Source organism: Neoroseomonas soli (assembly GCF_018129065.1).
In the GTDB taxonomy this organism is placed as follows: Bacteria; Pseudomonadota; Alphaproteobacteria; order Acetobacterales; family Acetobacteraceae; genus Neoroseomonas; species Neoroseomonas soli.
In genome coordinates this window covers 1-42,354 of sequence record NZ_JAAEDM010000041.1, presented here as the reverse complement: position 1 = coordinate 42,354, position 42,354 = coordinate 1, and the positions used below count along the sequence as shown (strand labels likewise).

Genomic DNA, 42,354 nt, shown 5'->3' with positions numbered 1-42,354 from the left:
GCGGGCCGGACAATCGCGACCTCTTCATCACCGAGAGCGAGTCAGGCAGCGTCCTGCGCACGCGCTGGGAACATCCCGGCCAGCCGCTGTTCTGCCACGCCTAAGTGACAACGCTAGACCTTGAGGGCCTGGCAGTGGATGGACTGGATGCCCGCGATGAGGATCTGCGTATGGATGCGACAGGCCATGCGCGAACTTGGCGTGTCGGAGCGGAAGGCCTGCGCGGTGCTGGGGCAGCACAGATCGACGCAGCGGAGGGCGCCTCAAGGATCCGGCGACGAAGCCGCGCTGACCGCCGACATCGCCGAGTTGGCGAAGCGGTATGGGCGATACGGCTGCCAGCGGATCACGGCACTGCTGCGGGACGCCGGCCGGAAGATCGCCGCCGTCACGGTGCGCATGAACTCCTGCGAGATCGGCAACGCCGGCATGGACAGCAATGGGCCGTTCAGCACGGTGTCCGGCACACTGATGTCCATCCCCTTCTGCATCGCGGCCACGCTGCTGCGCGGCACGCCGAGGCCTTTGACCACATGGAAGGCTTCGTCATGGGCCTGCCGGGCGGCTCGGTGAAGGATGTCGTCGGCTGCTTCGCATTGCCGCCGCGCCCCCTGGAGGGCGCGACGGAGGCATCCTAGGCTGCACCGTCGCGGCCGACGCTCCGGTCGCGCGGAGCGACCGGACAATGCCCATGACCAGGCCCGACTGGACCGCCGCCCTCGCCGAGGCCGAACGCATCGTAGGCGAATGGACGGGGGCGCAGCCGGGCGGCGCCATTCTCCTCTTCGATCGCGACGGCCTGCGCGGCGCGGCCTGCGGCGGCCTCGCCAGCCTGGTCCACGGCACGCCCTTCACCTCGACGACGCCGAGCCGCTTCGCCTCCATCACCAAGCACCTGCTTTGCGCCTTCGCGCTGCATCGCGGCTTCGACCTGGCGGCGCCGCTCGGGACCGCGCTGCCGGAACTGCCGGCATCGATCGCCGCCGTGCCGGGCTTCCGTGCCCTGTCCATGACCGGCGGCATACCGGACCTGCTGCCCAGCTACACGATCTGCGGCGTACCGCATTCCGCCACGGTGGATGCCGCGGCGCTCGACGCCTTCACCCTGACGCTGCCGGGGCTCGACTTCACGCCGGGCAGCGAGATGTCCTACAGCAACACCGGCTATCGCCTGGTGGAACACGCGCTGGCGCGGCAGGGCGGGCAATTCGGCGCCTGGGTGGAAGGCGCGCTGAACGACGCGCTCGGCACCGGATTCCGGTTTCCCGGAGCTTGGGACCGGCCGGTTGCGGGCCTCGCGGACGGGCATTGGCGCGACGCGCCGGAGGCGCACTGGCGCATCGGCGGCTATGGCATGGCGCTCTCGGCATCGGGCGCGCTGGCGGGCAGCGCGCAGGACCTCGCGACCTGGCTGCGCGCGCTGCTGCGCGGCGACGGCCCGGCGGGGGACGTGCTGGAACGCCTCGCCACGCCGGCGATCCTGCAGGACGGGCGGCGATCGCATTACGGACTGGGCCTGCATGTCGTCGAGACAAACGGGCGGCGGCTTGTCGGCCATGGCGGGCACCTGCCGGGGTTCAAGAACCACTTCCTGCTCGATGCGGAGAGCGGCACCGGCGTCGTGCTGCTGTCCAACCGGGAGGAGACGGAGCCCTACCTTCCCGCGCTGCGCATCATGGCGCGGCTACTGGATCTGCCCGTGCCGCGCGCCGCGGCGCCGGTGCTGCCGGAGGGACTTTTCGCCGAGGCCGACGGCCCCGCCTGGCTGGAGGTCCGCGCCGGCACCGCGACCTTCATGGGGGTGCGCGATATGCTGATGGCCGGCGATTCCGAGGACGAAGCCGTCGCGCTCTCCCCCTACCTGCCGATGCGCCTGCGGCCTGACGGCGGCGGCATCGCCGGCGAGGTCGGCCATGCGCCGCGCCGCTTCATCCCGGTGCCGGCCGATGCGCGGCTGCCGGCGGAGATGTCCGGCACCTGGCGCGCTCAGGCGCAACACGCGGAGATCACCATCGCGGTGGCCTGCGACGGCAGCGGCACCGCTTGCCACGGCGCCGGGCCGCTGCACCGTTGGGCGCCGCTGGCGCCGCTCGGCGGCGGCCGCGCGCTGATGCCGGTCGGCGCCATGCCCTGGCCCGGCCGCGCTTGCCTCTGGCTGCGTGCGCCGGGCACCTTGCGCGTTGCGGCCAACCGCAGCCGGGTCATCGATTTCCTGCGCGACTGACCGCCCCCTTGCCAGCCTGCCGCACCGCCGCCACGCTCCCGATGCCGGTCGGGAACGGCGAACCGCGAGACGCAACCAGCGCGGGCACACGGGACGACAACCGAGAAGGAGACTTCCGATGCACAGACGCGCCTTCCTGCAGTCATCCGCGATCACGACCGCCGGCCTGCTTGCCGCACCGCGCCTCGCTTCCGCCCAGGGCCAGCGCGTGCTGCGCTTCGTGCCACAGGCCGACATCGCCATCCTCGACCCGATCGCGACCACCGGCTTCGTCACGCGCAACCACGGCTTCCTCGTCTTCGACACGCTCTATGGCTGGGACGAGCAGTACCGCGCCCATCCGCAGATGGTCGAAGGCCACACGGTCGAGGATGACGGCCGCACCTGGACCATGACGCTGCGCGAAGGCCTGCGCTTCCACGACGGCGAGCCGGTGCGCGCGCGCGACGTCGTCGCCAGCATCCGCCGCTGGGGCGTGCGCGACCAGTTCGGCATCGCCGCCATGGCGGTGGTGGATGAGATCGCCGCGCCGTCAGACCGCGTGGTGCGCTGGCGCCTGAAGCGACCCTTCCCGCTGCTGCCCGACGCGCTCGGCAAGATCGGCGCCAATGTCGCCTTCATCATGCCGGAACGCCTGGCGAATTCCGACCCGGCCCTGCCGATCAGCGAGATGGTGGGCAGCGGCCCCTTCCGCTTCGTCGCGAATGAGCGCGTGCCGGGCTCGCGCGCCGTCTATGCGAAGTTCGACGGCTACATGCCGCGCCCCAACGGCACCACCAGCCTGCTCGCCGGCCCCAAGGTCGTGCATTTCGACCGTGTCGAGTGGCTGACTATCCCCGATGCCAGCACCGCCTCCGCCGCGCTGCAGCGCAACGAGGTGGACTGGTGGGAACAGCCGACCTCCGACCTGCTGCCGCTGTTGCGGCGTCAACGCGGGTTGAAGGTGGATGTGCTCGACCCCACCGGCGCCATCGCCATGCTGCGCTTCAACCACCTGCACCCGCCCTTCGACAATCCGGCGATCCGCCGCGCGGTGCTCGGCGCGATCAACCAGGAGGACGTGATGACTGCGGTGGCGGGCACCGACCGTTCGCTGTGGCGCGCCGGCGTCGGCTTCTTCGCGCCGGGTTCGATCATGGCGAGCGACGTGGGGATGGAGGCGCTGAATGGCCCGCGCGACCTCGCCGCCGCGCGCCGTGCGCTCGAGCAGGCGGGCTACAAGGGCGAGAAGGTCCTGATGATGGGCCCGACCGACTTCCCCGCCATCACGGCGATGAGCGAGGTGGTCGCCGACACCTTCCGCAAGATCGGCATCAACCTCGACTACGCGGCGATGGACTGGGCCTCCGCGCTGCGCCGGCAGGCGAACCGGGAAGTGCAGGATCGCGGCGGCTACAACGCCTACTGCACCTACACGGCCGGCGTGAACCAGTTCAACCCTGCGGCGCACAACTTCATCCGAGGCAGCGGGTTGAGCGCGACCTTCGGCTGGTCCACCAGCCCGAAGCTCGAGGAGTTGCGCGACGAGTGGCTGCAATCGAGCAGCGACGAGGTCCGCGCGCGCATCGGCCGCGACATGCAGCGCCAGGCCTTCATCGACGTGCCCTATGTGCCGCTCGGGCAGTTCTACCAGCCGACCGCGTATCGCGACGACCTCAACGGCATGCTCAAGGGGCTGCCGTTGTTCTGGAACATCCGGCGCGGTTGAACGGCATGCTGCCCGTCACCGGCTATGCCGAGCACTGGAGCGTCCGCCAGGGCGGCACGCTCCGCTTCATGATCGGCGTGAAGGGCGGCGGGCCATACCGCGCACGCGTCGCCCGCATCCATTGCGGGGACCCGAATCCGGCGGGGCCAGGCTACCGCGAGGTTCCGATGCCCTGCGCCATCGAGGGCGAGCACCCGGGCATCGAGCAACCGATGCGCCTCGGCTCCTGGGTAGAGGTGCCGGCGGTGGATCTCGGCGCGGGCGATACGCCGCTCGCGCTGGTGGCGACGATCTGGCCGACCCTGCCGGGGCGCGGCGAGCAGGCGGTGCTGTCCTGCCGCGGCGGCGACGCGAAGCTGACGCTCGGCCTTGGTCCACGGGGCGCCTTCGCGCGCCTGGTGGCGCCGGCGGGCACCGTCATGGCTGAAGCGGGCGTGCCGCTGACCGAGCGCGCCTGGCACGACATCGCCTGTCGCTTCGATCCGGCGGAGGGCAGGCTTGAGATCGCGCAGGCGCCGCAGCGACCGCGGCTGGACCTGGAGGAGGCGGCCGCCGCCGCCGCAATGTCGCCCGGCGCTGCGGCACCGCAGGGCATCGGCAGCGCGGCCATTGCAGCGGAGGAGGCGGGCGGCCTTGCGCGCCAGCACTTCAACGGCAAGATCGCGCGCCCACGCATCCTGCGCGGCGTGGCCGCGCTGGCCGACCGGCTCCGCGCCCAGGCGAGCGGCGCCGCGCCCGCGGATGTCGTTGCCGACTGGGACTTCGCCATCGGCATCCCGACTGACGAGGCCGCCGACACCGGCCCCGGCCGCTGGCACGGCCGTTGTCGCAACCTGCCGACGCGGGCGATGACCGGCCCGTCCTGGACGGGCGCCGTGCATCGCTGGACCGAGGCGCCGCACCACTACGACGCCATCCATTTCCACGAGGACGACATCGGCGACGCCGGCTGGTCGCCCTCCCTCACGCTCGCGGTGCCGGAGGGCTGGCCGAGCGGCGTCTATGCCCTGCACCTCGAAACCGAGGGCGGGCGCGACAACATCGTCTTCCACGTCCGGGCGAAGGAACCGGGGAGGCGCGCGCGCGTCGCCTTCCTCGCGCCGACCTTCACCTACACGGTCTACAGCCAGTTCGTGCGCCCGGGGCGCCAGGCGCGGATCGCCGATCGCGCCGCCGCCTGGGGCGCGTTGCCGCAGGCGCCGGATGGGCATCCGGAATACGGCCTGTCGCCCTACAACCATCATGCCGACGGCAGTGGCGTGGTGATGTCCACCATGCGGCGGCCGATGATCGACAAGCGGGTGAACCAGTTCCACCTGATGGACCCGGACCCCGCAGGCTCCGGCACCTACTGGATCGCCGCGGACACCTACGTGACGGACCTGCTCGAACGCCGCGGCATCGACTATGAGGTCATCACCGACCACGATGTGCATGCCGAAGGCGCAGAACTGCTGTCGCGCTACGCCGTCGTGCTGACGGGCCAGCACCCCGAATACCACACCTACGAGACGCTCGATGCCATCGACGGCTACCTGAAGGGTGGCGGACGCTTCGTCTATCTCGGCGGCAACGGTTTCTACTGGCGCATCGCGCCGCATCACGACGGGCTCTGGGCCTTCGAACTGCGCCGCGCCGAGGGCGGCATCCGCCTGTGGGAGACGATGCCCGGCGAAGGCTACCACGCCTTCGACGGCGGCTATGGCGGGCTGTGGCGGCGCCTGGGCCGACCGCCGCAGGCACTGGTCGGCGTCGGCTTCAGCAGCCAGGGCGACTACAACGGCCACCCCTACACCTTCACCGACGCCATCCTTGACCCGCGCGTCGCCTTCCTGCGGGAAGGACTGGATAGCATCGCGCAGCCAGGCGGGATCTTCGGCGATCGCGGGCTGATGGGCGGCGGCGCGGCGGGGCATGAACTCGACCGCGCCGATGTCTCTCTCGGCACGCCGCGCCATGCGCTCGTCGTCGCGCGCGCCGTGGTGCAGGAACCGAGCTACCAGCCGGTCAACGAGGAGCGCCGCGACCACACCTGGCCGGGATCGCGGGAGGACCTGATCCGTTCCGACATCACCTTCTTCGAGACGCCGAACGGCGGCGCGGTCTTCTCGGTTGGCTCGATGAACTTCATCGGTGCGCTGCCGGTGGATGGCTACGCCAATGCCACGGCGCGGCTGGTCGAGAATGTCGTGCGGCGCTTCGCCGACTCGGCACCGTTCAGCGTGACGCGCGGCGCGGGCTGACGCGGGCACGCGCCGCCCCGGTCACCGCGCCGGCGGCGCCGCGCTGCTCATCCTCGCGGGCGGCATGGTCTGCGCCACCGAGGGCCGCGCCTCCGCCGCGTCGAAGCACTCCGACAGCGCCGGCCGCCCCTGCCGCCATGCAAAGACCGTTTGGCAGCGCTCGCAGTGGCCGAACAGCGCAAGCAGCGCGATGGGGATCGACTGCGTCTCGCCGGCGGCGCACGGCACGTTCTCAACCCCTGTCGGGCTGATGCGGTTCATTGCGGAACTGCGCGAACTCTCCGGCGGGAAGCCGGTCGGCTTCAAGCTGTGCATCGGCCACCGCCGCGAATTCATGAGCATGGTAAAGGCCATGCTGAAGACCGGCATCGTACCGGATTTCATCGTCGTGGACGGCGCGGAAGGAGGAACCGAGACTGCTCCCATCGAATTCGTCAACCGCGTCGGCATGCCGATGCTGGAGGGCCTTACGTTCCTTCACAACACGCTGCGTGGAGCGGGTCTCCGCGATCAGGTCAGAATCGCTGTCGCCGGCAAGATCGTATCCGCATTCGACATCGCGCGCGCCATCGCGCTGGGTGCCGACTGGTGCAATGCCGCACCAGGCTTCATGTTCGCCATTGGCTGCATCCAGGCTCAGGCCTGTCACACCAACCGCTGCCCGGTCGGCATTGCGACGCTGGATCCGGTGCGCCAGCGCGCAATCGATATCGGCGGCGAGAGCGACCGCGTCGCTCGCTTTCACCGCAACGCCATGAAGGCGCTCGCCGAGATTGCCGGCGCCGCCGGTCTCAATCATCCAAGCAACTTCATGCCCTATCACTTCATGTTCCGGCAGAAGGACAACGCGTTTTTCGACGGCAACGAGGTCTCCGCTATCTGCCGGACGGATTCCTCGTCTCGGGCGAGGAGATCCCTGAGCTGGCCCACTGGTACAGCCGCTGGGACCGCGCCAATGCGGAGAGCTTTGCTCCGCCGGAGATCCCGCACGGGCCGTTTCCGAAGCGCAAAGCCGCCTGATCTCAGTCACCCGAACCGATCGTGACAAGACAACGTTTCCGCCGGCAGTCCGGGGGCGAGCGGGGCGCAGGCTGAACTACGCGCGAAGGCGGCCCGCCTCGCGCACATAGCCGACGAACTCCTGATCTTGGGCGATCGTGAGAATGTCGGCCTCGTCACGCTGTGCACCACGAATTCTCGGTCTGAGGGGAGCGTCGCAACGCCCCCAGCATCCGTGCCCAACCCGGTCAGCACGGAGGCGATCGCCGAGTTCACCGGGTCTGACAGTCGCCGTGAGCAATTGACGCCCGCGAGAGGCTTGTCAGAATCGACCGAAACGTCCGCTGAACGTATAGCACGCCGTAGCTGTTGCGCGGCGGGTTGGGTTTGACTTGGATGGAGCGCGGGATGTTGGATGGGATTAGTTGGCCAAGCGTCCTGGCGCAGGCCCTGCAAACCGGCGGGGCGCTGGTGATGGTGCTTCTCGCGTGGTCACTGCCGCGCGTGATGTGGCGGGGCGCGTTATGGTGGTTTAACTCAGGCAGCGACCGTGGCGAGGCTGAACGGGCGGCATTGGCGAAGTTGCTGAACGAGGCAGAGGAGCGCGGTTATCGCCGGGGTTGGTGTGCGGCGGAGGAAGCGCTGAACGACAAAGTGGCACGGGTATCCGCCACCACCTCCGCTCCCGCCTGTATGGCCGCCGGGCCCCGGTCGCCAATCACCTCCACCGCCCAGATCGCCGCCGAACACGACTCGCGCTCCTCGTGACCCATCGGAGTGATGCCGGCCGTCGCCTGCTCAGGCCATCCGCTTGGCCGGATCGGTCTCAGCCTCGCGACAGGCCGGGGCGTACAACAACCACGACCGGCACATCTTCGACGGGCCGAATTTCTCGTTGCGCCTGCTCGACCCGAACGTGGTGATCCCCTTCGTCAACGAGACCAGCGGCACAGCGATCATCGCCCCTGCCATGCGCATGGAGGCCTGCTCGCCCGTCGCGGCGCAACACACCGGCGCGGCCATCGACTGCGAATACGAGATAGCGGATCGTACTTTCGATCTTGGTGAGGCCAAGCAGGATCTGGACGGCTCGCAGGTTGCCCGCCGCTTTGTAGATGATCGAGGCCTTCGTTCGCCTCAGCGAGCGGGTGCCGTAGTCCTCCGAGCGAAGTCCGATCCCCGTGACCCACTCATTCGTGGCACCGCCTCAAAGACTGCGGTGCCACTGACCTCGCCGCGGCCTCCGATGCATCCGCGATCGTCTTCGACGAGCCGATATGCGCCATCGCCCTGTCGGGCCCGGCGCACACTCCGGGTCCGTCAGTTCTCGTGCTGGGTAGAGGTCTGTGCCAGCACGCGTCGCGCAGCACGACGCAGGAACCACCCGTAAGGCCCGCGCACCTCCACGATCGCCCTCTCGAGGGCGCGCAATTGACCCTCTGCCCGGTTTCGGGCGAGCGACGCGTCGAAGGCCTGTCCGCGCGCGATCTGCGCCGCCTCCAGCAGGGATTCAATCTTCCGTGCCGTGTAGACCTCGGTGCCTCTCTCTTCGATCTCCCGCAGCCTCGCTTGCGTTTCGGCCAGGTCCCGAGCCAAGCGTGCAATCTCGGCGTCCTTCGCCTCCGTCAGCGCAGCGGACATGCCCGTTGACTTCAGCTTGCGTTGACTACCGACACCGTGCGGAGGACGCGATCGCCGCTTTCGGCCCGCCTTGCATGTGGCTCTGCTCACCAGCGCCTCCCGATTCGAGAACCTACGCCAACGCTGAATCCCTGAGCACGGAGAGGCCAGTACCTTCTTCGTGAGCCGCACACCCGGCAGCCGTTGGAATGGAGGGAAGGCTTTTGCTCCGGCTAACGGAAATCCCGTGTCGTCGGCATCCGCGGCGGTGGAAGCGGTTCTCGGGGTCGACGAGGTGCGTGCGGACGTGGTCCTCGACCACCTCGGCCATCAGCCCGCCCATGGCAGCACGGGTGCCGGCGAGGAGGTGCATCACCCGCTCGCAGCCAGCCTCAGCCTCGAGCGCGCGCTCGATCGCCTCGCCCTGCCCGCGGATCCGACGCACCCGGGCCAGGAGCTTCTGCTTCTCGCGGATGGTGTGGGTCATGGGCGACACTTGGTATAGGGGGGTAGGCTATTGCAATCCGGCTGGAGGGGCTGCCGTGGAGGCCCGGCTCCGGAACCGTTCGGTCGGCGTTATCAGCAAGCCCGACGATGCGGAGCGCCACCAACACGATCCGCGTGCTCAAGGCGCAAGCGTTGCGACTCCGAGACCTGAACTCTGATAATTAAATACGATATCGGAATTAGAAATAATTGCCGAAGAATCCTTGTCGGCATAATGCAGTCTCTGAAGAAGATTTGCGATCAAATTCAGTCTAGCAGACCGCTTCTCATCGGCCTTCACGATAGTCCATGGTGTTGTTGGATTGTGGGTGCGCGCCAGCATCTCGTTTCTGGCGTCACTGTAGGCATCCCAATGCTTCAGGGCCGTTTCGTCGATCGGGCTGATCTTCCATTGCTTCAACGGGTCGCGTCGCCGATCCGCCAGACGCCTCTTCTGCTCGTCACGGCTTATATCGAGATAGTATTTGATCAATTTAATTCCCGCTTTCACGAGCATACGCTCAAATTCGATGACGGTATCCATGAATTCTTCGTGCTGCTCTTCCGTGGCGAAGCCCATCACCTTCTCCACCCCGGCACGATTGTACCAGCTCCTATTGAACAGAACGAACTCCCTCGCAGTTGGAAGATGTCCCGTGAAGCGCTGGAAGTACCAACTCGATTGATCTCGCTCCGAGGGTTTGCCAAGGGCGACTACGCGCGTCTCTCGTGGGCTCAGATGCTGCACTATGCGTTTGATGACACCGTCCTTTCCCGCCGCATCGCGCCCCTCGATCAGGACAAGTATCTTATCGTCGCATGTAATGAAGTGCCTCTGCAGCTTCACAAGTTCGATCTGCATCTTGTGCAGCCGCATCTCGTATTCTTTCTTTGCCATGCGGTCTGCAGACGGCGTTAGTTTACTTTCGGGCACCCGCCGTTTCATGGGCCACCTCCTCTCCTCGCTTCGAAGCGATGTGTTCTTGTGACGATGGCGTCCGCCGAACCGACCCACCGTCCCTCACACTGGGACATCAACTCCTGATCCTCCCCGCTTCCGTCGCCCGCACCGGCCAGATGCCGCCCGTCAGCCTGCCGACCAGGCGCATCGCTTCCAGGCATCCATGCCGTAGGCCCTGGCATCGCCAAGCCCTGGGAACGCTTGCGGCTCCGAGGCACGCCGCGTCGGCTCCACTGCCGAAGCATGCATCGACCATTGTCCCTGTTGGAGGGAAGCGGCTGGCGGCGGGGCATGCGCCCGCCGCCAGCGGCGCGTCTCAGCGGGCAGGGCCACCCATCCCCCGCGCCATGGGCCCGGGGCCACCACCGGGCAGGATCAGCCAGGACAGCGCCTCGACGGTGCGGCGCTGGCCGTCGTCCAGAGCCGGCAGCAGGGTACTGGCCGCTTCGCGACAGGCGCGGGCGCGTTCAAGCTCGGCCGACAGACGCGCCTCCTGGACCGCGAGCCGCTGGTCGAGCCCGGCACCGGCGGCGGGGACCGGTATGCGCTCCCGCGCAGTGCGGAACTTGGTCGCCGCCTCCCGGATGCGGGTGGCGAAGGCATTCCACGCCGCCTCCTGGTCGGGCCTGATGCGCAGCTCCGTGCGCAGGAAGGCCAACCCGCCCTCGAAGCGCTCGGCGAGCAGGTCGTGCAGTTGCTCGGCCATCGGTCCGCCCGGCCCCATGCCGGCGCCCGGCCCATCGGGCATCTCCCGCATGGGGATGCCGCCGCCCATCACGCCAGGCATCCCGTCGCGCATCATGCCGGGCATTCCGTCGCGCATCATGCCACGCCGGCCCATGCCACGGCGGCCGTCGTCATCCTCGACGTCGACCTGGATGCCAGGGCCGACATTGATGATGACGTTCATCGGCGAGCCGTAGCCGCGGTGATGGCGCATCATGTCCATGCCGGGCCGCCCCTCGCCGCCCCCCATCATCATCATCGGCATGCCGCCCTGGCCGCCACCCATCATGCCCATCATGCCCATGCCGCCACCGGGGCGCGGTGCGGCAGGCGCCGCGGCCGATGGGGCGGGCGTCGCCGGTGCTCCAGGGGCAGCCGCGGCGTCCGCAGGATGGTGCGGGTCCGACGCGGGCGCCTGCTGCGCCATTGCCGGCCAGGCAAGCAGCAGTGCCGCCACCGCGGCACCACCTCGGATCATGCGTGCGGACATGGAACTCCTCCTTCGATCCGGCCGCGCTGGCTTACCCCGGCATGGGGCAGGCAGAGCCGGCCAAGCAAATGATCAGAGTCGTCGAGCATCCCGGCCGCCGATCGCAGCCACCGCGTCACGCAGCAGCGGGTCATGGCCTGCAACCGCGCTCGTGACACCGTCCGGTTATCTCGTGCGTCCCGCCTCATGCGGCCGCCTCGGCGTGTCGCCGCGCGATATCCTGCCGCAGGGCGGCGAGCTGATGCTCGCCCTGCCGACCGAGAAGCCGCGCATTCAGCGCGACGACCACAGTGGAAAGCGACATCAATGCCGCCCCCGCCGCCGGGGTTAGCAGCACACCCCAGGGGATGCCCACGCCGGCGGCGAGCGGAATGGCAATGACGTTGTAGCCCGTCGCCCAGACCAGATTCTGCGCCATCTTCGCGTAGGTCGCCCGGGCGAGCGCCAGGATGGCCACCACGTCCCGCGGGTCATTCCTGACCAGGACAATGTCGGCCGCCTCCGCCGCGACATCCGTGCCGGCCCCGATGGCGATGCCCAAGTCCGATTGCGCGAGGGCCGGCGCGTCGTTCACGCCGTCGCCGACCATGGCGACCGTCAGGCCCTTCGCCTGGATGGCCTGCACCGCCTCAGCCTTCTGGTGCGGCAGCACTTCGGCGCGCACCTCATCAAGGCCGAGTTCTCGGCCGACCTGCTCGGCGACGGGCTTGGCATCGCCGGTCAGCATCATGCAGCGCAGGCCGAGCGCCTGGAGCTGGCGAACCGCCTCGCGGCTCTCCGGCCGCACCACGTCCGCCAGCGCCACGGCACCGACGACAGTGCCGTCGACCACCACGAAGACCACGGTGCGCCCGGCCAGGTGCTCGGCCGCAACACGGCCGTCCGTGACATCGATGCCACGCCGGCGCAGCGTGCCGGGGCTGACCACCTCGACCGTGCGCCCATCGATCGTGGCGCGGGCGCCCTCGCCGGGGAGATTGCGGAAGTCAGTGGCCGCCGGCAGGGCGATGCCGCGTTCGTCCGCGCCACGCAGGATGCCCTGGGCGATCGGATGCTCGGAGAACGCCTCGAGCCCTGCAGCGAGGCGCAGCACCTCCACCTCGTCCATCCCGGCGCCGAGCGGCACGACCGAGGCGACGCCGAAGCGGCCTTCGGTCAGCGTGCCCGTCTTATCGAAGACCACGGCCTGCAGGCTGCGCGCGCGCTCGAAGGCAGCGCGATCGCGGATCAGCAGCCCGTTCCGCGCAGTCAGTTCGGTGCTGACGGCAACGACCAGCGGCACGGCAAGCCCCAGCGCATGCGGACAGGAGATGACCATCACGGTGACCATCCGCTCCAACGCAAAGGCGAGCGGTGCGTCGAGCAGCAGCCAAACCGCGAAGGTGCCGCCGCCCACGCCGATCGCCACCCAGGTCAGGATGCCGGCGGCCCGGTTGGCGAGATCCTGGGTACGGGACCGCGTCGCCTGCGCCTGCTCGACAAGGCGGATGACCTGCGCCAGGTAGGTCTCGCCGCCGGTGCGGTCGATCCGCACCGTCAACGCGCCTTCACCATTTACCGCGCCGCCGACGACACGGTCACCGGCGGCCTTCTCGACCGGTCGGGACTCACCCGTGAGCATGCTTTCGTCCACGGACGAGCTGCCTTCCGTGACGGTGCCGTCGGTCGGGATCTTCGCGCCGGGACGCACCAGGACAAGGTCGTCGGCCTTCAGCGCGGCGATGGGCACTTCCTCCTGCGCGCCATTGGCGCCCAGGCGCGTCGCCGTTGACGGCATCAGCCGCACCAGAGCCTGCAACGCGCCGGAGGCGCCCAGCACGGACTTCGCTTCCAACCAGTGGCCGAGCAGCATGACCAGGATGAGCGTCGCGGTCTCCCAGAAGAAGACTTCCCCGGCGAGGCCGGCGAGCACCGCGAGCGAGTAGATATAGGCCGAGACGATCGCGAGGCTGACCAGTGTCATCATCCCCGGCTTGCCGCGGCGCACTTCGTCCGCGAGGCCGGTGATGAAGGGCCAGCCGCCATAGAAGAACACGACGCTGGCGAGACCGGCCTCGACGAACGCGCCGCCCGGGAAGTTGAGCCACTCCGGCAGGCCAAGCAGCATCTGAATGTGCCGCGACAGCAGCACGACCCCAATGGTCAGCGGCAGGCAGATCCAGAAGCGTCGGCGAAATTCGGCCACCATGGCGCCGTGGTCATGGCCCGCATGACCATGGCCTGCATCACCGTGCCCGGCCTGCGCACCCTCCGACGGGGTGGACATCGCCGTTGCGCCCGGGGCGTGGTCAGGATGGTGGTGATGGCCATGATGGTGCTCGACGGTCATGCGTTCATGCCCTTGTCTGTGGGCTCTCGGGTCGCCGTCGGTGCTCATGACGGCCGCGCGGCACCGGAGGCCCCTCCGCCGAGGTGCGGGAACCAGCCCGGAACCCGTGCCTGCCACGCCGCGTATTCCGGGCCGAACCGTTCTGCGGCCTCGCGCTCCTCGCGGCGGGCGAGGCGCACGTACATCGCGACCAGCACCGGATACATCACGAGGGTCACCAGGGTCGGCCACTGGAACAGGAAGCCGGTCATGATGAGGATGAAGCCCGCATATTGCGGGTGCCGCAGCCACGCATAAGGCCCGGTCGTCGCAAGTCGCCCGGCGCGCACCGCGCGGAACAGCACCGGCCAGGCCGCCGCCACCAGCCAGAAGCCGCCGATGATGAAGACCGTGCTCAGCAGGTGGAAGGGCCCGAAGTGCGGGTTGACGCCAAGCCCGAGCATCATCTCCGGCAGGTGGCCCGCGTCGTGGCTGAACCAATTCACGCCCGGCCAGCGCGTCTGCAGCCAGCCGGAGAGCAGATAGATGGTCAGCGGGAAGCCGTACATCTCGGCGAAGAGCGCGACGATGAAGGCCGAGAACGCCCCGAAGCTGCGCCAGTCACGCGCGTTCAGGGGGCGCGCGAAGCTGTAGGCGAAGGCGATGAAGAGCGCGGCGTTCGCTGCGGCGAACACCCAGAAGCCGTAGCCCTGCATGCCGCTCATGTCTGGCCTCCGATCCGCGCGCCGCCACTTCCACCGCCGTGCCCGCCGTGTCCACCGTGCATGAACATGTGCATCAGCGGACAGAGCAGCACGATGCCGAACGGCAGGTATTGGACGACGTGCGCGGTGTGCTCGAACAGCAGGTAGACCGCCGCGACGACAGCAAAGGCGATGAAGACGAGGCCGCTGCGGCTCCGCCAGAAGCTCTGTTCCGGCGAAGGGCCAGCCTGATGATGGGCATGGCCAGACATGTTGTCTGCTCCTTTGAGGGTTACCGGCTCTTTGGGTCCCAGGCGGCGTGGCCGGCGCGCTACGTCACCTCGGACGTGGGCGGAGCGGCAGCCCGGGTCCTGGCTCGCGTGGCCGGGCTCTCTGCCTCTGCCTCGCTTGACGGAGGAGAGTTGTCGGGAGATTCGCTCGCCATGGTCATGCAGCAGGCGTGCAGCCTGGAAATCATCTCCAGCCAGGCTCGCGTGGGCGCCGCGGCGAACTCCGCCAGTGCCAGGCCGATGACGGCCTGGGCAACCGCGGCATCCATCGGATTGCGCGCAGTGGCGAGGCGCGAGGCCGCCTGCGTCGCGTGCTCCATTGCGCTGCGCGTCATCGCGAGTTGGGCTGTGATCGCGCCTTGCCGATCGTCCTGAAGCCGGCGCAACGCGATGGCTCCCACGGCCTGGCGGTTGGCCGGATCGCCCGCCTCAATGGCGGCGAACCAGGGCATGAGTTCAGTCAACCGCCACATCGTATCGGCCAGAGGGCCGTGTTCGGTGCTGCTCATCGTCATCGTCCTCTCTCAGCCGTACCGAGAAGGCGAGCCCGATCCCGGGCTCGCTGAACATGAGCGTCAGTGCGCCGGCAGGCGTGCGAGGATGCTGCGAAGTTGCGTGATCTCGGCTTCCTGCGCGGTGATGACGGCCTGCGCCAGCGCCCGCACTTCCGGGTCCTGGCCATACTCAAGGGCGATGCGTGCCATGTCGATCGCACCCCGGTGGTGCGGGATCATGCCGGCAGCGAAGTCGCGGTCCGCATTGCCGCTGTAGGTGATGGCCATGTCGCGATGCATCTTCGCGTTGGCCTCCATGAAGGCCGTGGTCGAGGCGGCGCGCTGGGCGCCAGGCGCCGCCACGCCATGGCTGCCATGCATCTGCCCAGGCCCGCCCCGGCCCATCGGCATGGTCGCACCGCCTTGCATCAACTGCCGATGGGAGTCTTGCATCTGCTGCGGCGACATCATCATGCCTGCGCCAAGCTGCGCCTGCCGTTCGGAACTGGGCGCCGCCTGCGCGGGCGCCTGGGGCTGCTGGCCGTGCCCATGCGGATCGGCGTCCTGCGCCCGGGCGCCGGCGCCGAGGCCCGCGGTCAGTGCGGCGGCGAGGACGAGAGTGGATTTCAAGCGAGACATCGAAGGCTTTCCCTTGTTCGGATCGTCCTGCGTTGCGTAATGGCAGGCTACGTCGTCCGTGTTGTTGCTTCGTGACAAAGCATTGCTGTGGGGCCGGATCAGCCCTGCACGCGTTCGGACTTCCAGCCGGCAGACCGCAGCTCGCGGTCAAACCGATCGGCGTCCGCGGCACAGCCCTGGATGCTGACCTCACGCGTCTGGAGGTCGAACGTCACCTGGGCGTCCGGATCGACGATCCGGACAACCCTCGTGACGCCCTTCGCGCACCCGCCACAGCCCATATTCGCGATCCGGAAGCGAAGCACGTGATCCTCCTTGAGGTCCGTTGTTCCGATGAGCAGAAGCGTCCGGCTTCCCATGATGGGAAGGTCAAAGGCTGTTTCACGACAAAGCATTGCGGCGCGCCGCACTCCTTCGGGACATGCTTTGTCATGAAGCGATCATCGCAGGGACATGCAGCGGCGGAACGCCGCACATCGGCCACCAGAGGAGAGCCGATCCATGTCCGTCCTGCATCGCCGTGACTTGCCGCTTCTGCTCGCCGGCGCGAGCCTGTTCCTCGCAGCGCCGGCCGCGCGCGCCGCTGAGGGCTGCGCCGGAACGATCTTCACCGCCGACGAAGGCGGCGCCAGCATCAGCGCGGTGGACCTGGCCTCAGGCCGTGTCTCCACCGTCGTCGTGCCAATCACGCCCCACAACGTCCAGGCCGTGGCGGACGGCCGCCGGCTCTTCGCGGTCGGCACCGCCGCCGGGGCGCACGGGTCGGACCACGCAGGAGCCAATGGTCGCCTCGTGGTGCTCGAACCGGTGGGGGGAGCAGCCCCGCGCATCATCGCCGAGATGCCGGCCGGCCGGCATCCCGGTCATGTCGTGGCGGACGCAGCCGGCGAACGCGCCTTCGTCACCGATTCCGAGGCCGACGCGCTGATCATCGTCGACGTCGCGCAGCGCCGCGTCGCTGCAAGCATTCCTGTCGGCGACTACCCGCACGGGCTGCGCCTCAGCCCCGATGGTCGCGAGGCCTGGCTCGCCAATGTGAAGGATGGCACCGTCTCCGTGGTGGATCTGGCCGAGGGCCGCCAGGTCGCGCGGATCGAGGTCGGTCCCTCGCCGGTGCAGGTTGGTTTCCTACCGGACGGTTCGCGGGCCTACGTCTCGCTCCGTGGCGCCAATGCGGTCGCCGAGATCGACGCACGCAGCCGGCGGGTCCTGCGCCGCATCCCCGTCGGGCGCGGACCCGTGCAGGTCTACGCCACGCCGGATGGCCGGCTGCTCTACGTTGCGAACGAGGGAACACGAAGCGCGCCGGGCACGACTGCGTCGGTGATCGATGTCGCGGCCGGAGCGGTCGTCGCCACGATCGAGACCGGCCGCGGTGCGCACGGCGTCGTGGTCTGCGGGACCGGAAGCCGCGCCTTCGTGACCAACCTCTATGACAACACGCTAGCCGAGATCGACGTGGCGACCCAGGCGGTGCTGCTACGCATCCGTGTCGGCCGCACGCCGAATGGCGTGACCTGGTCCCAGGCCTGATCGCTCGCCCCAGGGCGGCCGGCTCAGATCGGCCGCCCGCCCCTGAAGCGCATGAACGGCGCGTGCCGGCCGGCAGTGTCGAAGGCCATAACGTCGTAGACGTCGTCCGGCTGGCCCGGGACCTCCATTCCCGGCGCCCCTACGGGCATCGCGGGCACGGCCAGGCCGAGCAGGCCCGCCGGCCGATCGGCGAGCACCCGGCGCACCGCCAGCGCCGGGACATGGCCCTCCAGCACGACGCCCTGTACGCGGGCCGCATGGCATGACAGCAGGTCCGCCGGGGTGCCGAGCATGCGGCGCACCGGTCCGAGCGCGGGAAGCACAGTCTCCCGGACGGAGAAGCCCTCATCCCGCATGTGAGCAGTCCACCCGCTGCAGCATCCGCAATTCGGGTCGCGCCAGACCTCGACGAGCGGGCCGCCCTGTGCCGCGGCTGGCGAGGCGGCCAACATGCCGAAGCCAACCAGCAGGCTGCGCCGTCGGATCGTCATCATCGTCATTCCCTACTGTCTAGCACGCGGGATGGTCAGCGTCGCGACCAGTCCACCGCCTGGACGGTTGCCCAGGGAGACCGTCCCGCCATGCCGTTCCGCGACCTGTCGCGCGATCGTCAAACCCAGGCCGGAGCCTCCGGATTCCGGGTTCCGGGCGGGATCGAGCCTGCGGAAGGGCTCGAAGGCTGCCTCCATTTCCTGGTCCGGAATGCCCGGACCGTCGTCCTCGATCGAGATCTCCACCATGGTCCCGCTGTCTCGCAAGGTCACGCGCGCGACGCCGCCGTACTTCAACGCATTGTCAATCAGGTTGGCGAGAGCGCGCTTCATCGCGATCGGCCGGCACGCCAGGCGTGCCTGCGACGGACCTTCATACGACGCCCGGTGCCCAGCATCCGCCGCATCGTCGCACAGGGTCTCGAGGATCGCCGCCAGGTCGGCGACGCGCAGCTGCTCCTGCTCGGCCTCGCCCCGCAGATAGGCGAGGGTGGAGGCAATCATGCCCTCCATCTCGTCAAGGTCGAGGTCGATCTGGCGCTGCGTCTCGGAATCCTCGATGAAGCCGGCGCGCAGCCGGAGCCGGGCGATCGGTGTGCGCAGGTCGTGGCTGACGGCGGCCAGTGCCTGGGTGCGGTCCGCGATCAGGCGGTCGATCCGCGCCTGCATGCGGTTGAAGGCCTGCGCGGCCTGGCGGACCTCCCTTGGTCCGTCCTCCGACACCGGCGCGCTCTCCCCTGGCCGGCCGATGCGATCCGCTGCGATCGAGAGCGCACGCAGTGGCCGGCCGATCAGGCGCACGACGAGGAAGCCGAGGATCAGGATTCCCGCGGCCATCGCCGTGGTGGACAGGGTGGTGGGCAAGAAGGCGCCGTGCTCGGCCACCATGGGGCGGAACAGTGCCGCGGCGAAGTTCAGCCAGGATCCGTCCGGCAGCTGCAGCGCGCCCACCAGCAGATGGCGGCCCTGTTCGCCCGCCGGCGTGCCGCTGCCGGCCTCATCCAGGTAGCCAAGCCGCATCCCCGCATCGGCGGGGTTCGGCTCGAGTTCGAGGAGGCGCGCGCGGATGGTCTCGATGCGGGCGCTGGTTTCCTCGGTCAGGCGAACCGTGGGAATCGGCGTCCAATGCATGTCCAGGCCGACGGATGACAGCGCGTGCGCGGTGCGTTCACGGTCGGCTGCTGGGAGCTCGGCCACTGCCCGCTTCGCGGCGATCAGGCGCTCGGCCAGTTGATGATCGCGCGTCGTGCCGAGCACCGCCTCCGTGCCGCTCTGGTGCAGCCACAAGCTGCCCAGGTGGAAGGCAAGCAAGCCGACCAGCAGGACCAGGACGATCCGCCCACCCAGCGTGTCGGGCAGCAGCCTGCGCATCAGCCGCGGGTCACGGCGGGGATGAACATGTAGCCGGCGCCGCGAATGGTCTTGATGAGCGCCGGGCTCTGCTCCGTCGGCTCGAGCTTTCGCCGCAGCCGGCTCACCATCACGTCCACCGAACGGTCGATACTGTCCGAGACGCGGTTGCGCGCGAGGTCCAGCAGCTGGTCCCGCGACAGCACCCGCTGCGGGTGCTCGCAGAAGGCGAGCAGCATGTCGTACTCGCCGCCGGAGAGGTCCACGGAGGTGCCGTCCGGCGCCGCCAGTTCGCGCCGGCGCGTGTCCAGCGCCCAGCCGGCGAAGAGGATACGGTCGCCGACCAGCCCGGCGACCGGCGCCTCCTCGGCCGGCTGCACACGCCGCAGCACCGCCCGGATGCGGGCCAGGAGTTCGGGCCGGCTGAACGGCTTTGGAATGTAGTCATCCGCGCCGAGTTCGAGGCCGACAATGCGATCCGTCTCGTCGCCGCGGGCGGTGACCATGATGATCGGAACCCGGGTCTTCGCCCGCAGCGCGCGGGTCAGGTCGAGGCCGGACTGCCCGGGCAGCATCACGTCGAGCAGGATGAGATCCACCGGGGCATTGCCCAGCGTCTCCCACATCTCACGCCCGTCTCGCGCGCCGGTCACGCGATAGCCGTTCTGGCGCAGGAATTTCGCGATCAGCGTTCGCATCTCGCCGTCATCCTCGACGACGAGGATATGGGCCTCGGGCGGAAGGGTGTCGGGCATCATCGGCTTGGATGCGGCCTCCGGGTCAGTTCTGGTCCATGGGCGTGAAGCGGGCCTGCGCCGGCCGCTGTCCGGGCAGGGTGAGGCTCACCACCACGCGCATGCCCGGTGCCGCAGTGAAGTCGCCCTGTCCCCGCAGCATCTCGGCGCCGGCCGGCGCCAGTGCAACCGTCGTCTGCTTCCCGGCTGCCAGCACGACCGCCTGGGCGGAGGCGCCCTCGGCCGAGCGGGCACGGTAAGCGTTGTCAGACAGGTAGAGGCGCAGCTCGCCGCCCTCGGCGACCAACTCGCCATGGCCGCCTGCGATGTCGGTGCGGTGGCCGCCATGCGGTCCGCGCGTATTGCTGGCCCGCACTGTCACCGGCAGGAGCGGCAGGGCGGCGAGAGAGAGCACGAGCATGCGACGGTTCATGTGGCGGTATCCTTTCGTTGTCATCAATAGGCCTCCGCGACTTTCAATTCCTGTTGGCGTTCGCGCAGCCGGCCGAGGGCCGGTCGGCCGAAGCGGTGGAAGAGCAGCGGCGTCAGGAAGGTGTCGAGCAGGGTCGCCGTGATCAGCCCGCCGAAGATCGTCACCGCGACGGGGTGGAGGATCTCCTTGCCAGGTTCCCCGGCGCCGATCATCAGCGGGATGAGGGCGAAGCCGGCGGAGAGCGCCGTCATGAGGACAGGCGTCAGGCGCTCGAGGCTGCCGCGGATGACGAGACCGAGGCCCCATGGCTCGCCCTCGAGCAGCGCCAGATTCAGGTAGTGACTGACCTTGAGGATACCGTTGCGCGTGGCGATGCCCGCGAGCGTGATGAAGCCGATCATGGACGCAACCGAAAGTGGCTGGCCTGCGATCCACAGCGCCGCGATGGCGCCGACGAGCGCCAGGGGCACGTTGCCCATGATGATCAGCGCCAGAACCGCGGATTTGTAGCGGCTGTAGAGCACCATGAAGATCAGCGCCAAGGACACCAGGGACAACCCGGCGATCAACTGCGCCGCTTCCTCCTGCGCCTGGAAGGTTCCCTCCAGCGCAAAGAAGTAGCCGGGCGGCAGCGCCGCAGCCTCCATCTCGGCACGGATGCGCGCCACGATGGCGGCCATGTCGCTGCCATCGGTGTTGGCAAGGACGACGATGCGACGCCGGCCGTTCTCCCGCAGGATCTGGTTCGGGCCATCGGTGTCGCGCAGCTCCGCCAGCAGCGACAGCGGCACCCGTCCGCCTGGCGTTTCGATCATCACGGCGGCCAGCCCGGCGCCAGTGCGGTCGGCCTCGCCGAGGCGCAGCACCACGTCGAAGCGCCGCGCGCCGTCCACCACCTGGCTGACGACCTGGCCGCCTGACAGGGCTTGCAGCGCCTCGGCCACTGATGCGGCTGAGACGCCATACAGCGCGGCGCGTTCATGGTTTACCGTCACCTGAAGCTGCGGCACGCGCATCTGGCGCTCCACCTGCAGATCCGTCAGGCCGGGGATGGTGGCCAGGCGCTGCCGCATGCCCTCGGCCAGGGTGCGAAGGGTGTCCAGGTCATCGCCGGTGATCTTGAGCGCGATCTCGGCGCGCACGCCGGAGAGCATATGGTCCAGCCTGTGCCCGATAGGCTGGCCGACGTTGGCGCTGCCGGGCAGTACAGCGAGACGCGCGCGGATATCGGCCGAGATCTCCTGCTTGCCGCGTGCCGAGGCATGGAGGGAGACGTCGATCTCTGAGGAATGCACGCCTTCCGCATGTTCATCCAGCTCGGCGCGGCCGGTGCGGCGCCCGACGGTGTGCACCTCTGGCACCTGCATGATCAGCAGTTCCGCCTGCCGGCCGAGCCGGTTGGCTTCGGCCAGGCTGATTCCGGGCTGGAATTGCAGGCTTATCGTCAGCGTTCCTTCGTTGAAGGGCGGCAAGAAGGAGTGCGGCAGGAAGGGCACGGTCGCCAGCGCGCCCGCCACGCCCAGTCCCGCCAGCAGATACACGAAGCGGGCGCGGGGAAAGGCCCAAAACAGCGCGCGCTCGTTCCAGCGTTTGAGCACGCGCACCAGAGCGCTGTCCTCATGCTCCATCTGCTTCATGCGGGGCAGCAGGTAGTAGCAGAGCACCGGCGTAACGGTGATGGAGACGATGAGGCTCGCCAGGATCGAGACGATGTAGGCGATGCCGAGCGGCGCGAACAACCGGCTCTCGATGCCGGTCAGCGCGAACAACGGCACGAAGACGAGAATGACGATCATCGTCGCGTAGACGATGCCGGAGCGGACCTCCTGGCTTGCCTTGGCGACCACGATGATGACGGGCTGCGGGTCCGGCCGCCCGCGGTTCTCGCGCAGCCGGCGAAACACGTTTTCCACATCCACCACCGCGTCATCCACCAGCTCGCCGATCGCGATGGCGAGACCGCCCAGCGTCATGGTGTTGATGGACAGGCCGAGCAGCTGAAACACCACCACCGTGATCAGCACGGACAGCGGGATCGCGGTGAGTGAGATGAAGGTGGTGCGCCCGTTCAGCAGGAACAGGAACAGCACGACGGCCACCACCGCGACCGCCTCCAGCAGCACCTTCTCGACATTGCCGATCGAGGCCGCGATGAAATCGGCCTGGCGGAACTGCACGTTGTTCGCGGTTACACCCGGTGGCATGACGCGCTGCAACTCCGCCAGCGCCGCTTCCACTTGCGTCGTCAGGGTCACGGTGTCGGAGAATGGCTGCTTCTGGATCGAGAGAATCACGGCAGGCTGGCCCATACTGCCAGCTTCGCCACGCTTGAACCGCGCGGCGTAATCGACCGTTGCGACCTGGCGCAGCGGGATTGGCTGGCCAGCCCGCACGGCCACCGGCGTATTCGCGAGATCCTCGAGGCGCGTGGTGCGGCCGATGTTGCGGATCAGGTATTCCCGCCCCGCCTGATCCACGTAGCCGCCGCCGGTGTTCCCGCCGAAATGCCGAAGGGCAGCGACCACCTGCGCCTCGGTCACGTCCAGCGCATGCATCCGCGCGACATCGGGTGTCACGCGATACTGCCGGACCTCGCCGCCGATGGGGATCACCTGGGATATGCCGGGGATGGTGAGCAGTCGAGGCCGCACCACCCAATCGGCCAACTCGCGCAGCTCCATCGGGCTGGCGCGGCCATCGGTGGACATCGCCACCAGCATGATCTCGCCCATGATGGAGGAGATCGGCGCCATCTGCGGCGCGGCATTCGCCGGCAGCTGTGCCCGCACCAGCGAGAGGCGCTCCGCGACCTGCTGGCGGTTCACCCAGATGTCGGTGCCCCAGTCGAACTCCACGAACACAATCGACAGCCCGACACCCGAGACGGAGCGCACGCGGGTGACGCCCGGCATGCCGTTCATCGCCGTCTCGATGGGGTAGGAGACGAGAAGTTCGACCTCCTCCGGCGCGAGGCCCTCGGCCTCGGTCATCAGGGTGATGACAGGCTTGTTGAGGTCGGGGAAGACGTCCACCGACAGGCGTTGCAGCGCCAGCGCGCCGTAGACCACCAGGATCGCTGCCGCGACGAGGACGAACAGGCGGTTCCGCAGGCTGGCTGTAACGAGGATGTTGAACACGGCTAGCGGACCTGGGCGATCAGCCCGGCGCCGCTGGTCACCACCCGTGCCCCGCGGTCCAACCCGGCCGTTACCAGGACACGCTGGCCGTCGAGGGGTTGGACCCGCACGGGCCGCGGCAGGAAGCGCTCTGCGCTCGGCATCTCATAGACCACCTGGCCGCCCTCGGGGTTTCGCACCACGGCTTCGGCCGGCAGCACGATCCCGGCTGTGCGGCGCGGCGTCTCCACCAGGACCGTCACCGGTTGCCCCACGGCAAGTCCGGGGGCGCCGGCATCGATGCGGAAATGCAGGGGCAGCCCCTGTTGGCGCAAGGTCATGCCACGCCCGACAAAGCCGAGCCGCAGCGCCTGGCCGCTGGCCGTGACGGCGGAGGCCGCCGAAACCTCCGCCACCGCGGCGGGGTCAAAGGCGATGGCCTCGACCCAGAGCCGGCCGGGATCGACGATGTCGAACAGCGGCTCTTGCGCCTGGATCACTTGGCCGGCGGCGACGCGGATCACGCTGATCAGCCCGGCGGAGGGCGCCACGATCGGCTCCCGCCCCGTCACCGCCGGCAGGTTCGCCGCGCGCCGCTGGCGTAGGCCTTCGAGCTCCGCACGGGCATCGCTGATCTCCCGCGCCGCGACGGTTCCGGTCAGCGCGGTCAGGCGGCGAACCCGCGCCTCGCCGATGACGATGAGCGCATCGAGCTCGGCGATGCTGGCGCGTACGCCGACGCGATCCTGCGCCGCCATGATCGGCACGACGAAGCCGAGCACCTCGCCGCGTGCCACGCGCTGGCCAAGCGCCGGGAAACCGCCTTCGGCTGGCTCGATGCGCCCCGCCTCGGACGCCTGGACGCGGCCGGAGGCGTTGGGGTCCGCCACAACCTGTCCGGTCAGGCGGATTGTGACCGAGGCCTCGCCCAACTCGGCCGGGCCGGTTCGCAAGCCGAGCAGACGCTGTGAGGGCTTGGGCATGAAGATGCTGCCGTCAGGTTGTCGCCGAGGTGCGTCCAACGGCTGCGCCCGGGAAATCACCGGCACGAGCAGAATCGCCGCTAGCGCCAGCACCGCCGGCGCAGCAGCCACACGTTCCGCAATCGGCGCGCCGGATGGCAAAGCATGGGGGCGCGTGCCGGCTGCTGGCGGTTCGACGACGACAAGCGGCGGCAATGGTCGTGGCGCGGCAGCGCGGCCAATCGCCATGCCGAGCAGCAGCAGGAGCAGGCCCGCCGCCCACATGTAGGGCTCACGTAACGCCGTCGAGAGCAGGTCCTGCGCAGCTGGTGCTGCGGTCAGAGCGGCGGCCGCAGCAGGGATTTCAAGCGTCGCTGGCAGCAGGTCCATGTCCTCGCCGGCAGTGATGGTGAAGACCAGGTTCCGTTGGCCTGACCGATCCAGAGCCGGATTGGTAAGGACATAGACCGCCTCACTCGCGCGGGTGGCCGTTCCGATGTCCTCACCATCGACGGTGACCTGCACCGTGGCGCCGTCGATGGGCTCCGATGTTGCGTGCCGGTCGAGGTAGAGCCAAAGCCGTCGGTCTGGTCCCACGACCGCCACGATCTCGAACAGATCGGAATGCGCCTCGGCGCGCGGTGCCGCCGCCGCCGGCGGCGCGAGCGCGTCACCATCGGAATGGCCCTCGTGGCTAAAGGCAGGGCGGACGCCGGGTGCGGCCAGCAGCATGACAAGCAGCAAAATACGAATCAGCACGCGCGCCCCCCCTGAGTCCCGATCAGGACCATCTCAATCTGACGGCGCAGCACGTCTTGGGCGTTGCTCGATCATGACAAAACATTGCAACGGGCGGCTAGGCCTTGGCGGAAGGTGACGCAGCCAGCGAAAAGTGTCTCACGGCGCCCAGAGGAGGTTGGACCCCGGTTCCCACCACTGCTCCATTCTTCTCTCTCACAACCTGTCTCTCTTGGTCAGGGCGCCGCGCTGAGGCGATAGACATCCCCAGCGCGCTCCGCCCGCGTCGTCAGGCTCGCGAGATCGGCTCCCGTATTGGGTTCCGTGAAGACCGCGGTTGGCAGTACCTCGCCGGAGGCGATGCGCGGCAGCCAGCGCTGCTTCTGCTCCGGCGTGCCAGCAAGCCGGATCAGCTCACTCGCGATCTCCGATCGCGTGCCGAGGAAGCCCACGCCGATGTACCCCCGGGACAGTTCCTCCGTGACGACGCACATCGCCTCCGCGCCCATCGCGGAGCCGCCGAACTCGGCCGGCGTGGTCATGCCGAAGACGCCGAGCTCGGCGAGCTCCGCGATAATCTCCGACGGAATCAGCTCGTCCGCGTCGTGCCAACGGGGCGCGAAGGGCACGATCGTTTCGTCGGTGAAGGCCCCGAACTGGTGCCGGATGAACGCGCCGATGGTAATGAAAGACGGCAGGCCTTTGCTGGTCTTCGGCACGCCGGGCGCGGACAACCAAGTCCAGGTGAACTTCCAGGTGCTAGTGGCCTGACTCGTCTTCGACATGGACCCGCAGCAGGCGCTCGAGGCGCCGCGCTGGACCTCCTCGCAGCCCGGCCAGGAATCGAACTACCCTCATGGCGGCGGCGACGTGCTGACCATCGAGCGCGGCGTGGGCGAGGCCGCCATCGCCGGCCTGCGGAACCGCGGGCACGAGGCGAAGGTCGCAGGCGACCTCGAGGGCGCCTGCAGCGTCGAAGCCATCCGCATCCTGGAGAATGGCGCCCGCATGGCGGGGTCCGACCCGCGGCGGGATGGCTGGGCGGCGGCCTGGTAAGGCAGCCCTTGCCGACGCGAGCACCGCCCGCCTAGGCTTCCAACCGGGATGCTTCGTTTCTTTGTCCGGCGGTTCGCGGTTGCCGTGCTCGTCGCGCTGACGGTGCTGACGCTCGCCTTCATGCTGACGCGGCTGTCAGGGGATCTCGCGATCTCCATCGCCGGTCCCAATGCAACGGCTGCCGACGTCGAGCAGATCCGGCAGGTCTATGGGCTGAACCGGCCGCTCTACGTACAGTACCTCGACTGGCTCGGCCGCGCGCTGCAGGGCGATTTCGGGGAATCCTACTTCTTCCGCGACCGGGTGGCGAAGCTGATCGCCGGCCGCATGCCGGTGACGGTCACGCTCGGCCTGGTCGGGCTATCGATTGCGCTGGTGGTCTCGCTGCCGCTCGGCATCCTCGCCGCGGTGAAGGAAGGGACCTGGGTGGACCGGCTGGTCGGCGTCTTCGCCATGATCGGCCAGGCCATGCCCTCCTTCTGGCTCGGCCTGCTGCTGATGATCGTCTTCGGGCTGCAGCTTGCCTGGCTGCCGATCTCGGGGGTCGAGAGCTGGGATGGGTTCATCCTGCCCGGCGTGGTGCTGGCGTTCTCGGCCATTCCGTCCCTGACGCGGCTGACGCGCAGCGGCATGATCGAGGCGCTGGCGTCCGACTACATCCGCACAGCCCGGGCCAAGGGGCTGACGCGCCTCTCGATCCTGGTGAAGCACGGCTTCCGCAACGCGGCGATCCCGGTGGTCTCCATCGCGGCGGTGCAACTCGGCTTCATGCTCGGTGGCTCAATCGTCATCGAGACGGTCTTCGCCCTGCATGGCGTCGGCTATCTCGCCTGGGAGAGCATCAGCAAGAACGACTTCCCGGTGGTGCAGGCGGTCGTGCTGGTGCTGGCGCTGATCTACATCGGGCTGACGCTGCTGGCGGACTTGCTGAACGCCGTGCTCGACCCGCGGCTGCGCACCGGATGAGCGGCGTAGCGATGCCCGCCGGGCGCGGTGCCCGGCTGCTGCGCAGCCCCGGCTTCGCGGTCGGCGCTGCCATCGTCGGCTTCGCCGCGATTGTTGCCCTACTGGCGCCGTGGATCGTTCCCTACGATCCTTTCGCGATCGACCTCGACCGGCGCCTCGTCCCGCCTTCCTTCATGGAGGGGGGCGATCCGCGGAACTTCCTCGGCACCGACCAACTCGGCCGCGACTACTTCTCCCGCCTGATCTACGGAACGCGGATCTCCATGGTGATCGGCGTGCTGACCGTGATCACCTCGGGGCTGATCGGCATCACGCTCGGCATCCTCGGTGGCTTCTACGGCGGCAAAGTGGATGACGCAGTGGTCTTCGCCATCACCACGCGCCTGTCCATTCCCGCTGTCCTGGTGGCGCTGGCGGTCGCAGCACTGCGCGGCAGTTCTTTCATGCTGGTGGTGCTCGTGCTCGGCCTGCTGCTGTGGGACCGTTTCGCGGTGGTGGCGCGATCCACCACCATGCAGATCCGCAACCTCGATTACGTTGCAGCCGCTTGGTGCGCCGGCGTCTCCCGATGGTGGGTGCTGACGCGGGAGGTGTTACCCAACATCGCGACGCATCTCGCCGTGGTCGCGACGCTGGAAATGGCGCTCGCGATCCTGCTGGAGGCGGCGCTGTCCTTCCTCGGCCTCGGCGTGCCGCCGCCGCTGCCCTCCTGGGGGCTGATGATCAGCGAGGCGAAGGAATACATGTTCTTCAGCCCCTGGGTGATCATCGTCCCCGGCGCGGCGCTGTTCGTGCTGGTGATGGGCGTGAACCTGCTGGGTGACGCGCTGCGCGACATGATGGGCACGGACCTGTCGCGATGATCGAGTTGCTCGAGATCCGAGACCTGCGCGTCACCATCGGCAGCACCGCGGCGGTGCGCGGCGCCTCGCTCGCCGTGACCAAGGGCGAGACGCATTGCCTGGTGGGCGAGAGCGGATGCGGCAAATCCATCACCGCGCTGTCCGTCATGGGCCTGCTGCCGCGGGGCGCGCGACGGGAGACGACGGCCCTGCGCTTCGCCGGAGAGGAGATCGGCCGCTACGGCGAACGCGAGATGGAACGCCTGCGCGGCGACCGCATGGCGATGATCTTCCAGGAGCCGATGACGAGCCTGAACCCCGCCTACACCGTGGGATCCCAGATGACCGAGGTGCTGCGCCGGCACCGCGGCACGTCGCGCGCGCAGGCGGTGGACCGCGCGGCGGAACTGCTCGCGCGCGTCGGCATCACCGCACCGGGGCTGCGCCTGGGGCAGTATCCGCATCAGTTGTCCGGCGGACTGCGCCAGCGCGTCATGATCGCCATGGCGCTGATGTGCGACCCCGAGCTGCTGATCGCCGACGAGCCGACCACGGCGCTCGACGTGACGGTGCAGGCGCAGATCCTGCGGCTGCTGGCGGGGCTGCAGAAGGATCTCGGCCTCGGCATCCTGCTGATCACCCACGATCTCGGCGTCGTCGCGCGCGTCGCCGACCGCGTCTCGGTGATGTATGCGGGGGAGGTGGTCGAGAGCGCGCCGACCGCGGCTCTCTTCGCCGCGCCCAAGCATCCCTATACCCGCGGCCTGCTCTCCTGCGTGCCGGTGCCGGGCAAGGTGAAGCGGGACGAACCGCTCGGCAGCATTCCTGGCGTGGTGCCGCGCATCCAGCCGGGCTTCACCGGCTGCGGTTTCCGCGACCGTTGCGCCTGGGCCAACGCTGCCTGCGCCGGCAGCATCCCGCGGCGCGGCGCCGGCGAGGGGCACGAGGTCCTCTGCACGCTGCCGCCGGACTGGAGCAGGGAGGCGGCGGCTTGAGCGAGGCGGCCGCCATCGAGGTCCGCGGCCTGCGCCGAGAGTTCCGCGTGCGGCAGGGCATGTTCGCGGCACCGAGGCACGTCGTGGCGGTGGACGACGTGTCCTTCTCCGTCCCGGCCGGCAGCGTACTCGGCGTGGTGGGGGAAAGCGGCTGCGGCAAGTCCACCCTGGCGCGGCTGATTCTCGGGCTGCTGGAGCCTACGGCCGGCGAGGTGCTGGTGGACGGCCGGCGCCTGGGCGGCATGGACCGCCGGGCACGGGCGCGGCTGATCCAGCCGGTATTCCAGGATCCCTTCGCCTCGTTGAACCCGAAGCGGCGTATCCGCGACATCGTCGCCATGCCGCTGATCGCGCAGGGCGCGATTGGGCGGGAGGAGATCGGCCGCCGCGTCGCCGAGGCGCTCGATCGTGTCGGCCTGTCGCAGGACCAGGGGGCGCGCTTCCCGGCGCAGCTTTCGGGCGGGCAGCGGCAGCGGGTCGCGATCGCGCGCGCGCTGGTGCTGCGCCCGCGCATCGTGGTCTGCGACGAGCCGACCTCGGCGCTCGATGTCAGCGTGCAGGCGCAGATCCTGAACCTTCTGGCGGAACTGCGGCGGGAGCTCGGCCTGACCTACCTGTTCATCAGCCACAACCTCGCGGTGGTCGAGCACATCGCCAGCGAGGTGGCGGTGATGTATCTCGGCCGCATCGTGGAGCGGGGGGAGTCGGCACGGCTATTCGCTGCGCCGCGGCATCCTTATACGCGCGCGCTGCTCGCCTCGGTGCTGACGCCGGAACCGGGGCTCGGCGTTCCCGATGTGGGGCTCGGCGACACCATGCCGGACCCGGCGAACATCCCGCCGGGTTGCCGCTTTCATCCGCGTTGCCCGGTGGCGGTGCCGCGCTGTGCCGCCGAGACGCCGAGGCCCGCGACGGATGAAGCGGGCCTCGTGGAATGCCACCTGGCCTGACGCGCTACTTCCACTTCGCCAGGTAGAAGCGCGGCAGCTCGTCCGGGAAGGTCGGGAATTCGAGCTGCTTCTGAAAGCCGAAGGCGCTGACATAGGTGTGGAGCGGCAGCCAATAGGCCTGCTCGGTCGCCCGGCGGATGGCAGCGTCATAGGCGCGCTTGCGCACCTCCTCGTCGGCCGTGCTGCCGCCTTCCTCGATGAGGCGGATCATCTCCGGGTCGCGCGCGTAGTCATTGGCGCCGCCCGCGAAGTAGTTGGGCATGATCGCCGAGACGTCGTTGATCGAATAGGAGCCCCAGGACCCCATCTCCATCGCGAGTTCCCCGCGCATGGACCGCTGGATCTGCGCGGCCACCTGCATGAGGTTGAGGTTGGCACGGATGCCGACGGCGCGCAGGTAGTTCTGCACCGCTTCCGACCACTGCCGCGGCTGGACGTAGGAGGTGAGTTCGATGTCGAAGCCGTTGGCGAAGCCGGCCTCTGCCAGCAGGGCGCGCGCCTTGGCCGGGTCGTAGTCGTAGCGCACGGCGGCTTCGGTGTTGCAGCCGAACTGGGAGGGGAAGCACGGCGCATCCGGCACGCGGGACCCGCCGCCGACCAGGCGCTCGGCGATCGCCTTGCGGTCGATCGCGTGCCAGACGGCCTGGCGCACCTTCAGGTTCGTCATCGGGTTGCCGGCGCCGCTGCGCCCCGCGGCATCGAGGTTGAGGAACCCGACCCGCATCGATTCCTGCCGTGTCGCCTGCAGGTAGGGCATGCGGTTCACGTTGGCGATCTGGTCAGGATTCATGTTCCAGATCCAGTCCACACGCTGGCCGAGCAACTCGGTCAGTTCCGTCGCCGCATCGCCGATGTAGCGTGCGGTCAGCTTCTGGATCGCGGGGCGCCCTTTCGGTCCGCTCTGGTAGTAGTCGTCGAAGCGCTCGTATTCGACGCCGGTGGCGACATCGACCTTGGTGAAGCGGTACGGCCCGGTGCCGATCGGGGCGCGCGAGAAGCCCTCGGGTCCGACGCGCTCGCGATACGCCTTCGGCCAGATCGGCATGACGAGTGCGAGGTACTCGAGTGCGGCCGGTGTCGGCCGCTTCATGTGCAGGCGCACGCTGTTCGCGCCGGTCTTTTCCGCGCCCTGGATCCAGGCATAGTTCGACGGCGTGGCGACCCGCGTGTTCGGGTCGGCGACGGTGTTGATCGTATAGACGACGTCGTCCGGCCCGAAGACGCTGCCGTCGTGGAACTTCACCCCCTGGCGCAGCGTGAAGTCGAGCGTCTTGCTGTCCGCCCAGCGCCATTCGGTGGCGAGCGCGGGGACGATGCGGAATGTCTCCGGGTCGCGGTGCACCAGCCCGTCCCATGCCTGGTGGCCGATGATCAGCCCGGTACGCTGGCTGTTGAAGTAGGGATCGACATTCGGCACCGCGTCGCGGAAGGCGATGCGGAGCGTGTTGGCGCTGCGTTGGGCCTGTGCCGGTCGAACGAAGATCCCAGGGGCTGCCAGCCCGCCTGCCGCCGCCGCGACGCCCTGGCCGAGTGCGCGTCGTCCAATGGTCATTTCCCTGCCCCTCCCTTGTTATGAGGAAAGCCTAGGGACCGAGATGCCCCGCCGGCAAGCTTGTGTTGCGCCGACCCGCTTGCCGGCGCTCATGTAATAGGAATCTGAGCCTCGGGGTCGGGATCGCAGGGGCCAGGCCGGCAGGGCCCGTGCCGGTGCCCATGCTGCACCTGCACGGGATCGACAGCGGGATGCGGAAGCGAAGTCCCTGGGGCTAGGTGTTTAGTCCGGTGCAGAGCTATGCCTAACCGACATGAGGTGTCGGCCACGCCCTGCGATGCGCGACATGTGCCATCATGCGTGTGCGAGACTCAAGCGGCCCGCATTTCGCGGGCGATGGTGATGGCGGCGAAGGCCATCAGCGCGCCGACACTTGTGACGTTGAGCGATTCGAGCAGCGATTGCGAGGTGACGGCAAGACCGGCCAGCGGGACGACCGGCATGTGAAGCACGGCCTGCTGCGCCACCAACCCGGCGCCGAGCAGCATAAGCATCAGCCATGGTTCCCGCCAGCATAGCAGCGCCAGCGCGAGGCAGGGATAGGCGAAGGCACCGACGCCCGTTGCGGGCCCGAGCAGCGCAGCGGCCCAGACCGTGTTGAGCAGCCCCGCGATCGGCAGTGCCGCGCGCGCCGCTGTCACGCGGCGCCGCGACAGCCACGGGATCGCCAGGAAGGCCGGGCTCATGGCCATGGTCGCGAGCGCGTACGGGCCGGCCTCCGGCACCAGGAACCAGACATAGGCCGGGTAGAAGGGACCATTCAGTCCCACCAGCAGCGCGATTGTGTTCGCGATGCGCGTCGACGGATCGGCATGCGCGCCATAGGCGCGCAGCGCCGCAAGGGCCCTCACAGCGGTCGCAGCCGGTAATGACTGACGCCCCATTCCCGCCCGCCATTCGCGCCGAACAGCCCAGCGGTGGCGAGGAAGAAGAGCCTCCAGCGACGCCGCCACAACTGCCAGTCGGCGCCGTAGGTGGCGCGCAGCAAGGGTTCGATTGCCTCGGCATGCGCGTCGAAGCGCTCGATCCAGTGCAGTGCGGTGCGCTTGTAATGCGTGCCGGACCAGCGCCAGTCGGCCTCGAGAGCGAAGGACCCGGCGACGTGGCGGATCAGATTGTGGCTCGGCATGATGCCGCCGGTGAAGAAGTGCTGCGCGATCCAGTCCGCCTTGTCGGTATGGTCAAAGCGGTACGGCGTCGCCTGGTGACTGAAGACGTGCAGGAAGAGCCGCCCGTCCGGGCGCAGCCAGCGTTGGATGTTGGCCAGAAGCTGCGGCCAGTTCGACATATGCTCGAACATCTCCACCGAGACGATCCGATCGAAGCATCGGCCGGTGGCGAACCGGTTCATGTCGGCAGTGATGACCTCGACGTTGAGCAAGCCGCGGCGCGCGGCCTGCACCTCGATGTGCTCGCGTTGCGGGTGGGAATTGGAGACGGCGGTGATGCGCGCCGCCGGGAAACGTTCCGCCATCCACAGCGTGAACGACCCCCAGCCGCAACCGAGTTCGAGGATGTCCTGCCCGTCGGCGAGGTCGGCATGACCCGCCGTCTCTTCGAGCGCGAACTCCTCCGCCTGCGCCAGTGTCGTGCCCGGTTCGGGGTAGAGGCCGCAGGAATACTTGAGGCGGGGCCCCAGCACCTTCTCGAAGAAGCCTGGCGGGACCTCGTAGTGCTGCGCATTCGCATCGACCGGGAACAGCGCGATCGGGTGGCTGCGCATGGCCTCGGCAAAGGCGCGCTCGGTGCCCTCGGGCATGCTGCGCAGGCGGCGCGCGGTGCGCCCGACCAGCGCAGCGATGCCCGCGCGCATCACACTGTCGGGCAGCGGCATGCGTTCGGCAGCGCTGACGGCGGCGGCGACGAGGCTCATCGGGTCGATCCCTTCGGCAATGGCAGGAACGCGTCCACTCGCTGCTGGTAGGCGCGATAGGCGTCGCCGCGGCTGCGCAGCATCTGCGCCTCGAGCGGCGGGATGCCGGAGACATGGACCAGCAGCCAGTACATGAAGGCGGGACCGATCAGCGCCAGCGCAGCCCACGGCGTGCCGATGGCGAGGATCGGATATGCCCACCAATGCAGCCACTCGAACACGTAGTTCGGATGGCGCGACACGGCCCAGAGCCCGCTGTCGCAGACGCGGCCGTGGTTGCGCGGATCGGAGCGGAAGGCCTGCAACTGGCGGTCTGCGACGCCTTCGCCGAAGAAGGCAACGACCGCGACGGTGACCGCCACCGCATCAATCCAGCCAAGCGCGCGCGGCGCGGCGGCTGCGATCAGCACCGGCACCAGCAGCAGCGCCGCAGCGGCGGACTGGATCTGCAGGAAGCCGAACATGCGCCGCTCGAAGGCGTCGCCCCATTCCTGCCGAAAATGGGCGTAGCGGGAATCCTCAGGTGCGCCGCAGCTGCGCCCGGCGATGTGGGTGCCGAGACGGATCGCCCAGATCGCGATCAGCGCCGCCACCAGGAAGCGCCGCGGCCCCGCGCCGCCCAGCAGCGCGACACCGATGCCGGCCGTGCCCAACCCGAAGGTCCAGAATGCATCCACCCAGCCCGCATTGCGCAGCCGGCGCTGCACCACCCAGGCGGCGGTCATGACAGCGCAAAGGAAGAGCGTCGCGGGGAGCAGGATCATGCCGTCGCGTCCTCGACGAAGCGCAGCACGTCCTGCCGCACGGGCGCGAGGAAGCGCAACGCAGGGGCGAAGGCGCCGAGGATCTCGCGATGCCCGATGCCGGCATAGGTCACGGCGCGCACGTCGTTGCCGGATGCACGCAACCGCGCCGCCAGCCGCGCCGTGTTGCGCGGCAGCACCGTGGAGTCCTGGTCGCCCGTCGCGAGCAGCATGGGCGGCGCGCCGGGACGGACATGGTTGATCGGCTGGGAAGCAGGCCATGCGCTCTCCTCCCCGAAGATCGCGCGCAGCGTCGGATCCCGGAGCGGCAGAAAATCGTATGGCCCGGCCAGGCCGACCACGCCGCGCAGCGCACGGACCGGACGCAGTCCCTCGTCGGCCAGATACTCGCCGTCGAGCGCGAGCAGCGTCGCCATCTGAGCACCGGCCGAATGGCCCATCAGCACGACGCGGCCGGCATCGCCGCCATGCGCCGCGGCATTGCGGCGCGCCCAGGCGAGCGCCCGCGCGGCGTCCTGCATGAAGGCAGGGAAGCGCACCTCCGGCCAGACCCGGTAGTCCGGCACCATGCAGACCACGCCGGCCGAGGCGAGCGAGGCACCGAGGAAGCGGTACATGCCGCGCTCCCCGCTCTCCCACGAGCCACCGTAGAGGAACAGTACCACCGGTGCGCCTTCCGCACCCTCGGGCGCATAGACGTCAATGCCGTGCCGGGCACCGTCGGCATAGGGGAGGCCGGTGGTCTCGCGCACGCCCTCGCGCGGCGCGAGCGCGTTCAGCAACGCGACGGGCGAACATGCCGCGAGAGCGAGCGCACCGAGTGCGGCAAGCATCGGCCGGCGCTCCACTCTCAGATGCCGAACATGGGCTGCACCAGCCGCGCCAGCCAGGAATGGCCGCGCAGCCGGCCCGTGGTCGCGATCAGGCAGATGCATTCGCGCCCGGTGTCGAGCGCCACCGGCTGGTGGTCGAGATCCTCGTCGCCCTCGGCCACGTCGCCGGCATGGTATTCGCCGGTCTCGTCGCCGAAGGCGCCCTGCAGCACGCAGGTGATTTCTGATCCCGTGTGCCCATGGCCAGGGAGGGCGACGCCGGGCGCGACGCGGATCAGGTCGAGCCGCGCATCGTCCCGGTCGCGCCGGATCAGCGGCATCAGGCGGATGCCGGGGCCGAGGCACCACCAGCGGCCGGTAGCGAAGTCCTGGACCGTGGTGGGGATGCGTGCGGGGGCGGGGCTGCGCTCGGGCTCGCCGAGGTGCGCGAGGGTCCGCTCCAGCGCGTCGCCAGCCATGGCCGCAGGTGGCGCATGCTCGAGCAGCGCACCGCCGAGGGCGGTGGCGAGGCGGATCGTCTCGCGGCATTCGCCGCAGACTGCGAGATGCGTTCGAATGACGATGCTGTGCGGCACAGGCAGCGTGCCGGCGACATAGGCCAGCAGGGTCGCCTCGGACGGGTGGCGGCGGTTCATCGGATGTCGTCCAGCAGGGTCCGCAGGCGCGTCATGGCAAGGCGCAGGCGGGATTTCACGGTCCCGAGAGGGATGCCGAGCGCGCGCTCGATCTCCGCATGGGGACGGTCGTCGTAGAAGGAGAGGCGGACCACCTCCGCCTGCTCGGCCGGCAGGCGAGCCAGGGCCGCGCGCACCCGCTCAGTGTGTTGGGCAGACTGGATCACTGCGTCGGCAGGGGGTGGCGGCGTGCGCTCCTCCGCCGTCAATTCGAGCCGCGGGGCCAGGCGATCGCGGCGCACCGCGTCAATGCGAAGGTTGCGCGCGATCGTGAAGATCCATGCGGCGGCCGCGCCGCTCGCCGGGTCGAACTGCTCGGCCCGGCGCCAGACGGTCAGCATCGTCTCCTGCGCGAGTTCCTCGGCCTGCGCGTTCGGAAGGCCGAGACGCAGGAGGTATCCTTTCACGCGCGGCGCGAAATGGCCGAACAGCGCCGCGAAGGCCTCGCGGTCGCCGCGCGTGGCAATCGCGGCGAGCAACGCGCCGCCATCGACGGGTGGCGGGCCGTCGGTCATGGTCCCCTCGCGTGCTGTGACGCGGCGGGCCCCGCGCGGCCGACGGCCATGATCCAGGAGCAGGTCAAACATCACCCCCATAACGAACCGTGGCGCGGATCGGATCACTTCCGCCGGCGAGTGATCCAGCCGGGCGCCGCCTTCGTTTCCAGCACGAATTCCAGAGGCGCGGGAACCGGGACTTTCAATGACGAGCCATCATCGCAAACGGGTCGCCGTGATCGGCACCGGGATCTCCGGGCTTTCGGCGGCCTGGCTGCTCTCCCGTGCCCACGACGTCACGGTCTATGAGCGGTCGAGCCGCCTCGGCGGCCACAGCCGCACGGTGGAGGCCGGCATCTTCCGCACTCCCGTGGACATGGGTTTCATCGTCTACAACGAGGCCACCTATCCCAATCTGGTCGCGCTGCTCCGACATCTCGGCGTTGAGACGCGGGCCTCCGACATGTCCTTCGCCGTCTCCATCGACGACGGGCGACTGGAATATGCCGGAACCGACCTGCGCGGGCTGCTGGCGCAGCCGGGCAACGTCCTGCGCCCGCGCTTCTGGTCCATGATGCGGGATCTGTTTCGCTTCTATCGCCAGGCGCCGCGCGATGCGGCGGCGCTGGAGCGCGACCTCGTCAGCCTCGATGCCTATCTGGAGGGGGAAGGCTATGGGCCGGGCTTCGTGCAGGACCACCTGCTGCCGATGGCCGCGGCGATCTGGTCCACGCCGGCGGCCGAGGTCGGCGCCTATCCCGCCACCGCCTTCATCCGCTTCTGCGAGAACCACGGGCTGCTGAAGCTCCGCGATCGCCCGATCTGGCGCACGGTGGCGGGCGGCAGCCGCGCCTATGTGAACCGCATCTCCGAGCCTTTCGCCCATGCCGTGCGCCTCGGTTGCGGCGTCGCGGCGATCCGGCGGGAGGACGATTTCGTCCTGCTGCGCGACACCCGGGGCAGCGCGGAGCGTTACGACGAGGTGGTGGTCGCCACCCACGCCCCGCAGGCGCTGGCGATGCTGGAGGACCCATCCGATAGCGAGCGCGCGCTGCTCGGCGCCATGCGCACGGCGCAGAACCGCGTGGTGCTGCACAGCGACCCGCGCTTCATGCCGCGGCGGCGTGCGGCCTGGGCGAGTTGGAACTACATCGGCCGCGCCGACGGCGCGCTCTGCGTCACCTATTGGATGGACAGGCTGCAATCGCTGCCGGAACGGGCCGGGCCGCATTTCGTCACCCTCAACCCGACGCAGGAGCCCACGCATATCCTGCACGAGGAATCCTTCGCCCATCCCCAGTTCGACGCCACGGCGATCCGCGCGCAGCGCGCATTGTGGACGCTGCAGGGCACGCGACGCACCTGGTATTGCGGCGCTTGGTTCGGCGCCGGCTTCCACGAGGACGGGTTGCAGGCCGGCCTCGCCGTCGCCGAGCAGCTCGGCGGTGTGCGGCGCCCCTGGCAGGTGCCGCCCGGCACGTCCCGGATCCATGCAGCGCCAGTGGCGGCGGCGCTCCCGGCATGACGGAATCGGCGCTCTACCTCGGCGCGGTGGTGCATGCGCGCGTGCGGCCGGTGCGGCACCGGCTCCGCTACCGCATGCTGAACATGCTGCTCGACCTCGACGAACTGCCGGAGCTTGGCCGCCGGCTGGCGCTGTTCGGGCACAACAGGCGGGCTCTGTTCTCCTTCCGCGACGCCGACCATGGCGATGGCAGCGGCGCGCCGCTGCGCGGCCAGGTCGAGGCCCTGTTGCGCCGCGCCGGCCTCGATCCCGCCAGCGGGCGCATCCGCGTTCTGTGCATGCCGCGCGTGCTCGGCATGGTGTTCAACCCGCTCACCGTCTACTTCTGTCACCGCGCCGACGGCGCGCTGCAGGCGATGCTCTACGAAGTGAACAACACCTTCGGGCAACGCCATTCCTATCTGATTCCCGTAACCGGCGAGGTGCGCGGCGTGCTGCGGCAGCGCTGCGAGAAGCGCTTCTATGTCTCGCCCTTCATGGACATGGGCCTGACCTACGCTTTCCGCGTCACGCTGCCGGAGGAATCGCTCACCCTCGGCGTCGATGCACATGACGCTGCGGGCCCGCTGCTCTTTGCCGCCTTCACGGGGCGTCGCCGGCCGCTGACCGATGCGTGGCTGATCGCCGCCTTCCTCGCCCATCCGCTGCTCGCCGGCCGCGTGCTCGGCGGCATCCACTGGGAAGCGCTGAAGCTGTGGCGGAAGGGCCTGTGCCTGCGCCCGCGGCCAGCACCGCCGGCCGAGGCGGTAACCATTTCCAGCCAGGGACACGGCACATGAGTCAGGCCTTGCGCCTCCCGCGCACCGCACTGCCCATCGCGAGCCTCGCCGGACTGCGCGCAGCGCCGCTCCGGCGCGTCATGGCTGGCCTCACGCGCGGCGGCCTCGATGTGACGACGCCGGACGGGCTGCATGTGCTTCATCGCGCTCCGCTGCCTGGCCCGGAGGCGAGCATCGTGCTGCACCGCTGGCGCGCGCTGCGGCGGCTCGCCTTCGGCGGCGACATCGCTTTCGCCGAGGCCTATGGCGACGGCGACTGGTCGAGCCCCGACCTGGCCTCGGTGATCGAGCTCGCCGCCGTGAACGGCCCGGCCCTCGACCGCCGGATCGGTGGCACGATGCTGTCGCGCATCGCCAACCGCATCGCGCATCTGCGCCGCGCCAACACGCGGTACGGAAGCTCGCGCAACATCGTGGCGCATTACGACCTGGGCAACGACTTCTTCGGCGCCTGGCTCGATCCGGGCATGTCCTACTCCTCCGGCATCTACCGGACGGCCGGCGTGACGCTCGACGAAGCCCAGGCCGCCAAGCAGGACCGCGCGATCGAATTGCTCGACCTGCGTGGGGGCGAGAGCGTGCTCGAGATCGGCATCGGCTGGGGTGGGCTCGCCCAGCGCATCCTCGCCGCGCATGACGGGCGGCTGACCGGCATCACGCTCTCGCCCTCGCAACTCGCCTGGGCGCAGGACCGGATGGCGCAGGCGGGCCTCGCATCGTGCGCGGAACTCCGCTTGCAGGACTACCGCGACGTCGCCGGGACCTTCGACCGCATCGTCTCCATCGAGATGTTGGAAGCGGTGGGCGAGGCCTATTGGCCGACCTATTTTCGCACCCTGCGCGAACGTCTCGCGCCCGGCGGCGTCGCCGTGCTGCAGGTCATCACCATCGCCGAGGAGCGGTACGCCGCCTATCGCCGGGGCGCGGACTTCATCCAGCGCCACATCTTCCCCGGCGGCATGCTGCCGACGCCGCGCATCGTGCGGGAAATGGCGGCCTCCGCCGGCCTTCGGCTCGACCACGAGGAGACCTTCGGCGCGAGCTACGCGCGCACGCTCGCCGACTGGCACCGCCGCTTCGTCCAGGCGCTGCCCGAGGTGGCACGCTGCGGCCTTGACGAGCGGTTCCAGCGCCTATGGCGCTACTACCTCGCCTATTGCGAGGGCGGCTTTCGCGCCGGCGCCATCGATGTCGGCTTCTACCGGTTGCGGCGAGAGGAGGACGGGCGATGATCGGCCGGCGGCTCCTGCTCGCGGGCATGGCGGCGCTGCCCGCGTCCGGCGCCCTCGCGGCACTGCCTTTCCCGCCCGCCCGCCGGCTCGGCTTCCGCGTCGTGCGCAACGGCAGCGGCATCGGCCAGCATGTCCTCACCTTCGAGCCCGACGGGTCGCGCCTGACGGTGCGCATCTCTGTCGATCTCGCTGTCGGCTTCGGGCCGATCACGCTCTACCGCTACCGCCATCGCGCGGTCGAACGGTGGGACGATGGCAGCGTCGTCTCCTTCGAGGCCGAAACCAACGACGACGGCAGCCGCAGCACCATCACGATGCGGCGCCAGGGCGATGCTCTGGCGGTCGATAGCAGCCGCGCCGGGCGCTACGTCGCACCGCCCGGCGCCTTGCCCGCGACGCACTGGAACCGACAGATGCTCGACGGCCCCTTCATCAACACGCAGACCGGCGAGGTGCTGCGCCCCGCCGTGCGTCGCGAGGGCCCCGAGCCGCTGCCCTGGGCGCCGCAGCGGCTCGGCGATCGCTTCGTGCTAAGCGGCGCTGTCGACCTCGAGACCTGGTACGATGCTTCCCGCGCCTGGCTCGGGCTGCGCTTCCGCGGCAGCGACGGCTCGGCCATCCACTACGAGGTCGCCTGATGCCGCGGCTGCTGCGCACCTACCTGCTGAGCGGCCTGGTCATGCTGGCGATCGACGCCGTCTGGCTGACGCTGACGGCCGAGGCGCTCTACCGGCCTCGGATCGGCCACCTGATGCGCGAGGACGGGTTCCTGCTGGCGCCGGCCATCGCCTTCTACCTGCTCTACCTGCTCGGCATCCTGGTACTGGCACAATGGCCTGCGCGGTGCTGGCAGGGCGCTCTATGGCGCGGCGCGGTGTTCGGGCTGTGTGCCTACGGCACCTACGACCTCACCAACCAGGCGACGCTGCGGGACTGGCCGGTCATGGTGACGCTCGTCGACCTCGCCTGGGGCACGATGCTGACGGCAACGGTCGCGGCTGTGGGCTTTGCAATTGGGCGCATGCGCGGCGACGGCTGAAGGATTAGCGCCGCTGATGATGGTCGGCCCGCTATGCCGATCGAAGAACGCGACGAGGCCTTGGCCCGCCACCGTCACTTCCGCCGCGCCGAAGGAAGCGGCTCACTCCTTCGGCGCGGAAAGCGTCAATCGATGCGGATGTTGCCGGCACGGATCACCCGGCCCCAGGCCTCGATCTCGCGATCGAGGAAGGCTGTGAACTGCGCGGGCGTCAGGTCCAGCGCCAGGCCGCCCTGGCCGCTGACGCGTTCCCGCTCGGCCGGCGTGGCGGCGAGGCGCCGGATCTCCGCGTTCAGCCGTTCGACGACCGGCCCCGGCGTGCCGACCGGCGCGATGACGGCGGACCAGGTGCTCGTCTCATAGCCCGCGGCCCCCTGCTCGGCGATGGTCGCCACATCCGGGAAGCTCGGCAGCCGCTGCGCCGAACTCACGCCGAGCGCCCGCAGCGCGCCCTGACGGACCAGGGGCGAGGAAGAGGTGCTGCTGTCAAACAGCACATGGCAGTTCCCCGCGATGGTGTCGGTCAGCGCCGGCGCGCTGCCGCGATGGGGGATGTGCTCCATCTCGATGTTGAAGGCGCGCAGGAAGATTTCCGCCGAAAGATGCGACGGCGAGGCGACACCGATCGAGCAGTAGTTCACCCCTCCCCGGTTCTGCCGCGCCCAGGTGACGAAATCCTGCAGGCTGCGCGCCTGCGAGGCGGGCGGCACCACCATGAAGAGCGGCGTGACATAGGGCAGCGCCACATGCGCGAAGGAGCGCACGGGATGATAGGGCGGGCTCGCCATCATCTGCGGCAGGATCGTCATCGGCCCGCTCGCGGTCATCCCCAGCGTGTAGCCATCGGGCGCCGCGCGCGCGACGACCTCGGTGCCGATCACGCCCGACCCGCCGCTGCGGTTCTCCACCGCCACGGGTTGCCCGAGCACCGTCTGCAGATGCGCGGCCACGATGCGCGCCAAGGTGTCCGTGCCGCCGCCCGGCGGGAAAGGCACGATCATGCGGATCGGCCGGTCCGGCCAGGCGCCCTGCGCAGCGGCACCGGGCGCCGCGCCGATGCCGGCGGCCAGGGCCATGACGGCGGCGAGCGCCCCCTTCGTGATGCGGTTCATCCTGCGTTCTCTCCTTGTCCGTGCAGCGCCCGTGACTTGGCCGCGATCCCTTCCGCCCGGTTGCCCCGGGGTCAGCGCCGTTCGACGGCCTTCATGTCCGCCTCGGTCTTCCGCAGCGCGGCGAACTCGCCGAGCGTGATCGGTTTGGCCGGCGTGCGGAGGCGCATGTAGCCCACCTCGCGCGGATGCACGCCGCGCTCCTGCGCGATGGTCTCGGTGATGGTCGGCCCGCACATCCGCCCCTGGCACGGCCCCATGCCGCAGCGGAGGAAGGCCTTGAGCTGGTTCGGCCCGGTCGCGCCCATGCGGGCGGCCTCGCGCACGGCGGCGCCGGTCGCCTCCTCGCAGCGGCAGGCGATGGCGTCGGGCGGGGCGGCGCGGAACTGCGGCGCCGGGCGGTAGAGCGCATCGAGGAA

43 protein-coding genes and 1 pseudogene are annotated in these 42,354 nt (G+C 69.3%); 17 read left to right on the top strand and 27 right to left on the bottom strand.

Annotated elements, in window-relative coordinates:
• Positions 1 to 195: 195 nt before the first annotated feature.
• The 6 genes and pseudogenes from GXW76_RS15015 to GXW76_RS14990 all read left to right on the top strand — a co-directional run.
• A pseudogene (locus tag GXW76_RS15015) lies at positions 196 to 372 on the top strand (IS3 family transposase); the annotation flags it as partial.
• 319 nt (positions 373 to 691) lie between these two features.
• The gene (locus tag GXW76_RS15010) at positions 692 to 2,224 is read left to right on the top strand and encodes a serine hydrolase domain-containing protein (protein ID WP_211862896.1); all 1,533 of its coding nucleotides are present in this window, start codon (positions 692 to 694) and stop codon (positions 2,222 to 2,224) included.
• Positions 2,225 to 2,342: 118 nt separating this feature from the next.
• A complete protein-coding gene (locus tag GXW76_RS15005; protein WP_211862895.1) occupies positions 2,343 to 3,932 on the top strand; it encodes an ABC transporter substrate-binding protein in 1,590 nt (529 codons plus the stop codon).
• A 5-nt stretch (positions 3,933 to 3,937) separates the two neighbouring features.
• A complete protein-coding gene (locus GXW76_RS15000) occupies positions 3,938 to 6,175 on the top strand; it encodes a N,N-dimethylformamidase beta subunit family domain-containing protein (protein ID WP_211862894.1) in 2,238 nt (745 codons plus the stop codon).
• Positions 6,176 to 6,239: 64 nt separating this feature from the next.
• Positions 6,240 to 7,220 carry an FMN-binding glutamate synthase family protein gene (locus tag GXW76_RS14995; RefSeq protein WP_246514362.1) on the top strand — a complete coding sequence of 327 codons (981 nt, stop codon included), beginning with the start codon at positions 6,240 to 6,242 and terminating at the stop codon, positions 7,218 to 7,220.
• A gap of 362 nt (positions 7,221 to 7,582) precedes the next feature.
• Positions 7,583 to 7,942 carry a hypothetical protein gene (locus tag GXW76_RS14990; RefSeq protein ID WP_211862893.1) on the top strand — a complete coding sequence of 120 codons (360 nt, stop codon included), beginning with the start codon at positions 7,583 to 7,585 and terminating at the stop codon, positions 7,940 to 7,942.
• A 30-nt stretch (positions 7,943 to 7,972) separates the two neighbouring features.
• Here the strand turns inward: GXW76_RS14990 and GXW76_RS14985 are convergent, their stop codons facing one another.
• The 11 genes from GXW76_RS14985 to GXW76_RS14935 form a co-directional block, all read right to left on the bottom strand.
• Complete coding sequence (locus tag GXW76_RS14985; RefSeq protein WP_211862892.1) at positions 7,973 to 8,197, bottom strand: hypothetical protein; 225 nt, start codon at positions 8,195 to 8,197, stop codon at positions 7,973 to 7,975.
• A 297-nt stretch (positions 8,198 to 8,494) separates the two neighbouring features.
• Positions 8,495 to 8,815, bottom strand: coding sequence for a hypothetical protein (locus tag GXW76_RS14980; RefSeq protein ID WP_211862891.1), 321 nt, complete (start codon positions 8,813 to 8,815; stop codon positions 8,495 to 8,497).
• 112 nt (positions 8,816 to 8,927) lie between these two features.
• Positions 8,928 to 9,281 (bottom strand): metal/formaldehyde-sensitive transcriptional repressor, encoded by a 354-nt coding sequence (locus GXW76_RS14975; protein WP_211862890.1) that lies wholly within the window; start codon positions 9,279 to 9,281, stop codon positions 8,928 to 8,930.
• Between the two features lie 138 nt (positions 9,282 to 9,419).
• Positions 9,420 to 10,226 (bottom strand): polyphosphate kinase 2, encoded by an 807-nt coding sequence (gene ppk2 / locus GXW76_RS14970; RefSeq protein WP_211862889.1) that lies wholly within the window; start codon positions 10,224 to 10,226, stop codon positions 9,420 to 9,422.
• A 331-nt stretch (positions 10,227 to 10,557) separates the two neighbouring features.
• Positions 10,558 to 11,457: a Spy/CpxP family protein refolding chaperone gene (locus tag GXW76_RS14965; RefSeq protein WP_211862888.1), complete on the bottom strand. Its 900-nt coding sequence runs from the start codon at positions 11,455 to 11,457 to the stop codon at positions 10,558 to 10,560.
• A gap of 184 nt (positions 11,458 to 11,641) precedes the next feature.
• Complete coding sequence (locus GXW76_RS14960) at positions 11,642 to 13,645, bottom strand: heavy metal translocating P-type ATPase (RefSeq protein WP_211862887.1); 2,004 nt, start codon at positions 13,643 to 13,645, stop codon at positions 11,642 to 11,644.
• Between the two features lie 185 nt (positions 13,646 to 13,830).
• Entirely contained in the window at positions 13,831 to 14,490 is a 660-nt protein-coding gene (locus GXW76_RS14955) for a methyltransferase family protein (protein WP_211862886.1), read from the bottom strand.
• Positions 14,487 to 14,741: a DUF2933 domain-containing protein gene (locus tag GXW76_RS14950; protein WP_211862885.1), complete on the bottom strand. Its 255-nt coding sequence runs from the start codon at positions 14,739 to 14,741 to the stop codon at positions 14,487 to 14,489. The genes GXW76_RS14955 and GXW76_RS14950 overlap by 4 nt, the downstream gene beginning before the upstream one ends.
• A gap of 59 nt (positions 14,742 to 14,800) precedes the next feature.
• A complete protein-coding gene (locus GXW76_RS14945) occupies positions 14,801 to 15,268 on the bottom strand; it encodes a hypothetical protein (RefSeq protein WP_211862884.1) in 468 nt (155 codons plus the stop codon).
• 66 nt (positions 15,269 to 15,334) lie between these two features.
• The gene (gene copM, locus GXW76_RS14940) at positions 15,335 to 15,892 is read right to left on the bottom strand and encodes a CopM family metallochaperone (RefSeq protein WP_246514360.1); all 558 of its coding nucleotides are present in this window, start codon (positions 15,890 to 15,892) and stop codon (positions 15,335 to 15,337) included.
• Positions 15,893 to 15,990: 98 nt separating this feature from the next.
• Complete coding sequence (locus tag GXW76_RS14935; protein WP_211862883.1) at positions 15,991 to 16,197, bottom strand: heavy-metal-associated domain-containing protein; 207 nt, start codon at positions 16,195 to 16,197, stop codon at positions 15,991 to 15,993.
• 196 nt (positions 16,198 to 16,393) lie between these two features.
• Between GXW76_RS14935 and GXW76_RS14930 the strand changes: the two genes are divergently transcribed.
• Positions 16,394 to 17,425, top strand: a complete 1,032-nt coding sequence (locus tag GXW76_RS14930) for a YVTN family beta-propeller repeat protein (protein WP_211862882.1) — start codon at positions 16,394 to 16,396, stop codon at positions 17,423 to 17,425.
• A gap of 23 nt (positions 17,426 to 17,448) precedes the next feature.
• Here the strand turns inward: GXW76_RS14930 and GXW76_RS14925 are convergent, their stop codons facing one another.
• The 7 genes from GXW76_RS14925 to GXW76_RS14895 all read right to left on the bottom strand — a co-directional run bounded on the left by GXW76_RS14925 (position 17,449) and on the right by GXW76_RS14895 (position 26,034).
• A complete protein-coding gene (locus tag GXW76_RS14925) occupies positions 17,449 to 17,919 on the bottom strand; it encodes a DUF411 domain-containing protein (RefSeq protein ID WP_246514358.1) in 471 nt (156 codons plus the stop codon).
• Positions 17,920 to 17,928: 9 nt separating this feature from the next.
• Positions 17,929 to 19,287, bottom strand: coding sequence for an ATP-binding protein (locus GXW76_RS14920; protein WP_246514357.1), 1,359 nt, complete (start codon positions 19,285 to 19,287; stop codon positions 17,929 to 17,931).
• Positions 19,287 to 20,024: a response regulator gene (locus GXW76_RS14915; RefSeq protein WP_246514355.1), complete on the bottom strand. Its 738-nt coding sequence runs from the start codon at positions 20,022 to 20,024 to the stop codon at positions 19,287 to 19,289. The genes GXW76_RS14920 and GXW76_RS14915 overlap by 1 nt, the downstream gene beginning before the upstream one ends.
• 22 nt (positions 20,025 to 20,046) lie before the next feature.
• Positions 20,047 to 20,433 carry a hypothetical protein gene (locus tag GXW76_RS14910; protein WP_211862880.1) on the bottom strand — a complete coding sequence of 129 codons (387 nt, stop codon included), beginning with the start codon at positions 20,431 to 20,433 and terminating at the stop codon, positions 20,047 to 20,049.
• Positions 20,434 to 20,456: 23 nt separating this feature from the next.
• A complete protein-coding gene (locus GXW76_RS14905; protein ID WP_211862879.1) occupies positions 20,457 to 23,570 on the bottom strand; it encodes an efflux RND transporter permease subunit in 3,114 nt (1,037 codons plus the stop codon).
• A 2-nt stretch (positions 23,571 to 23,572) separates the two neighbouring features.
• Entirely contained in the window at positions 23,573 to 25,270 is a 1,698-nt protein-coding gene (locus GXW76_RS14900; RefSeq protein ID WP_211862878.1) for an efflux RND transporter periplasmic adaptor subunit, read from the bottom strand.
• 215 nt (positions 25,271 to 25,485) lie between these two features.
• Positions 25,486 to 26,034, bottom strand: coding sequence for an acyl-CoA dehydrogenase family protein (locus GXW76_RS14895; RefSeq protein WP_211862877.1), 549 nt, complete (start codon positions 26,032 to 26,034; stop codon positions 25,486 to 25,488).
• On the opposite strand from GXW76_RS14895, the gene GXW76_RS14890 reads away from it, so the two are divergent.
• From GXW76_RS14890 to GXW76_RS14870, 5 genes are read left to right on the top strand one after another with little or no spacing between them, the layout of a single operon-like run.
• On the top strand, positions 26,033 to 26,305 hold the full coding sequence (locus GXW76_RS14890; RefSeq protein ID WP_211862876.1) for a gamma-glutamyltransferase: 273 nt from the start codon (positions 26,033 to 26,035) through the stop codon (positions 26,303 to 26,305). The two genes, GXW76_RS14895 and GXW76_RS14890, sit on opposite strands and share 2 nt — an antisense overlap.
• Before the next feature lie 48 nt (positions 26,306 to 26,353).
• Positions 26,354 to 27,271: an ABC transporter permease gene (locus GXW76_RS14885; RefSeq protein ID WP_211862875.1), complete on the top strand. Its 918-nt coding sequence runs from the start codon at positions 26,354 to 26,356 to the stop codon at positions 27,269 to 27,271.
• A gap of 11 nt (positions 27,272 to 27,282) precedes the next feature.
• Complete coding sequence (locus GXW76_RS14880; RefSeq protein ID WP_211862874.1) at positions 27,283 to 28,134, top strand: ABC transporter permease; 852 nt, start codon at positions 27,283 to 27,285, stop codon at positions 28,132 to 28,134.
• Complete coding sequence (locus GXW76_RS14875; RefSeq protein WP_211862873.1) at positions 28,131 to 29,108, top strand: ABC transporter ATP-binding protein; 978 nt, start codon at positions 28,131 to 28,133, stop codon at positions 29,106 to 29,108. The genes GXW76_RS14880 and GXW76_RS14875 overlap by 4 nt, the downstream gene beginning before the upstream one ends.
• The gene (locus GXW76_RS14870; RefSeq protein WP_246514353.1) at positions 29,105 to 30,058 is read left to right on the top strand and encodes an ABC transporter ATP-binding protein; all 954 of its coding nucleotides are present in this window, start codon (positions 29,105 to 29,107) and stop codon (positions 30,056 to 30,058) included. The genes GXW76_RS14875 and GXW76_RS14870 overlap by 4 nt, the downstream gene beginning before the upstream one ends.
• Positions 30,059 to 30,062: 4 nt before the next feature.
• On the opposite strand, the gene GXW76_RS14865 is transcribed toward GXW76_RS14870, so the two are convergent.
• The 7 genes from GXW76_RS14865 to GXW76_RS14835 all read right to left on the bottom strand — a co-directional run bounded on the left by GXW76_RS14865 (position 30,063) and on the right by GXW76_RS14835 (position 36,269).
• The gene (locus tag GXW76_RS14865) at positions 30,063 to 31,610 is read right to left on the bottom strand and encodes an ABC transporter substrate-binding protein (RefSeq protein ID WP_211862872.1); all 1,548 of its coding nucleotides are present in this window, start codon (positions 31,608 to 31,610) and stop codon (positions 30,063 to 30,065) included.
• Between the two features lie 311 nt (positions 31,611 to 31,921).
• Entirely contained in the window at positions 31,922 to 32,461 is a 540-nt protein-coding gene (locus tag GXW76_RS14860; RefSeq protein WP_211862871.1) for a hypothetical protein, read from the bottom strand.
• On the bottom strand, positions 32,458 to 33,483 hold the full coding sequence (locus tag GXW76_RS14855) for an SAM-dependent methyltransferase (protein ID WP_211862870.1): 1,026 nt from the start codon (positions 33,481 to 33,483) through the stop codon (positions 32,458 to 32,460). The genes GXW76_RS14860 and GXW76_RS14855 overlap by 4 nt, the downstream gene beginning before the upstream one ends.
• The gene (locus GXW76_RS14850; RefSeq protein ID WP_211862869.1) at positions 33,480 to 34,247 is read right to left on the bottom strand and encodes a DUF1295 domain-containing protein; all 768 of its coding nucleotides are present in this window, start codon (positions 34,245 to 34,247) and stop codon (positions 33,480 to 33,482) included. Before GXW76_RS14850 ends, GXW76_RS14855 begins: the two co-directional genes overlap by 4 nt.
• Positions 34,244 to 35,080 carry an alpha/beta hydrolase gene (locus GXW76_RS14845; protein ID WP_211862868.1) on the bottom strand — a complete coding sequence of 279 codons (837 nt, stop codon included), beginning with the start codon at positions 35,078 to 35,080 and terminating at the stop codon, positions 34,244 to 34,246. The genes GXW76_RS14850 and GXW76_RS14845 overlap by 4 nt, the downstream gene beginning before the upstream one ends.
• 17 nt (positions 35,081 to 35,097) lie before the next feature.
• Positions 35,098 to 35,715: a ChrR family anti-sigma-E factor gene (locus GXW76_RS14840; RefSeq protein WP_211862867.1), complete on the bottom strand. Its 618-nt coding sequence runs from the start codon at positions 35,713 to 35,715 to the stop codon at positions 35,098 to 35,100.
• Positions 35,712 to 36,269, bottom strand: coding sequence for a sigma-70 family RNA polymerase sigma factor (locus GXW76_RS14835; protein WP_211862866.1), 558 nt, complete (start codon positions 36,267 to 36,269; stop codon positions 35,712 to 35,714). The genes GXW76_RS14840 and GXW76_RS14835 overlap by 4 nt, the downstream gene beginning before the upstream one ends.
• A 187-nt stretch (positions 36,270 to 36,456) precedes the next feature.
• On the opposite strand from GXW76_RS14835, the gene GXW76_RS14830 reads away from it, so the two are divergent.
• Genes GXW76_RS14830 through GXW76_RS14810 form a run of 5 tightly spaced genes read left to right on the top strand, consistent with a single transcriptional unit; the run spans position 36,457 to position 40,826 of the window.
• On the top strand, positions 36,457 to 37,776 hold the full coding sequence (locus tag GXW76_RS14830; protein WP_211862865.1) for an NAD(P)/FAD-dependent oxidoreductase: 1,320 nt from the start codon (positions 36,457 to 36,459) through the stop codon (positions 37,774 to 37,776).
• Positions 37,773 to 38,555 (top strand): DUF1365 domain-containing protein, encoded by a 783-nt coding sequence (locus tag GXW76_RS14825; protein ID WP_211862864.1) that lies wholly within the window; start codon positions 37,773 to 37,775, stop codon positions 38,553 to 38,555. Before GXW76_RS14830 ends, GXW76_RS14825 begins: the two co-directional genes overlap by 4 nt.
• Positions 38,552 to 39,787 carry an SAM-dependent methyltransferase gene (locus GXW76_RS14820; RefSeq protein WP_211862863.1) on the top strand — a complete coding sequence of 412 codons (1,236 nt, stop codon included), beginning with the start codon at positions 38,552 to 38,554 and terminating at the stop codon, positions 39,785 to 39,787. Before GXW76_RS14825 ends, GXW76_RS14820 begins: the two co-directional genes overlap by 4 nt.
• Positions 39,784 to 40,425 (top strand): DUF6134 family protein, encoded by a 642-nt coding sequence (locus tag GXW76_RS14815; protein WP_211862862.1) that lies wholly within the window; start codon positions 39,784 to 39,786, stop codon positions 40,423 to 40,425. Before GXW76_RS14820 ends, GXW76_RS14815 begins: the two co-directional genes overlap by 4 nt.
• Positions 40,425 to 40,826 (top strand): DUF2177 family protein, encoded by a 402-nt coding sequence (locus GXW76_RS14810; protein ID WP_211862861.1) that lies wholly within the window; start codon positions 40,425 to 40,427, stop codon positions 40,824 to 40,826. The genes GXW76_RS14815 and GXW76_RS14810 overlap by 1 nt, the downstream gene beginning before the upstream one ends.
• Before the next feature lie 125 nt (positions 40,827 to 40,951).
• On the opposite strand, the gene GXW76_RS14805 is transcribed toward GXW76_RS14810, so the two are convergent.
• Both GXW76_RS14805 and GXW76_RS14800 read right to left on the bottom strand, forming a co-directional pair.
• Positions 40,952 to 41,938 carry a Bug family tripartite tricarboxylate transporter substrate binding protein gene (locus GXW76_RS14805; RefSeq protein WP_211862860.1) on the bottom strand — a complete coding sequence of 329 codons (987 nt, stop codon included), beginning with the start codon at positions 41,936 to 41,938 and terminating at the stop codon, positions 40,952 to 40,954.
• A gap of 71 nt (positions 41,939 to 42,009) precedes the next feature.
• Positions 42,010 to 42,354: (2Fe-2S)-binding protein (locus GXW76_RS14800; RefSeq protein ID WP_211862859.1), on the bottom strand; the 345-nt coding region annotated here is incomplete at its 5' end.

Coding starts and splice junctions, on each gene's coding strand:
- GXW76_RS14805 (WP_211862860.1), bottom strand. CDS start 41,938: ATGAACCGCATCACGAAGGGGGCGCTCGCCGCCGTCATGGCCCTGGCC.
- GXW76_RS14885 (WP_211862875.1), top strand. CDS start 26,354: ATGCTTCGTTTCTTTGTCCGGCGGTTCGCGGTTGCCGTGCTCGTCGCG.
- GXW76_RS14925 (WP_246514358.1), bottom strand. CDS start 17,919: ATGATGACGATCCGACGGCGCAGCCTGCTGGTTGGCTTCGGCATGTTG.
- GXW76_RS14815 (WP_211862862.1), top strand. CDS start 39,784: ATGATCGGCCGGCGGCTCCTGCTCGCGGGCATGGCGGCGCTGCCCGCG.
- GXW76_RS14945 (WP_211862884.1), bottom strand. CDS start 15,268: ATGAGCAGCACCGAACACGGCCCTCTGGCCGATACGATGTGGCGGTTG.
- GXW76_RS14965 (WP_211862888.1), bottom strand. CDS start 11,457: ATGTCCGCACGCATGATCCGAGGTGGTGCCGCGGTGGCGGCACTGCTG.
- GXW76_RS14840 (WP_211862867.1), bottom strand. CDS start 35,715: ATGAACCGCCGCCACCCGTCCGAGGCGACCCTGCTGGCCTATGTCGCC.
- GXW76_RS14985 (WP_211862892.1), bottom strand. CDS start 8,197: ATGGCCGCGCCGGTGTGTTGCGCCGCGACGGGCGAGCAGGCCTCCATG.
- copM (WP_246514360.1), bottom strand. CDS start 15,892: ATGTCTCGCTTGAAATCCACTCTCGTCCTCGCCGCCGCACTGACCGCG.
- GXW76_RS14825 (WP_211862864.1), top strand. CDS start 37,773: ATGACGGAATCGGCGCTCTACCTCGGCGCGGTGGTGCATGCGCGCGTG.
- GXW76_RS14980 (WP_211862891.1), bottom strand. CDS start 8,815: ATGTCCGCTGCGCTGACGGAGGCGAAGGACGCCGAGATTGCACGCTTG.
- ppk2 (WP_211862889.1), bottom strand. CDS start 10,226: ATGAAACGGCGGGTGCCCGAAAGTAAACTAACGCCGTCTGCAGACCGC.
- GXW76_RS14835 (WP_211862866.1), bottom strand. CDS start 36,269: ATGACCGACGGCCCGCCACCCGTCGATGGCGGCGCGTTGCTCGCCGCG.
- GXW76_RS14865 (WP_211862872.1), bottom strand. CDS start 31,610: ATGACCATTGGACGACGCGCACTCGGCCAGGGCGTCGCGGCGGCGGCA.
- GXW76_RS14915 (WP_246514355.1), bottom strand. CDS start 20,024: ATGATGCCCGACACCCTTCCGCCCGAGGCCCATATCCTCGTCGTCGAG.
- GXW76_RS15005 (WP_211862895.1), top strand. CDS start 2,343: ATGCACAGACGCGCCTTCCTGCAGTCATCCGCGATCACGACCGCCGGC.
- GXW76_RS14960 (WP_211862887.1), bottom strand. CDS start 13,645: ATGGTGGCCGAATTTCGCCGACGCTTCTGGATCTGCCTGCCGCTGACC.
- GXW76_RS14975 (WP_211862890.1), bottom strand. CDS start 9,281: ATGACCCACACCATCCGCGAGAAGCAGAAGCTCCTGGCCCGGGTGCGT.
- GXW76_RS14895 (WP_211862877.1), bottom strand. CDS start 26,034: ATGTCGAAGACGAGTCAGGCCACTAGCACCTGGAAGTTCACCTGGACT.
- GXW76_RS14875 (WP_211862873.1), top strand. CDS start 28,131: ATGATCGAGTTGCTCGAGATCCGAGACCTGCGCGTCACCATCGGCAGC.
- GXW76_RS14820 (WP_211862863.1), top strand. CDS start 38,552: ATGAGTCAGGCCTTGCGCCTCCCGCGCACCGCACTGCCCATCGCGAGC.
- GXW76_RS15010 (WP_211862896.1), top strand. CDS start 692: ATGACCAGGCCCGACTGGACCGCCGCCCTCGCCGAGGCCGAACGCATC.
- GXW76_RS14950 (WP_211862885.1), bottom strand. CDS start 14,741: ATGTCTGGCCATGCCCATCATCAGGCTGGCCCTTCGCCGGAACAGAGC.
- GXW76_RS14995 (WP_246514362.1), top strand. CDS start 6,240: ATGGTCTGCGCCACCGAGGGCCGCGCCTCCGCCGCGTCGAAGCACTCC.
- GXW76_RS14890 (WP_211862876.1), top strand. CDS start 26,033: ATGGACCCGCAGCAGGCGCTCGAGGCGCCGCGCTGGACCTCCTCGCAG.
- GXW76_RS14930 (WP_211862882.1), top strand. CDS start 16,394: ATGTCCGTCCTGCATCGCCGTGACTTGCCGCTTCTGCTCGCCGGCGCG.
- GXW76_RS14855 (WP_211862870.1), bottom strand. CDS start 33,483: ATGAGCCTCGTCGCCGCCGCCGTCAGCGCTGCCGAACGCATGCCGCTG.
- GXW76_RS14910 (WP_211862880.1), bottom strand. CDS start 20,433: ATGAACCGTCGCATGCTCGTGCTCTCTCTCGCCGCCCTGCCGCTCCTG.
- GXW76_RS14920 (WP_246514357.1), bottom strand. CDS start 19,287: ATGCGCAGGCTGCTGCCCGACACGCTGGGTGGGCGGATCGTCCTGGTC.
- GXW76_RS14830 (WP_211862865.1), top strand. CDS start 36,457: ATGACGAGCCATCATCGCAAACGGGTCGCCGTGATCGGCACCGGGATC.
- GXW76_RS14990 (WP_211862893.1), top strand. CDS start 7,583: ATGTTGGATGGGATTAGTTGGCCAAGCGTCCTGGCGCAGGCCCTGCAA.
- GXW76_RS14850 (WP_211862869.1), bottom strand. CDS start 34,247: ATGATCCTGCTCCCCGCGACGCTCTTCCTTTGCGCTGTCATGACCGCC.
- GXW76_RS15000 (WP_211862894.1), top strand. CDS start 3,938: ATGCTGCCCGTCACCGGCTATGCCGAGCACTGGAGCGTCCGCCAGGGC.
- GXW76_RS14880 (WP_211862874.1), top strand. CDS start 27,283: ATGCCCGCCGGGCGCGGTGCCCGGCTGCTGCGCAGCCCCGGCTTCGCG.
- GXW76_RS14845 (WP_211862868.1), bottom strand. CDS start 35,080: ATGCTTGCCGCACTCGGTGCGCTCGCTCTCGCGGCATGTTCGCCCGTC.
- GXW76_RS14955 (WP_211862886.1), bottom strand. CDS start 14,490: ATGAGCGGCATGCAGGGCTACGGCTTCTGGGTGTTCGCCGCAGCGAAC.
- GXW76_RS14810 (WP_211862861.1), top strand. CDS start 40,425: ATGCCGCGGCTGCTGCGCACCTACCTGCTGAGCGGCCTGGTCATGCTG.